52 protein-coding genes and 4 pseudogenes are annotated in these 50,576 nt (G+C 55.3%); 33 read left to right on the forward strand and 23 right to left on the reverse strand.

Annotated elements, in window-relative coordinates:
* Positions 1 to 547 precede the first annotated feature (547 nt).
* Complete coding sequence (locus tag R6X40_RS30980) at positions 548 to 1,024, forward strand: YkgB family protein (RefSeq protein WP_318418978.1); 477 nt, start codon at positions 548 to 550, stop codon at positions 1,022 to 1,024.
* A 337-nt stretch (positions 1,025 to 1,361) separates the two neighbouring features.
* Here R6X40_RS30980 and R6X40_RS30985 read toward each other — a convergent pair whose 3' ends face one another.
* From R6X40_RS30985 to R6X40_RS31005, 5 genes are all read right to left on the reverse strand, one after another.
* On the reverse strand, positions 1,362 to 2,594 hold the full coding sequence (locus tag R6X40_RS30985; RefSeq protein WP_318419058.1) for a PAS domain-containing sensor histidine kinase: 1,233 nt from the start codon (positions 2,592 to 2,594) through the stop codon (positions 1,362 to 1,364).
* The gene (locus R6X40_RS30990; protein WP_318418980.1) at positions 2,594 to 3,382 is read right to left on the reverse strand and encodes an alpha/beta hydrolase; all 789 of its coding nucleotides are present in this window, start codon (positions 3,380 to 3,382) and stop codon (positions 2,594 to 2,596) included. Before R6X40_RS30990 ends, R6X40_RS30985 begins: the two co-directional genes overlap by 1 nt.
* Positions 3,383 to 3,534: 152 nt before the next feature.
* Positions 3,535 to 4,599 (reverse strand): PAS domain-containing protein, encoded by a 1,065-nt coding sequence (locus R6X40_RS30995; RefSeq protein ID WP_318418982.1) that lies wholly within the window; start codon positions 4,597 to 4,599, stop codon positions 3,535 to 3,537.
* 241 nt (positions 4,600 to 4,840) lie between these two features.
* Complete coding sequence (locus tag R6X40_RS31000; protein ID WP_318418984.1) at positions 4,841 to 5,212, reverse strand: hypothetical protein; 372 nt, start codon at positions 5,210 to 5,212, stop codon at positions 4,841 to 4,843.
* Positions 5,213 to 5,729: 517 nt separating this feature from the next.
* Complete coding sequence (locus R6X40_RS31005; RefSeq protein WP_318418985.1) at positions 5,730 to 7,874, reverse strand: cation:proton antiporter; 2,145 nt, start codon at positions 7,872 to 7,874, stop codon at positions 5,730 to 5,732.
* Between the two features lie 302 nt (positions 7,875 to 8,176).
* Between R6X40_RS31005 and R6X40_RS31010 the strand changes: the two genes are divergently transcribed.
* From R6X40_RS31010 to R6X40_RS31030, 5 genes and pseudogenes are all read left to right on the forward strand, one after another.
* Positions 8,177 to 9,538, forward strand: a complete 1,362-nt coding sequence (locus R6X40_RS31010; RefSeq protein ID WP_318418986.1) for a mechanosensitive ion channel family protein — start codon at positions 8,177 to 8,179, stop codon at positions 9,536 to 9,538.
* 199 nt (positions 9,539 to 9,737) lie between these two features.
* Positions 9,738 to 9,806: pseudogene (locus R6X40_RS31015) on the forward strand (hypothetical protein); the annotation flags it as partial.
* Between the two features lie 305 nt (positions 9,807 to 10,111).
* On the forward strand, positions 10,112 to 11,035 hold the full coding sequence (locus R6X40_RS31020) for a PRC-barrel domain-containing protein (protein ID WP_318418988.1): 924 nt from the start codon (positions 10,112 to 10,114) through the stop codon (positions 11,033 to 11,035).
* A gap of 211 nt (positions 11,036 to 11,246) precedes the next feature.
* Entirely contained in the window at positions 11,247 to 11,714 is a 468-nt protein-coding gene (locus R6X40_RS31025) for a DUF3597 domain-containing protein (protein ID WP_318418990.1), read from the forward strand.
* 152 nt (positions 11,715 to 11,866) lie between these two features.
* Positions 11,867 to 13,765 (forward strand): annotated as a pseudogene (locus R6X40_RS31030) (potassium transporter Kup).
* A gap of 223 nt (positions 13,766 to 13,988) precedes the next feature.
* Here R6X40_RS31030 and R6X40_RS31035 read toward each other — a convergent pair.
* The 4 genes from R6X40_RS31035 to R6X40_RS31050 all read right to left on the reverse strand — a co-directional run bounded on the left by R6X40_RS31035 (position 13,989) and on the right by R6X40_RS31050 (position 17,254).
* A complete protein-coding gene (locus tag R6X40_RS31035) occupies positions 13,989 to 14,450 on the reverse strand; it encodes a hypothetical protein (protein ID WP_318418991.1) in 462 nt (153 codons plus the stop codon).
* A 282-nt stretch (positions 14,451 to 14,732) separates the two neighbouring features.
* On the reverse strand, positions 14,733 to 15,809 hold the full coding sequence (locus R6X40_RS31040) for a YihY/virulence factor BrkB family protein (protein ID WP_318418992.1): 1,077 nt from the start codon (positions 15,807 to 15,809) through the stop codon (positions 14,733 to 14,735).
* 231 nt (positions 15,810 to 16,040) lie between these two features.
* Positions 16,041 to 16,865 carry an adenylate/guanylate cyclase domain-containing protein gene (locus tag R6X40_RS31045; RefSeq protein ID WP_318418993.1) on the reverse strand — a complete coding sequence of 275 codons (825 nt, stop codon included), beginning with the start codon at positions 16,863 to 16,865 and terminating at the stop codon, positions 16,041 to 16,043.
* 128 nt (positions 16,866 to 16,993) lie between these two features.
* Positions 16,994 to 17,254 (reverse strand): BON domain-containing protein, encoded by a 261-nt coding sequence (locus R6X40_RS31050; RefSeq protein ID WP_318418995.1) that lies wholly within the window; start codon positions 17,252 to 17,254, stop codon positions 16,994 to 16,996.
* A gap of 274 nt (positions 17,255 to 17,528) precedes the next feature.
* On the opposite strand from R6X40_RS31050, the gene R6X40_RS31055 reads away from it, so the two are divergent.
* The 6 genes from R6X40_RS31055 to R6X40_RS31080 all read left to right on the forward strand — a co-directional run bounded on the left by R6X40_RS31055 (position 17,529) and on the right by R6X40_RS31080 (position 19,247).
* Positions 17,529 to 17,663 carry a hypothetical protein gene (locus R6X40_RS31055; RefSeq protein ID WP_318419060.1) on the forward strand — a complete coding sequence of 45 codons (135 nt, stop codon included), beginning with the start codon at positions 17,529 to 17,531 and terminating at the stop codon, positions 17,661 to 17,663.
* Between the two features lie 322 nt (positions 17,664 to 17,985).
* Positions 17,986 to 18,132, forward strand: a complete 147-nt coding sequence (locus tag R6X40_RS31060) for a hypothetical protein (RefSeq protein WP_318418996.1) — start codon at positions 17,986 to 17,988, stop codon at positions 18,130 to 18,132.
* Positions 18,129 to 18,263 carry a hypothetical protein gene (locus tag R6X40_RS31065; RefSeq protein ID WP_318418998.1) on the forward strand — a complete coding sequence of 45 codons (135 nt, stop codon included), beginning with the start codon at positions 18,129 to 18,131 and terminating at the stop codon, positions 18,261 to 18,263. The genes R6X40_RS31060 and R6X40_RS31065 overlap by 4 nt, the downstream gene beginning before the upstream one ends.
* A gap of 29 nt (positions 18,264 to 18,292) precedes the next feature.
* A complete protein-coding gene (locus tag R6X40_RS31070; RefSeq protein WP_318418999.1) occupies positions 18,293 to 18,568 on the forward strand; it encodes a hypothetical protein in 276 nt (91 codons plus the stop codon).
* Between the two features lie 102 nt (positions 18,569 to 18,670).
* Positions 18,671 to 18,886 (forward strand): hypothetical protein, encoded by a 216-nt coding sequence (locus R6X40_RS31075; RefSeq protein WP_318419000.1) that lies wholly within the window; start codon positions 18,671 to 18,673, stop codon positions 18,884 to 18,886.
* An 85-nt stretch (positions 18,887 to 18,971) separates the two neighbouring features.
* Entirely contained in the window at positions 18,972 to 19,247 is a 276-nt protein-coding gene (locus R6X40_RS31080) for a hypothetical protein (protein WP_318419002.1), read from the forward strand.
* Positions 19,248 to 19,282: 35 nt separating this feature from the next.
* Here the strand turns inward: R6X40_RS31080 and R6X40_RS31085 are convergent.
* The 6 genes and pseudogenes from R6X40_RS31085 to R6X40_RS31110 all read right to left on the reverse strand — a co-directional run.
* Positions 19,283 to 19,473 (reverse strand): annotated as a pseudogene (locus R6X40_RS31085) (MFS transporter); the annotation flags it as partial.
* A 52-nt stretch (positions 19,474 to 19,525) separates the two neighbouring features.
* Positions 19,526 to 20,032 (reverse strand): isoprenylcysteine carboxyl methyltransferase family protein, encoded by a 507-nt coding sequence (locus tag R6X40_RS31090; protein WP_318419004.1) that lies wholly within the window; start codon positions 20,030 to 20,032, stop codon positions 19,526 to 19,528.
* Positions 20,029 to 21,081, reverse strand: a complete 1,053-nt coding sequence (locus R6X40_RS31095; protein WP_318419005.1) for a type III polyketide synthase — start codon at positions 21,079 to 21,081, stop codon at positions 20,029 to 20,031. Before R6X40_RS31095 ends, R6X40_RS31090 begins: the two co-directional genes overlap by 4 nt.
* A 190-nt stretch (positions 21,082 to 21,271) precedes the next feature.
* On the reverse strand, positions 21,272 to 21,616 hold the full coding sequence (locus R6X40_RS31100; RefSeq protein WP_318419007.1) for a DUF2147 domain-containing protein: 345 nt from the start codon (positions 21,614 to 21,616) through the stop codon (positions 21,272 to 21,274).
* Positions 21,617 to 22,069: 453 nt separating this feature from the next.
* Positions 22,070 to 22,363, reverse strand: a complete 294-nt coding sequence (locus tag R6X40_RS31105; RefSeq protein ID WP_318419008.1) for a hypothetical protein — start codon at positions 22,361 to 22,363, stop codon at positions 22,070 to 22,072.
* A 493-nt stretch (positions 22,364 to 22,856) separates the two neighbouring features.
* Positions 22,857 to 24,749 carry a diguanylate cyclase gene (locus R6X40_RS31110; RefSeq protein ID WP_318419010.1) on the reverse strand — a complete coding sequence of 631 codons (1,893 nt, stop codon included), beginning with the start codon at positions 24,747 to 24,749 and terminating at the stop codon, positions 22,857 to 22,859.
* Positions 24,750 to 25,682: 933 nt separating this feature from the next.
* Here R6X40_RS31110 and groES point away from each other — a divergent pair.
* Together groES and groL are read left to right on the forward strand one after the other, a co-directional pair.
* A complete protein-coding gene (groES, locus tag R6X40_RS31115; protein WP_318419011.1) occupies positions 25,683 to 25,979 on the forward strand; it encodes a co-chaperone GroES in 297 nt (98 codons plus the stop codon).
* A gap of 67 nt (positions 25,980 to 26,046) precedes the next feature.
* Complete coding sequence (gene groL / locus R6X40_RS31120; protein ID WP_318419012.1) at positions 26,047 to 27,672, forward strand: chaperonin GroEL; 1,626 nt, start codon at positions 26,047 to 26,049, stop codon at positions 27,670 to 27,672.
* Positions 27,673 to 27,794: 122 nt separating this feature from the next.
* On the opposite strand, the gene R6X40_RS31125 is transcribed toward groL, so the two are convergent.
* Together R6X40_RS31125 and R6X40_RS31130 are read right to left on the reverse strand one after the other, a co-directional pair.
* Positions 27,795 to 28,145 carry a hypothetical protein gene (locus R6X40_RS31125; protein WP_318419013.1) on the reverse strand — a complete coding sequence of 117 codons (351 nt, stop codon included), beginning with the start codon at positions 28,143 to 28,145 and terminating at the stop codon, positions 27,795 to 27,797.
* A complete protein-coding gene (locus R6X40_RS31130; RefSeq protein WP_318419014.1) occupies positions 28,142 to 28,354 on the reverse strand; it encodes a hypothetical protein in 213 nt (70 codons plus the stop codon). Before R6X40_RS31130 ends, R6X40_RS31125 begins: the two co-directional genes overlap by 4 nt.
* Before the next feature lie 26 nt (positions 28,355 to 28,380).
* Here R6X40_RS31130 and R6X40_RS31135 point away from each other — a divergent pair, with 26 nt between their 5' ends.
* On the forward strand, positions 28,381 to 28,563 hold the full coding sequence (locus R6X40_RS31135; protein WP_318419015.1) for a hypothetical protein: 183 nt from the start codon (positions 28,381 to 28,383) through the stop codon (positions 28,561 to 28,563).
* A 71-nt stretch (positions 28,564 to 28,634) separates the two neighbouring features.
* Positions 28,635 to 29,054, forward strand: coding sequence for a hypothetical protein (locus R6X40_RS31140; protein ID WP_318419017.1), 420 nt, complete (start codon positions 28,635 to 28,637; stop codon positions 29,052 to 29,054).
* On the opposite strand, the gene ligD is transcribed toward R6X40_RS31140, so the two are convergent.
* Positions 29,017 to 31,668: a DNA ligase D gene (gene ligD / locus R6X40_RS31145; RefSeq protein WP_318419019.1), complete on the reverse strand. Its 2,652-nt coding sequence runs from the start codon at positions 31,666 to 31,668 to the stop codon at positions 29,017 to 29,019. The two genes, R6X40_RS31140 and ligD, sit on opposite strands and share 38 nt — an antisense overlap.
* Before the next feature lie 175 nt (positions 31,669 to 31,843).
* On the opposite strand from ligD, the gene R6X40_RS31150 reads away from it, so the two are divergent.
* Entirely contained in the window at positions 31,844 to 32,641 is a 798-nt protein-coding gene (locus R6X40_RS31150) for a Ku protein (RefSeq protein WP_318419021.1), read from the forward strand.
* A gap of 11 nt (positions 32,642 to 32,652) precedes the next feature.
* On the opposite strand, the gene R6X40_RS31155 is transcribed toward R6X40_RS31150, so the two are convergent.
* A complete protein-coding gene (locus tag R6X40_RS31155; RefSeq protein WP_318419022.1) occupies positions 32,653 to 33,513 on the reverse strand; it encodes a Ku protein in 861 nt (286 codons plus the stop codon).
* A gap of 305 nt (positions 33,514 to 33,818) precedes the next feature.
* Here R6X40_RS31155 and R6X40_RS31160 point away from each other — a divergent pair, with 305 nt between their 5' ends.
* The 11 genes from R6X40_RS31160 to R6X40_RS31210 all read left to right on the forward strand — a co-directional run bounded on the left by R6X40_RS31160 (position 33,819) and on the right by R6X40_RS31210 (position 41,170).
* Positions 33,819 to 34,235: a response regulator gene (locus R6X40_RS31160; protein WP_318419024.1), complete on the forward strand. Its 417-nt coding sequence runs from the start codon at positions 33,819 to 33,821 to the stop codon at positions 34,233 to 34,235.
* On the forward strand, positions 34,232 to 34,411 hold the full coding sequence (locus tag R6X40_RS31165) for a hypothetical protein (protein WP_318419026.1): 180 nt from the start codon (positions 34,232 to 34,234) through the stop codon (positions 34,409 to 34,411). The genes R6X40_RS31160 and R6X40_RS31165 overlap by 4 nt, the downstream gene beginning before the upstream one ends.
* Before the next feature lie 160 nt (positions 34,412 to 34,571).
* Positions 34,572 to 34,799 (forward strand): hypothetical protein, encoded by a 228-nt coding sequence (locus R6X40_RS31170; protein WP_318419028.1) that lies wholly within the window; start codon positions 34,572 to 34,574, stop codon positions 34,797 to 34,799.
* A 398-nt stretch (positions 34,800 to 35,197) separates the two neighbouring features.
* Complete coding sequence (locus R6X40_RS31175; RefSeq protein ID WP_318419030.1) at positions 35,198 to 35,374, forward strand: hypothetical protein; 177 nt, start codon at positions 35,198 to 35,200, stop codon at positions 35,372 to 35,374.
* Between the two features lie 452 nt (positions 35,375 to 35,826).
* Positions 35,827 to 36,321, forward strand: coding sequence for a ferritin-like domain-containing protein (locus tag R6X40_RS31180; RefSeq protein WP_318419031.1), 495 nt, complete (start codon positions 35,827 to 35,829; stop codon positions 36,319 to 36,321).
* A 79-nt stretch (positions 36,322 to 36,400) separates the two neighbouring features.
* Entirely contained in the window at positions 36,401 to 36,673 is a 273-nt protein-coding gene (locus tag R6X40_RS31185) for a hypothetical protein (RefSeq protein WP_318419033.1), read from the forward strand.
* A gap of 39 nt (positions 36,674 to 36,712) precedes the next feature.
* A complete protein-coding gene (locus tag R6X40_RS31190; RefSeq protein ID WP_318419035.1) occupies positions 36,713 to 37,159 on the forward strand; it encodes a hypothetical protein in 447 nt (148 codons plus the stop codon).
* 326 nt (positions 37,160 to 37,485) lie between these two features.
* Entirely contained in the window at positions 37,486 to 37,737 is a 252-nt protein-coding gene (locus R6X40_RS31195; protein WP_318419037.1) for a DUF6894 family protein, read from the forward strand.
* Positions 37,738 to 38,751: 1,014 nt separating this feature from the next.
* Positions 38,752 to 39,906 (forward strand): DUF3095 domain-containing protein, encoded by a 1,155-nt coding sequence (locus R6X40_RS31200; RefSeq protein WP_318419039.1) that lies wholly within the window; start codon positions 38,752 to 38,754, stop codon positions 39,904 to 39,906.
* A 136-nt stretch (positions 39,907 to 40,042) separates the two neighbouring features.
* The gene (locus R6X40_RS31205) at positions 40,043 to 40,447 is read left to right on the forward strand and encodes a thioredoxin family protein (RefSeq protein ID WP_318419041.1); all 405 of its coding nucleotides are present in this window, start codon (positions 40,043 to 40,045) and stop codon (positions 40,445 to 40,447) included.
* 3 nt (positions 40,448 to 40,450) lie between these two features.
* Positions 40,451 to 41,170, forward strand: coding sequence for a cytochrome c biogenesis CcdA family protein (locus tag R6X40_RS31210; RefSeq protein ID WP_318419043.1), 720 nt, complete (start codon positions 40,451 to 40,453; stop codon positions 41,168 to 41,170).
* A 137-nt stretch (positions 41,171 to 41,307) separates the two neighbouring features.
* On the opposite strand, the gene R6X40_RS31215 is transcribed toward R6X40_RS31210, so the two are convergent.
* Both R6X40_RS31215 and R6X40_RS31220 read right to left on the reverse strand, forming a co-directional pair.
* Positions 41,308 to 41,826 carry a peroxiredoxin-like family protein gene (locus R6X40_RS31215; protein WP_318419045.1) on the reverse strand — a complete coding sequence of 173 codons (519 nt, stop codon included), beginning with the start codon at positions 41,824 to 41,826 and terminating at the stop codon, positions 41,308 to 41,310.
* Positions 41,823 to 42,542 (reverse strand): glutathione S-transferase family protein, encoded by a 720-nt coding sequence (locus R6X40_RS31220; RefSeq protein WP_318419047.1) that lies wholly within the window; start codon positions 42,540 to 42,542, stop codon positions 41,823 to 41,825. The genes R6X40_RS31215 and R6X40_RS31220 overlap by 4 nt, the downstream gene beginning before the upstream one ends.
* Positions 42,543 to 42,750: 208 nt before the next feature.
* Between R6X40_RS31220 and R6X40_RS31225 the strand changes: the two genes are divergently transcribed.
* Positions 42,751 to 43,317, forward strand: coding sequence for a TetR/AcrR family transcriptional regulator (locus R6X40_RS31225; protein WP_318419048.1), 567 nt, complete (start codon positions 42,751 to 42,753; stop codon positions 43,315 to 43,317).
* Between the two features lie 207 nt (positions 43,318 to 43,524).
* Positions 43,525 to 43,788: a hypothetical protein gene (locus R6X40_RS31230; RefSeq protein WP_318419050.1), complete on the forward strand. Its 264-nt coding sequence runs from the start codon at positions 43,525 to 43,527 to the stop codon at positions 43,786 to 43,788.
* Positions 43,789 to 43,823: 35 nt separating this feature from the next.
* On the opposite strand, the gene R6X40_RS31235 is transcribed toward R6X40_RS31230, so the two are convergent.
* The gene (locus tag R6X40_RS31235; protein WP_318419051.1) at positions 43,824 to 44,786 is read right to left on the reverse strand and encodes a LysR family transcriptional regulator; all 963 of its coding nucleotides are present in this window, start codon (positions 44,784 to 44,786) and stop codon (positions 43,824 to 43,826) included.
* Positions 44,787 to 44,938: 152 nt separating this feature from the next.
* Between R6X40_RS31235 and R6X40_RS31240 the strand changes: the two genes are divergently transcribed.
* The gene (locus R6X40_RS31240; protein ID WP_318419053.1) at positions 44,939 to 46,633 is read left to right on the forward strand and encodes a GMC family oxidoreductase; all 1,695 of its coding nucleotides are present in this window, start codon (positions 44,939 to 44,941) and stop codon (positions 46,631 to 46,633) included.
* A 22-nt stretch (positions 46,634 to 46,655) separates the two neighbouring features.
* Entirely contained in the window at positions 46,656 to 49,172 is a 2,517-nt protein-coding gene (locus R6X40_RS31245) for a CoA transferase (RefSeq protein WP_318419054.1), read from the forward strand.
* Between the two features lie 150 nt (positions 49,173 to 49,322).
* Here R6X40_RS31245 and R6X40_RS31250 read toward each other — a convergent pair.
* Positions 49,323 to 49,442, reverse strand: a pseudogene (locus R6X40_RS31250) (aldehyde dehydrogenase family protein); the annotation flags it as partial.
* Between the two features lie 774 nt (positions 49,443 to 50,216).
* On the opposite strand from R6X40_RS31250, the gene R6X40_RS31255 reads away from it, so the two are divergent.
* A partial coding sequence (locus tag R6X40_RS31255; protein WP_318419056.1) for a DUF2231 domain-containing protein occupies positions 50,217 to 50,576 on the forward strand: 360 nt, incomplete at its 3' end.

Genomic DNA, 50,576 nt, shown 5'->3' on the forward strand with positions numbered 1-50,576 from the left:
TGCCGCAGACGGCAGTGTAACGCCCCAACCGATCGGCACGGATCGGATGCCGGGTACGGTTTCCTCAACGGATAAGGTCCGCGATCCAGCTCAGGAAACTGGGTTGCCGCAACCGGACAATTACTCCGGCCGGAACTCAGCTTTGGCACAGCCATCTCAAATGGAGATCGTCCCGGCAACAGAGACGAAATAGGGTTCGGACTGGTTACTTGAATAATCCATAGTTTGATCGCAGCCATTTTGAGTGCGGCCAAGTAAGTATAACGATACGCAGACCAGGCGAGGGAAACCACCTCGCCTGTTGTAACCGATCACGATGCTGACAACGAACGTTGCTGAGATACGGGCCGCGATCTACGTCCAATGAGGGTGATCATACATATATCGCTAAACCTCACCCAACGAAATCCGTCTTTTTAAAACTTGCAACTATGGTGTTCGACAGTAATATTTCGGTACGTATGCATTTGAGATTTCCAGCGAACACCTGAGGTTAAGTCACCAAATTTTTCATTCATGATGCATACATAAAGCAAGGGAGATCTAAATGTTTTCTTCATTCTCTATAGCTGAGAAATCCTCTGGTTTTCGCGGAGAGCTTGCACTGCTGCGGTGGGCGCTGATTGTCATATTCTTGTGGTTCGGGGGTATGAAATTCACCACCTATGAAGCCATGGGCATTGCGCCGTTGATGGTGAACAGCCCGATTATGAGCTGGGTTCCTGCGACCTTCGGTGTCCAGGGAGCGAGTTATTTTATCGGTGTGATCGAACTCTTGGTTGCTGCCACGCTCGCCCTCGGTGCCTTTAATCGGCTCGCATCCGCCCTTGGCGCTGCCATGTCTTGTCTGACATACTTCATCACTTTAACCTTCTTTTTAAGCACTCCCGGTGTAGCCGAGCCAACTGCAGGAGGGTTTCCTGCTATTTCTGCAGACATAGGACAGTTTCTGCTTAAGGATCTGGTGCTGCTTGCGGCTTCCGCGTGCCTTCTATTGGCTTCTATACGATCGCCACGCACCTAAAAAACGTTGAAGCAGGCTCGACTTGATCTACAAATTGCTGAGGTATCACACCTCGTCATCGGTGATGGTGACCGCGACTGTTCGGGCCACGACAATCGAATGTTTGTTGAGCCATGTTGTGTATTGTGCAGACAGGCGCGTTCTGCAGGATGTGTTCGGTCATCGGCGTCTTTTGCCGCTGCAGCGGCTGGCCACGCTCACCAGTACGCTTCCGATGCATAAAGCGGAACGATCAAGCCATCGGTCGTTCTCGCCGCGGCCAGTCTAGAGCCGAGTTTTATGTTAGCCATTCACAGCGCCAATTCGTTGTAGTTTCACATCGATAATGAAGCGTGGGTCATAAGACGGTATCGCCTTTCGCGGCAATCGATGGCGGCATTTCGAATGTAAAGCGTGTTTCCTTTTCTGTCGAGGTTGCGACAAGCGTACCGCCATGGGCCTTGGCGATCTCCGATGCAATATGCAAACCCAGTCCCAGGCCTTGCTGGTAACCGCGAGACTCACCCCGGATGAAGGGCTCGAATAGCCTGTCCATCTGGGTGCCAGGGATCGGCTCCCCACCGTTCGATACCCAAAGTGTGAAGGCGCCATCGCTGGACTTTTCCGCGTGAACAGCGATGGGTCGACTTTCCGAACCATGCCGGATTGCATTCCCCAAAAGATTGGACAGCATTTGTCCAAGTCGCCCGTGATCGGCGTTGAGCGAGCCCTCGATCAGCAGTTTGCTGGTGATTGTCCGATCCGGAACACTTGAGCGCAGTTCATCAATAACCTGCTTTAACGTCGGCAGCAGCATTTCCGTTGCGTTGCGGTCGAGACCAATGCCGCCGCCGAGACGCCCACGAGCAAAATCAAGGACGTTGTCGATCAATCCCGACATTCGGCTGACGCTTCCTTCCATCAGCCGTATTACCTGCTTGGCCCGCTCGGTCTGCCCTTCATTCGCAAGCAGTCGCGTGGCCGCCGTAATTGAACCAAGCGGATTGCGAAGATCGTGACCGAGGACTGCGACGAACTGCTCGCGTAACTCGCCTGTTTCTTGCTCGACAACGAGACCCCTTTCGGCCTTTCGCTTCGCGCCGACTGCTTTCTTGATGTGGGTACGTAGGCTTGCGTTCTGGTTGGAGAGCAAGTTTTGAGCCTCATCTGCCGCATTGCGGGCAGCCATCAGCTCTCGCTCATACCGGCGCCGCTGCGATGCCTTGAAGACCGCAACACGGATGAACTCAAGCGTGGTGTCGGCTCGCCGGCTTTCTGTCGCGCTGACGTTGACAGCGAGTTTGGAGCCGTCCCGCACCTTCAGGTCGAACGCCAGTTCCTCGCAAGCTCCCTGCACCCGCAAAAGCGGAATGAAATTCGTCTCGTAAAAGACCTTGCCGGCCGTTGTCAGCAAGTCCATCATCTTCTTCCCGAGAAGGTCTTGTCGCCTGTGGCAAATCCACCCAAGTAGCGTTCCGTTGATTCTTAAAATGTTGCCATCCGCATCGAGCACCAGATAGCCACACGGCGCCTTTTCGAAGAGGTCGTCGAGAATAGCAAGATCGGAAGAGGAAGAGAGCGGCGCGGAAATTAGACGAATGCCCCTATGGCTGAAATGACATAATTTGGGGCGCTTAGATTCGGGCAATGCCCAGTGGCATCAAGGATGACGAGGTGTCCGTTTTGAACATTGTCAGCGACGTAACGGCCGACTTGCTCGGCGGCGATGATGTCTTCCTTGCATTGAAGGACGAGCGTCCGCACCGATACATCCGGCAGATCTCCACGGTTGTCGGATGTGAAGGTGGCTCGAGCAAAAGTCTCGGCAATTTTTGGATCCATCCTGCAAAAACCATCTGTGAGCTCTTCGCTCAATTCCGGGCGATCGCCATTTGCCATGATCACGGGTGCCATGGCGGTAGACCAGCCCAGGTAATTTTCCGCAAGCGAACCAAGAAGCTCTTCAATGTCAGTCTGACCGAAGCCGCCAACATAGGCTGCATCATTCACATAGCGCGGCGATGGACAGACCATGACAAGGGATTCAAACATCTCTGGCTCTTTGATCGACGCCAGAGCACCGATCATCGCACTCACCGAATGCCCGACGAATACGGCGCCGCGCAGTCCAATTTCGCGACCGATCTCGATGATGTCGTCTGCATAGCCCTGCAGAGTTGCGTATTTCGTGTGATCGAACGCTGATGAGACTGAGCCGCCGGCGCCGACATGGTCAAACTTGACTACGGTGAACTGGTCCTCAAAGGCGGGCGCCACAAAGCGCCACATCGCCTGGTCGCAGCCGTACCCATGCGCAAACATCATCTTTCTGTCGCCAGAACCGGAAATCTTGACGTTGTTTCGAATGACAGCAGACATGCGTACTTTAACGACCTTTTTTCTGTAGGGAGGACCCATGATGTAGGGCGACTTTACCGTTGCATGCGAAATTTGTCGCGTGAAATTTCCATGAAATCAGGCGGAGTGGAAGGTTTTCTGGCACTGGGCGCAAGACGCGAAAAATCATGATCTTACAATGGCGAACCGGCTTGAGCCGTCGGTTGAAATGCATCGCGAGGTATTTCCATTGAAAGGTCGAGACCAGTATCACTCCATTGTGGCGTTAACCGTCCGCGCAACTGCTTTTCGATCAGGGCACTGACAATGACGGATCCGAAGCCAGATGGACGCGTTGCAGTCGGAGATGGGCCTCCGGTTTCAATCCAGCGCAGCGACACGCCGGCGTCGCCAGGCAGAGCTACCCAAGTAATAGCCAGCTTACCCGATGCTGTCGACAAGGCGCCATGTTCAGTCGCGTTGACTGCCAACTCATGAATAGCTAGCGAAAACGGCTGAACAATCGCTGCCGCAAAAGACATGTCTGGACCTTCAATGATGATCTGACCTGCTCCAAATTGCTGAATTTGGCTCTCTACCACCCGTCGTAAGGGCACATCTTGCCACCCACATTCAGAAAGCAGCCCATGAGCGCGCGAAAGACACTGAACCCGGTGTTGAACCGACGAGGCGTAAGTACCTGCATCGTCTGAACGGCTGAGGCGGACGATGCTATCCACCACGGCAAGAACGTTTTTTGCCCTGTGGTCGACCTCCATGAGAAGTCTGTGCTCGGAAGATTCCAGCGACTGGATCTTCCGATAGGCGGTGACATCAATTTGAGACGCAAATAAATATATGACAGCTCCCTCATCGTCATGGATCGCACTGATATGCAACTGGTTCCAGAACGAACAGCCGTCTTTGCGGTAGTTCAGGATCTCGACATCAACGTCTCGGCCGGTTGCCAAGCCTGTGCGGATTTCACCGATCGCTAGCTTTGATGTAGCCTCTCCTTGTAGAAAACGGCAATTGCGACCCACGACCTCGTTTGCTGTGTAACCGGTCAGATTGAGGAATGCCTGGTTGGCAAGCACGATAGGGGAATCTTCCTGCCTCGGATCAACCATCACCATCGGCATTCGGGTTCTTTCAAACGCCACAACAGCGAGTTCCTTTCGGGCCAATATGCCGTCAAGAGACGCTGCTGCTGATTTTTCCGCCTCGAATGAGCTCTGGTTAACTGATGGCTTTGACACATGCGACTCCGGGACTACGATATCGCAATAACGCGCTGACGGCGTTTACGTTTCATGTGACGAGATATCAGGTACAATAAACTGAGCGGATCGGTTGCGCCCTGTCATTGGAGCGATATTTGATCTCATGTTGGGCACCTGACCGATGACGCGCGAGCCACGTTCGTCTGCTTCCTGTTGGCCTTCCAGACGGCATTAACTCCAAGGGCGGCCCAAATAGGCCGCCCTTGGAAATCAAAGCTTACATTTTGCCTATGCTCTTCATGGCATTGTCCATGTGCATCTTGCAGTCATCCATCTTGTTGGCCGTCATGGAGTCCTTCGCCATCATCATCTCTTTCGACGCCATTTCTTTTTTGTCCTTCATGGCAGGATCGGTCATGGCGTCCATCTCGGACTGCATTTTCATCATGGATGCGTCATCACACTTCATCATCGCATCTTCTGCAAAAACTGGCGCAGCAAATACCGATGCGAGAGCGGCGGCTGCGAGTGTCAGTTTAAATATAGTCTTCTCCTCATGGGCATGATTGCCATTCGGAGAACGTAGAAACGCGAATAAGGTTTCAATTATACCAGATAAATTGTTGAAAGATTTTAGAAATATAATCATATTTGGTTTTTATACTATATAGACACATTTTTTGCTCGTCCTCCAGAGGCGGGGTCAAGGTCGTACGTCTCCTACGCAGTTTGTGGCCTGTTTGTTACATCTCAATGAAAAAGATTCAGCGGTGCACCGATGTTTGCAGGAAATCACCGATATGCTGACGTGCAAAATTCCCTTGCCATTATGCCCACTTGACGCCGACATCCGCATGGAAATTAGCCCACACACCTCGATATAGTACGCGATTGATTCTGCTGGTTGTGCAGATACGCCGCAACTCAGCGTCCGATCCGGCTTGTGTATTGCGGCGTAATAGATCAAATCCGTTGCACATAACCTTCCACCCTTCCTCATCCCTTATCGAGTGGTCGACAACACGATCTGTCATTTTTTCCATCTCCAACTGGTGTAGAGAGACTTCTCAATTGCCTGCTGGACCGGTGCACTTTTCAAAAGCCATTCAGCACTCAGTTGTTTGCTGAGCCGGGGGTTAATCAGCGGCCTTCCAAAATGAGCTCTCTCAGGTTTCTACCAACACGACGGACCGATCTGCGGTTTCGACGAGCGTGTCTGCGATGGCGCCATAAGAAAACGTTTTGCCAGCCCGCGGGCTGACGCCCAGAATAATCAGGTTGAACCGCCCTCTGCGAGCATGCGCGAGGATCGCCAGCTCCGGAGAGGTTCCATGCTGAACAACTTTCTCAATCTTCACATCGTAAAATGTTGCTATCTGATCAAGTTGCTCGAATGCGGCGGCATGAGAATTATTGCTGTCGCTGACGCGCGGCATCGATGTTGCCTGACTTGGCTCGCGGAAAGAGACTGCGGTTATTGCCGCTCCCGTGGCTTTGGCAATCACCATTGCGAACTCGGCTGCCTTCATCGAGCGCTGAGTACCGCTGACAGGCACCAACATGCGCAGATCCTTATCCTCTTTCGGCACCACTCCTCGCGATGTGACGATAGCCGTCGTACCTTCAAACGCGGTGACCATGACCTTAAGGCGATCACTGTAACCGCTGCCACTCTCACCCGAAGTCGGTTCCATGCCGACAAACAGCATGTCGTGACCTTTCTCCGAACTCTCCGCCAGAACATCCGCAAGGTCGCCGTCCTTGTTTTTAACCGAGATGTGGATGTCGCCGATTTTGCTTTCTTCATCTTTCTCACTTTGTATCTCGGCGGCGTTTTCAGCGCTCGACTTGATCCGCGAGGCAACTTGGTCTGTTTCGATTGCTATATCAGCCGTCAACGTTTCATCGTCTTTCGGTGGCATCGGCTCCTCGTCGACAATATTAAGCACTGTGACGGGCATTTTCCTGATTGCTGCGAAATGACCTGCGACCCGTGCGGCAAGCTCGCTGCTTGCAGAATGGTCGATCGCCAACAGGATGCGCTCGAATTTTGACATAAAGCTCTTCTCCTCGAAGGCCTCAAGCTCGAGACGGCCTTTTTCATCCTCCCGCATCGGAAGGCGAGCCAACGCCCATCGCAGGGTCGGCGGCATGGCCATCGTCGTTACCACGGCCATTGCAACGATGACCGAGAACAGCCGCTCGTCCAGCACGCCAACGGACAGGCCGATGGTGGCGACGATAACTTCCGTTGAGCCTCTGGCGTTCATTCCACATCCAAGAGCCATAGCTTCAGCGTTGGAAAAGCCGCCGATCTTGGCGCCTGCAAAGGCGCCGCCGAACTTCCCGATACTGGCGATCAGAATGAGTCCAAGAGCCAGAAGCAGGACGGACGGATCGGCGAGAACACTGAGATCCGTGTGCAGTCCTGTCAGGCCAAAGAACACCGGCATGAACAAAGCCGTTGTCAGGGCGCGGAGCTGTCCTTCGATCTGTCGCGTCAGGATCGGTGACTGGCCGACGAGGATCCCTGCGACGAAGGCGCCCAGTACCGTATGGACACCGATGGCGTTGGTTACGATCGCCATCGCCCCCATGATGGCGATAATTGCGCTGAGGACAGGCAGATCACTCTTAAACTTATCGTTGGTCCAGCGAATGATTTCGAAAACGATACGGCGGCCGACCGTGAAGCTGAACGCCATGAACGCGATTGTGCCAATGACGCTTTGAGCCAAAGTCATCATGTCCACGGCACCACTCTGTGCAAGGCTGAAGGTGACAGCGATGATGACCCATCCAACCGTGTCATCAATAATCGCTGATGCAACGATCAATTGGCCGACATTGCGTCGCATAAAATCCATTTCGCGGACAACAGATGCAACGATCTTGACCGACGAAATCGACAGTGCCGTGCCGAGAAAAAGCGACGTGACCAACCTGGCATCTGGATCAGGCAACAGACTTGCCGGCATCAGCTCTCCCAGCGCGAAACCAAGCGCGAATGGCACGACGATACCTGTAATAGACACTCCTGCAGCCGCCCGTCGGAGCCGCAGCGCCAGCGCAAGATCCGTTTCCATGCCTGCCAGAAGCAGCAAAAACAGGATGCCGAGTTGCGCCACGGCATCCGTCATCGCTTTTTGTGTGTCGAGGCTTGGGAACAACGTGGCTTGAGCATCGGGGAGCAATAGACCGAACACAGAAGGGCCGAGCAGCAGGCCGCCGATGATCTGCCCCATGATCGACGGCTGACCAATGCGAACCATGGCCTCGCCTACCAGCCTGCCGACCACGACAAGGACCATGATCTGAATGAGGAAGAGAGCTTCCGACGGTCCAGACGATTTGCCCTCAGCGGCGAATGCACCGTTGCAGGTGATGAATATAGCAATCGCCACAAGAGGTAGGACCCACGGGGAAAGCCGTACCGAATTTTGTCTGGAATACATAGTGTGAGACGCCCCATAAGTGTTGCATTGAAACGAACGACACACCGTTCCGTTCCGCCGCATAATACCCTGCGCTAACTTATCTTTTATGCATGTGAGACACAGATGAACAAAACAACTGTCTGCCCGTTGTCGCTGCAATGTGGCAGGAAACTTCAATGGATTTCGAAAGCGCAGTCAACCAAACACTCCCATGGATTCAATCCGTCCTGCTGAATGAGTGGACCGTCTATCAGGGAGCCATCGTCATTGCCGGCTATTTGGTAGCAACGCTACTCGCCAGAAGGATCGAACCATCGCTCGAGCGAAACGCTCGTAAGATCAAAGGTAACCCGGACCTGCTGAGGGTGGTAATCGCGTTTTTGCGCCGGTTGCGCTGGCTGTTTCTGATCGTCTGGCTGGGAATATCCCAGGCAATGCTTGTGCGACACGTTCTGCCGGCACATCGATGGATGATTTCCGTCGCTTTGATCCTCAGCGCCGCATGGTTGGCGGCAGCGGTGCTCACCCGTATCATTCGCAACAAACCTTTGTCGCGGGTGGCAGCGGTGGCAATCTGGGTCTATATCGCTCTCTATGTTGTTGGACTTGATGACCCGATCCTGTCGGGCCTTGATAACGCCTCAATCAATCTTGGGGCAACGCGGCTATCCCTGCTGATTGTTTTGAAGGGAATCGTGCTGACGACGACACTTGTGTGGCTCGCAAGTCTGGTCGCGAATGTCTCATCGAACTGGATCCAAAGGTCCAGCGATCTGTCGCCCTCATTCAAGGTGCTGATCAGCAAGCTGATCAAAATCGGGCTGATCATCTTGGCCGGGGTCATGGCTTTGACCGCGACAGGTGTCGACCTGACCGCGCTCACCGTATTCTCAGGCGCAGTCGGTGTAGGCATAGGCTTCGGCTTGCAAAAAGTCGTGTCGAATTTCATCTCAGGCATTATTATCCTCCTCGACAAAAGCATCAAGCCGGGTGACACGATTACGCTTGGGGAGACGTTTGGGTCGGTCAGAGACCTACGCTCGCGGTTTGTCTCTGTGATCACCCGGGACGGTAAGGAATACCTCATCCCGAACGAGGATTTCATCTCGCAGAAGGTTGTGAACTGGTCATTTTCAAGTGACTACGTCCGCCTCGATATCGAGTTCGGAACATCCTATGACAGCGACCCACACGAGGTCGTCGGTCTCGCCATCGAGACGGCATCGTCTATCCCTCGGGTCAAGAATGAACATTCCGCTCCGGTTTGCTGGATGGTCGGGTTCGGCGCGTCTTCACTGGACTTCAAATTGCGCTTCTGGATTTCCGACCCTAGCAACGGTTTGACGAACATCCGCGGCGAGGTTCTGATGGCATTATGGGACGCGTTCAAGGATGCAGATATTGCGATCCCCTTCCCTCATCGCGAGATCATCATGAAAACGCCAGTTGAGGTGATCGTCAAGACACCTGGTCGCAAAACTGGCCGGACGGCTCCGAAGAATACGCGTGGGGGTGCTGGCGATGAAAAAGAGCCATGAGCTGCCAAGCATTGTCTCAAAGATTGAAAGCGAGCGATGCCAGTTTTTGTCACAGCGCAACGCTAAGGAGCGATAAAGGGGCACGAAACATGCCTGAGACAAATATACCCCACAATGACGACCCAGACTGGCGAACTGCGCTGGCAGCCGACGGGCTGTTTAAGCCGCTGAGCGCACCTATGCGGCATGGGTAAGAACCGGGCTCACGACGCTCGCAAGTGGTATCGGCGCAAAAGCCTTTTTGGCTGGAGTGGTTCTCGAGTTTTGATCATCGCGACCGGAACAATCCTCGCTTTGTTCAGCACCTTTTGGTCTCTTACTGCTGCTGAATATTTCAAGGAGCGAGCGGAGTTCGATGTTATGTTCGGCATCCGAGACAATCCGGATGCGTGACATCGTAACCACATTGCCATGTTAACTCGGCTCCGTGGGCCATTTTGTCCTTTCTACCAACGCTTAATTTGGCGGTCAGAATCGTTTCGACGCCCGCGAAGGCAACGAGGCACAATCACCTCAGTTGGCAGTATTCACGATTTTGCGGTAACGCCGAATGATTGACGGAACCTATCGGCGTTGCGAAAGTTTACCTGCGCGGAGTTTAAAAACGGCTTGTTCAGTTCAGACACGTTTGACGATCGCGATGCAGAAAATGTCCGTTGCATCCAGTGCGACCAAACGAGCTATAAAGAAATCAACGAGATACCTATGAAACAGTTTCTGGCAACCACGGCGCTCACCATGGTTCTGATTGGCGGCAACGTCTTCGCCGCCAATATAGCTCCCATGACGATGTATGAACAACAGCCGAGCGATATTATGGCCTCAAAGTTCATCGGTATGCGTCTCTATTCCACCGAGACCGAGATGAATGCTGATACCGCTGTGAAGCCCGGCGCTGAAAAGGAATGGGATGATATCGGCGAAGTCAACGAAGTGATCCTGAGCCGCCAGGGCGAAGTCAAGGCCGTCGTTCTGGGCGTCGGCGGCTTCCTCGGGATTGGCGAAAAAGACGTGGCTATTCCGATGAAGGACATCAAGTTCGTCAAGGACGGGGATGACGCAGATGATTATTTCCTGGTTGTAAACGCCAACAAACAGATGCTGACAGATGCACCTGCGTATGTCGCGCCGACGGCCATGACAACCGCCACGCCGCCGGCGAGTCAAACGGCAATGGTTCGTCCTGACGTCAAGCGGGATGGCTACCGCGCAACCGAATTGACCGATCTGACATCCGAAAATCTGACGGGTGCGAAGGTTTACGGGCCGAAGGATGAAAATATCGGTGAAGTCGACAAGCTCGTCCTCAACGCCGATGGCTCCGTCAAGCAGTTGGTGATGGATATCGGTGGGTTCTTGGGAATGGGCGAGCACCACATTGCGGTGCCACTTGAGTCCGTCAACATCATGCGGGACGAAAAGGGCGACGACGTTCGCGTTTATGTGGATTCGACTGAAGAAACGTTGAAGGCGCAGCCCGAATACAAAGAGAACTAAGGTCGACATGGCCCGAGGCCCATTTGCCCCGGGCCTTCTTTAGCAAGATGGAGTTTTTTCCAAACTCAATTGCGCGCATTTCGTTCATCCAGCGATAGTGCTGTTTCGCCGGATTGGCTGTGTCGCAATAAAAAAGACACCGTCGCGCCGTCTCCGATCAGGATGGCGGCGCATCTCTCTCCCCTGACACACACACGATAGGAAACGCAACATGGGCATCTTCGATAAAATCAAACACGCAATTTTCGGCGACGATCACGGCAAGAATGAGTCGGTGGCCGCCTCCGTGACACCTATCACGGCCGGCACGACGACGCCGATGTCCACCGCGCCGGTGATCGTCGCCGACGCACAGCCAACGGGGGCGGGAATTGCCGAACAACGGGTTGATACACCGGTTTTTGAACCTAGGGCGGCCCAACAGGTGGATGTGACGGCTTTGCTCGACAGCAAGGCGGCAGCTTCGGGACAAACGCTGCATTGGCGGAATTCGGTTGTTGACTTGATGAAGGCGCTCGGTATGGAAGCTAGCCTTATCGAACGAAAGGAGTTGGCCGACGAACTGGGTTTCGTCGGTGACAAGAACGATTCAGCCACGATGAACATCTGGTTGCATAAAGCGCTGATGAAAAAGCTGGCTGAGAATGGTGGCACGATCCCCGCTGACATTCTTGACTAATTGAACACTGGATGGGCGTCGCCACTCCCAGGCGCCCATCGCGTTGCGCAGCTTTTTGCCAGTATCTGTTACCACAGATCGAAACAAGCTTTTGATATCGACACTGTGAGCGTAACCCTTTTTTTTGGAAGATCTCTTTCACAACTGCGAAGATGCGCGCTGACGATCCTGAACTTCAAGCGTCACACGCGGAGACTGAATCCTTTCCTCTTCTGGTTCTTGGCGCGCTTGGCGTGGTCTATGGCGACATCGGCACGAGCCCACTCTACGCCTTTCGAGAAGCTTTGCATGCGTCTGGCCAAGTTCCGGACGCCGTTGTCGGCACGGAAGTGATTGGACTGCTTTCGCTGATCGTATGGGCGCTGACCATCGTCGTTGCGGTGAAATATGTCGGGTTTGTTCTGAGAGCCGACAACAAGGGTGAAGGCGGCACGCTTTCGCTCATGACACTCGCACGGCAAAGCTTTGCAGGCCGCCCACTCTGGATTTTGATCCTCGGAATTGCCGGCGCTTCCCTGTTTCTTGGCGACGCCATCATCACCCCCGCCATTTCGGTCCTGTCTGCGGTCGAAGGATTGAAGGTCGTCGCCCCTACCCTTTCCGACTGGGTCGTTCCCATCACCCTGGTGATCATCATTGCCCTTTTTCTGGTCCAGCGTTTTTGGACCGGCCGCGTTGCAACAGTCTTCGGACCGATCACGGCATTCTGGTTTCTCGCACTCGGAGCCTCGGGCCTTTGGCACATCGCTGAAACCCCGGCGATCCTGGCCGCACTGAACCCCTATTACGGCGCGATCTTCCTGTACTCACACCTTGATATTGCCATCGTGATTCTGGGCGCTATTTTTCTCGCGGTAACGGGAGCGGAGGCCCTCTATGTTGATCTCGGTCACTTCGGACGCAAGCCGATCATCGTGGCCTGGTTCGTTCTCGTTTTCCCTTGCCTGCTGCTCAACTACTTTGGCCAAGGGGCATTCATTTATGCGAATCCCGAAAGCGTCGAACATCCGTTCTTCGAAATGCAGCCGGAATGGGCACGGCTGCCGATGGTCATCCTCGCCACGGCCGCGACGGTGATTGCCAGCCAGGCCGTGATATCTGGAGCCTATTCGCTCATTCGCCAGGCGATGCATCTTAATCTCTTGCCGCGCTTTCATGTTCGCCACACGTCCGAGACCCAAGCCGGGCAGATTTATCTCCCACAGATCAATCTGCTTCTGCTCATCTCGGTGATCGTGCTCGTGGTGAATTTTAGAAGCTCAAGTGCTCTTTCGGCTGCCTACGGTATCGCCGTCACAGGCGAAATGCTGATTACCTCAATCCTGCTCTTCGTCGTCATGCGGCGTAACTGGTTGTGGAGCCTGCCTTTGACATTGGCTATCCTGACACCCCTGGGATTGATTGACACCGGTTTCTTCATTTCCAATGTTGCGAAATTCGGACAGGGCGGGTGGGTCCCGGTTGTCGTCGCACTGCTCATTGCATTCTTGATGCAGACGTGGATGTCCGGACGCCGACTATTGGCGAAACGCACCAAAGCTGATGAGATCTCGCTCGACACGCTCATGGAAAACCTTGCGCGCAAAGAAATTCCAACGGTTCCGGGGACGGCGGTGTTCTTGACGAGCGAGGTCGAAGGGGCACCCACAGCCCTGCTGCACAGTCTGAAGCACTATAAGGTCCTTCACGAACAGAATGTTATTCTGAGCGTTGTTACCTCGTCATCCCCTTTCGTGGCGGACGACGAGAAGATTTTCTTCGAAAGCTTCAATCCTCTCTTCAGTCGCGCGATCATCACGTTCGGCTACATGGAAACGCCGAACATCCCGAAAGCCCTGATTCTTGCCCGAAAACTGGGCTGAAAATTTGACATCATGTCGACGTCCTTCTTCCTCTCACGACGCACGCTCATTCCTTCGGCTAAGGGCGGAATGCCATTCTGGCAGGATCGTGTCTTCATCGCGTTGGCTGACAATGCCAGTAACGCGACGGAATACTTCAAATTGCCGACGGGCCGTGTGGTGGAACTGGGTATTCAGAATACAATCTGAGTACGTTCTACCGCGGTAAAAATCAGCAGCATCGTTCATGGACACTTTTTTGGCCAGCCAAACGTGGTCAAGGTAACTTTGTTCCGATGCCCTATTCCTGGTTAGCCGAATTAGAAGACATCACCAAACATGCGGCCATTGCGCCGACGAGCTTATAGGTCATCGTTCTTCAGAACTACGCCACGCTCCTCTTCGAAGAAAGTAATCAATCTGGCAGTTCCCTTCACCTTTGCCCCGGCTTCAAAGCGCGCTCGTGGTAGCGCATCTTCCAATGAACCACACTGCTATTTTGGTCGAACGAAACAAGCAACCATGCGACGTTGACTTCGCCCACCATTAATTTGACTGTCGTCACCTCGATGTCCGCAAATTCTTCCAAAAGAACTTCCGCGTCCTTCTCGTATGACGCTGTCCCCTCAATCTCGTAAGCGTGGACCCGTCGGCGTTTGGTAGCAAACGCAGTCAATACGTCTTTCAGATGGGCGAGCGTGAAGAGACTCGTCATGTTCTGATCGTCGCCGGCGTGGGGCCGGATTTGGTGATGGTCCCAGCCGGAAACTTGCGAACGAGGTTTGTCGGTCACGCCAACTTTGGAATAACTCCGTACCGACAGCGTCGAACTTCCTTTCGATATATCGCAGATCAGAGCCACGACCCTTGGCCAATCGACAACGCGTTCAAACATTCTATGCTTCACCCTTGAAAATGATATCTAGCGGTCGCTTCGCCTATTAACAGCTTTAGGGGAAACTTGGCTCCAATCTCGAATATCGACTGTCTCGATCCAGATGGTTCCCTCCGCCTGCTCGTCGGCCAGTGACTTTTTCGACGATGTGCCCGGCGCGCCATCTCGAGGATCGGCTGGTCAAGCAGGAACCTACGCTGCCGCAGGACAATGAACTAAGAGCACTCATTCTCCAGTTAAATAGAGTGGCTTCTACAGACCGCTCGTCCATCGAAAAACTTATCATTTTACTTCCCGGCCGAGTGTATCAGCAACGAAGGCACCCCGACTTCCCATTGGCTTCGGCGTTCCGGTTGTGGTGTCACGGATCGTCTGATGCTCGAGCTCCGCATTGAGTTCGGCACCGACAATTAGAATCACCACCGAGATCCACATCCACGCCATGAAGCCGATCAAAGCGCCGAGCGTGCCGTACGTGGCGTTATAATTTGCGAAGTGATCAATATAGTAGGAGAATATCAGCGATGTCGCTGACCAAGAGGCAGTGGTGAACGCTGCCCCCCAATTGATCCAGCGAAGCCTCGCCGGTGATCGGCTTGGAGCAAAACGATAGATTGCGGTGACGCCGGCCATCACGATTATCAACAGTATTGGCCAGCGTAGCAGAAGCGCAAGGATTTCGGTCCATCGGTCAAGCCATAGGAATGACAGGACCACCGGCATGACGGCCACGGCCGCGACGAGAAAGGCTGCAATCAGCAATGCGCCGAGTGTAAAGCCGACGGCGACGATATTAAGCTTGATGACACTCCGCTTTTCGCGTTCCTCGTAGGCGATGTTCATCGCGTCGAATAGCGCCATCGTGCCATTGTGTGCGCTCCAGAGTGCGATGGCCAGACCGCCGAAAAAACCACTGCTGAGTGACGATGTTTTCTGCTCCGTGAGTGATTTCAGCTGGTCGAGGATGAGATTAAAGGAGCCTGGCGGCAAGAAGCCGGAAATCGACACCAAATGGCGACCGATTTCAGTCGGATCTGCAATAAATCCATAGAGCGAGACGAGCGCTGCGAGTGCAGGAAACAACGCCAGAAGCAGGTAGTATGTCACGCCGGCAGCGATCAATGTCACGCGGTCCTTGCTGACCTCAGAGACGACCCGCCAGAAAACATCTCGCAACCCTTTTGCCGGGATTGCTTCCGGTGTAAGCGCATAACGTCCTCGTTCGTCGTCATGCGGAGGCCAGATCGACACTTCGGTGTTGTCCTGGTTCGGCTCGACACCCTTATTCGCAGCCACCATGACTGATGTGGCAGCGCCGATCGCGGAAATGATCAGCAGCACAGCAGATGTCACGGACATGGTCCCTTTTCGCTTTTTCCGGCTGCCTTCAGTCTTCCTGTGAAAGAGGTTTTGCTCGAGCGCATCAACCCGGGCGGATACGCGTCTTAATGCGTCGCTATAACTGCTGAGCTGCTCCAAACGGGCAGATGGTTTTACGGAGACTGGGCAGATGGGTAAGCTTGTCATAGTTACTTCTCCGCCATCAGAGCTTGAACACTTCGGGAACGGGGTAAATTCCCTTCCCCCCGATCATGACCCATCCGGCTTAGACAAACCGGAAAGCATCACCTTGGCTATCTCGGTAAATTCGCCGACTGGAAACTTATCCAGATATGTCTCCAGCAGTACTGCGTTGTTGCTGGACCGAACGGACTCCCAAAAGGAAACCTCGATCGCCGGATCTGACTCCGTTCGAGGCTGGCTCAGCCGGGCCTTTGCCAACTCGGCGAACTCCCCGTCCGGATATCGCTGCAGATAGATTTCGTATTCGATGGTTTGATCGCCGGTTTGAACGGATTGCCAGAACATAATCTCGGTCTCATCGATGACGAGACCGGAGCTGGCGGGAGCTGGCTCCTCCAGAGGCGAGGACGCATCAACCCGATCCGTTGCTGCGTCCATATCGAAATCGACGCGAAAGACCCTGACCGGTCGCGCGATATTCTTGACGCTGTGTTCCCCCAGATCCTCGAACTTGGCTTCGACCCTGTCTCTCAGATGATCTCTGACACCACGCGTTACGCAAACCCCACCCGGATCGGAAAGCGCCTCCAGCCGCGCTGCGATGTTGACGCCATCTCCGAAAATATCACCACCCTTGACCATGACGTCGCCGACGTTGATGCCGATGCGCAAGAGCATTCTTTCATCCACGGCGATGTCGGCGTTGGCCCGCGTCAATGCCCGCTGGATAGCTATCGCGCAGTTGAAGGCTTGCACGACACTTGGGAACTCTGCCAGAACGCTGTCACCGGCCGTTCCGAAGATCTGACCTTTGGCCGCCTCTATAAGCTTGTCGATGATTGTGCGGTGCTGCGTCAGCACAGTGAGCGTCCGCTCCTCGTCGAGGTGCATTAGCGTGAATAGCCCTCAACGTCTGCAGCAAGAATGGCTGCCAATTTGCGTTCCAGCGGAGGTGCTTCCATGTCAGACAGTCCTGAAAGAGATTTTTGTCGGGTGATGTGACACCGTCGAACGTTCAACTAAGACCATTGAAACAGGAAATTTCGCACGCGTCCTATTCCTGCAAAACTCTCGGCTAGCGCGACGACTTTACCAATATTTGCGGCATCGCTCACATACCCTTCCAACACAAGGTAATCGTCGAACATCGAGACACGAACCGCCCACGTTTCGAAATCAGTCTCGGCAGACAACGCTGAGAGGAACGATGCCTTCAGCGAGAGAGCGAACGGCGCCGGGGCGCCGAGTCTATGGTGATTGAATATGAAGTGACCGGTCATTATTACCCCTCGCGTGCGCATGGCATATGGAGAACGCTTAACAGACGATTTGGTTCGAGCGTCCCTGACCGACGGACGCCTTTAAATGACGTGGGAGCGGCTTCGACGACGACACACTCGCGAGATCGTGACGAAAACTTACGCCGAACTAATCCATTCGCTGGCACGCCGCTAAAGCAACCGCACGATTAGGTTGCGGGGATTACCTCCTGATGTCGGTGACGGCCGCTACGCAAAATTGCTCAAATGACGGGCAAATACCGCCCTCCTGAGCCTGGACGTTTGGGGACCTGAGAAGCTCAGTGACGAAAAGCGCCCTGGCTTCCCGGAGATCGTCGAAGACCGCTACGAACAGCGCTCCACCATCGTCACAAGTCAAATTCCCGTGGAACACACTTTTACGACATGATTGGAAAATCCCACGACCGCTGATGCCGTTCGACCGCCTTGTTAAAAACGCCTACCGCATCGAACTTGCCGGCGAGAGCTTGCGCAAACAAAAGAGCTTGTCCGCGGAAGATGCAACTCAAGCTTGACCAGTCTCGCGTTCGCCGACGCTTATAAACTCAGATCCAGATACTCAAAGGCCGTCCGGTTAGCAAAGCAGTTATAGCGGCGGAAAAACTGTTTGCACGCGGCAGCCTGATTATTTCATGCCGCCTGATGCCGAATCTTGGCAACGTGGAACTTTCGTCAATCCATCGGGGTTTCCACTTCTTAGGAGATCCAGCATGGACGACGACATTCTGATAATCGGCATGATCAATTTACTCTTCGGCATATTGGCACTGACAGTCGGGTATCTCTACACGCTTCCCCGAAACCATCTGGCAGCGCAGCTGCCTGCGGCGCCTGCTATCCCCATGGGTGAACGATGAACGCCCGAACTGTACTTTACCTCATCGTGCTCGGCGTTTGCGCAGCGTTGGGCCTGCTGGTCTATAACGCCTACTACAAGCCGGTATCTACGACCGGAGCGGGTTTGCCGGCAGTCACCGACCAAAACTGAATTTCGCGACAACCAAAAAGGAGAAAGATGTGAACTATTTCGTTGGCTTTGTAATGCAGGTGAAAGACAAGCCCAATCCGATTGTTAATTTTGGTGGTTCGGCACCGGGTTTTTCTGCCGGGCAATTGGTTCGAGTTGAACAACTGGGGCAAGGTTGGTTTCAGGTTCAGCAGGTATACATCGAGGTCCTGCCGGGCCAGATCAACACCACCGTTCTTCTTGGCACGCTAGCTCCGGCTGGTGCCTTATCAGCAGACGAGGCCGTCCCGATAGCTGATCCAGAAGTTTGGAAAACCACAATCTAAATCCTTCGCGGTCACTGACTAAGCAGAAAGCACAAAGTAGCCTTTCCCCGCGCGGTTTTTCATGTCGCATAAAAGTAGAATCTACCGCGCGCGGATTTCGCGGTGATCGATTACCCATTCAACTACCTTGTTAGCTCTACCAAACCGGTCCTCGAACGTCAGTTCCAGATCAGTGCCATCTGGCGCGCCATCGTACACGCCAACTCCGGTTGGCGTAATAACCGGTTCAATTCGGTATGTTTATCGACATTTGAAGATTATTTCGAAGAGCTTGATAACGATAAGCGCAATCCTTACGACGATCTCCGCTCGCTTTGAATTACCCCGAAGTCCGCCCCGAGAGTTGCGCCGAAAACGATGCCAGTGAGGCGGGATTGTTGATTTTCAGGATGTGTCTTTTTGAGTGGCGCTGCTCCACAAACGCTATAGAAGCGTGGCCGGGGGATTGCCGATGATGAATGCTTGTTTCAAATTGAGCGTGTTCAAAGACGGTCTGTTGTTGCGAGAGCCAACGGCCATCAGCGATGTTGCTTTGCGCGAAGTCCTATTGATCGCTTCGGACTTCAATGAGACGCGGGTCAATAGCATCTGCATAAAGGTAGGCGTCGAAGGTCGATGCGAATTGTGGAGCGAATTTGATCAGCGCCACTACCTGATCGAAAAGATCCTGGCATCATAAGACGCACCAAGTAAAATCGTTTTGGAATCCCCAAACAGTATGAAGAGCATGGTCAAAACTCGCGTCATGAAACCGGCGAGCGGGATAACGACAACCTCCGCGATCAGATAGGCGGTCTGGATCCAGCTCATCTGATCCGGCTTGAACTCGAGAGAGGACTGGTTGTCGGCAGTGAGGTGGCCGCCACCTGTACGTCGAGTGTGGCCATGAACATGCCAATGCACATAGCAGTGAAGTCAATCCGGACAAGGGGTTGGTTGGCTTGTCCCAAATTGGGGTCAGAGAGGATTGGCACGGGGCGATCCTGCTAGCGCTGCGTTTTCAGCCCTGATTCGGATTGTGAGTATGGCTGCGTTTGCGAGTGAGAACAGCAGTGCGTAGAGCGGCATCCCGAAACATAAGGGCAGGACGGCGATCTCGCCGACGACGACAACATAGTTCGGGTGCCGCAACAGCCGGTACGGCCCGGCCGCAACCAGCGTTTCGCCCGGAACGACGATGATGCGTGTGGTCCAACGCCGGCCGAGCGTGCCGAGTGTCCAGAAGCGCAAGACCTGCAAGAGCAGAAAGACGACCAGCCATGCATGCGAGACGTTGGCATTCCACGCAAGCAGCCAGAGGCCAGCCAGCCATAAGCTATGCAGAATGACGATGAAAGGATAATGCCCGGCGGCTACCTCGAGGGCGCTTTTTTCCAGCAGCCTTTCTGTGTTTCGGCGCGCCAGCCACAATTCGCTGACACGCTCGCACGTTACCGCTGTCAGCAAAAGGATTGAAACGATCATGCTGCGGCCTTCAATGACACGCAACTGGCCGTGAAGCCTGGTCCCATCGCCGTCATCATAGTACGGGCTGGCAATCCTCCAGCGATGAGCCGTTCAAGCACGAAAAGTGCGGTTGGCGCGGACATGTTGCCGTAGTCGGACAGGACACCCCTCTCGTGATTGAGTGTACCTTGGCCAAGATCTAGAGCGGTCTCGAGTGCATCTATCACCTTCGCACCGCCGGGATGGCAAGCGAATCGATCGACATCCGCGATAGACAGGCCAGAAGGAGAAAGGATAGATGCAATTGCCGGCCGGATATTGGCTTCAGCGAAAGGGGGGATGGCTCGGTCGAAGATGACACCCAAACCCTCTGGATCAACACTCCATCCCATGATGCCGAGTGTGTCAGGCCAAGTGTGCTGCCCGCTCATTTCGATTTCCGCGATACCCCTCTCTGTGGCGCTGATCACGCAGGCTGCGGCGCCATCCCCGAAAAGAGCTGTAGCTACGATATTCGCCTTGGTCAGCTTGTCCATACGGAAAGCGAGAGTGCAGGTCTCCACTGCCACCAGCAGCACGATGCAGCCCGGCCTCGATGATGCCAGCTTCGCTGCAATCGCAAAACCCGACACGCCGCCGGCGCAGCCCAACCCGAATACAGGCACTCGCAGGATATCGTCACGAAATCCGATCTTGCTGCTCACACGAGCATCCAGGCTCGGCGTTGCGACGCCCGTCGACGACACGGTTACGACGATGTCGACCTGGGATGCCAACAGTCCTGCCAAGGCCAAGGCTTTGTTGGCCGCATCGAGGAACAGATCGCAGGCTCCTTCGATGTACGCCGCGTTCCTCTCCTGCCAGCCGGATGTTTTCAGATACCAGTCAATGGGCCGGACACCGTAGCGACGTTTGATCCCGGCGCTATTGAACACCTTTGCCAGGCGATCAAACTCGCCAAATCGAGAGGCAAAAGCTGTGTGTGCGGCAATGGCGGCGTCATGCTGATCAATCACGAAAGGAGGAACTGCTGTTCCCAGGGAAATCAGCTTAAGAGATATGGGCATGCAGGTCTTTCAATGCTTGAGTGCAACAGCCCCGCGCCTAACGCGACCCGAGCCAACATTTATAACGAGTCTGAGCTGAATTTAGTTGCTCGCTGATCACGTTACATCGGAATACATTTCATCCTGCGAGGATGGATTTGTGGATCCGTGTCCTTTTGAGGTCCCAAAGCAGTTCGCCCCATGTCAAACGCTATTTATTCGCACGGACCCAGGTCTGTGTTTTACACAGCACATTCGTTGCGCAGCCTCGAAGTTTCAAACTGTCGCCCGTAACAGTGAGTTTGCCGCTATAGGTGGCCTTGTTTCGAGGAACCGTAATTCGACCCGTGTAAGCGTCCGCCGTGGCCGTAAAGGAGCCAATTTTTTGGCCGGCATATTGGCCCGACTTCGCGACTATACAATATTCTGAGCCGCAACGCTTGATGAGCGAAATCTGACCGTCTTGAGTTTTCCAATTACCAACCAATTCATCGGCGCCCACTGCGACACCCGAGATTAAGGTGAAAGCAGCTGCGATCATGAGTCTGAGATTCATCTGCGAAAGCCCTCTGTTCTCAACCAGGCCATGGGCCTGTGTTTTTACGCAACCAACACTCCAGCAGTTCCCTTTGCACTTCCTGCAGGTCGGCGAAGAACCAGGAGATCCTGGACCGCTACCGCGAGTTTCATGGCTCTGACCTGGACCTTAACATGGGTATGCCCTCGTCGATCAATGTATCGATACCGGCCTCGGTCCAAGCCTGTGTTGTCATGCGGCCGGTCACTTGCTTTGTATACCGTGTTTCGCCCGGGGTTCATTGCAGTCACATATTCTCATCGGCGGCACTGTTTGAACACCCCACTCGATAGCGATCAGGCGGCTGTTGATTTCCGCCTGGGATTGAGCCGTAATTTTCATTTGGCGTTGATCCGCTTTGCGTTTGGTAATGGCTTGAAAAATTTGACTTATAGCCGCCGATGACAGGGTTAGAATAAAATGGAAAACTGGTTAACCCGACGCCGAAATTAAAAGCTCGACGCCCTCCAGAAGCAAAAGCGTGCTATCATCAATCAGTTCGACAGGGAGATGATCATGATAGAAAGGTGGGAATTCACGTACAACGAATGGAACGATCTGTTGAGGCTCTTCAGTCACCAAAGCGCAACCCTCAGTGACGACACTGACCGGAAATTCCGCGAGCTTGGCTTGACCGAGAAAACAGGTCTTACCGACGCTGGAAAGCGTTTTGTCGAACATGAGCTTCTTGTGGAGAGAAGAAACCGGCTTCAGCAATGAAGTCATTTGTTGCGCTCTTGTTTGATGCTCCTGTGGCACGGTGTGCAAAGCGGTGCCAGTTGCGCTGAGTGGTCCATGTCGCCAATCTTTCTTCCAAAGGTTGAAGCTTAACCAGCCTCACAAGAGGCGGCCACTATCGCATTTCTACCCGGTGTGATATGCGCGTCCGCCGTAACCCTTCATGATCTGGCGCTCGGTTACGAAGGTCATCCAGCCGTGCATCACCTTAGCAAGGCGATCGCCGACTGCGTGGTCGGGCCGAACGGCTTGGGCAAATCGACTCTCAAAGGCATCATGGTGACCGATCGCGCCGCTCGGCGGGCGCATCGAACATTTCGCCGCATGCGCGCCCGACGTAGCGTACCTTCCTCAGATCGCCGACATCGATCGCAGCTTCCCCGCAACGTCAACGATCTTGTCCAAGAAGGTCTTTGGACGCGGCGCCGTTGACATTAAATAGACTGCGCATGAGCGGAGTGGTTGTTCCCTCCGTTTAGGCTCATGCTACCGCCACATCGTCCGACTGGTCTCGGCCTCTCACGCAGTCCCGTCCTGCCGCCTTCGCAGTGTAAAGCGCTTCATCGGCCGATCTGAGCAGTGCCTTCGTTCCGCGGACGCCGGCTGAGTTTATCGTCGCTATTCCGATACTCACAGTTACCCGCCCTTTTTCACTGCCGACATGCTCGATTTCCATACTCCGGACCTGGGTACAAAGAAGTCTTGCCACGGAGAGAGCGGCAGCGCTGTCGCATTGAGGAATGATGACGGCAATCTCCTCACCGCCGTACCGCGCAACCACACTGCGGGGATACGACGTCATGATCTCGGCGACGCGAGTTGCGACGCTCTTCAGACAGATGTCCCCAACCGGATGTCCGTAGGTGTCATTGTAAGCTTTGAACTTGTCGACATCGATCATAAGCAGGCTCGGCCCTGCGGAGGTTTGGGAATTTCGGTAGACAAGGTCTTCCAGGGCATTATCGAAGGCTCTCCGATTGAGCAGTCCCGTCAGGCCGTCGGTGTGCGCCATCACCTCAAGCCTCTTGTTCAAGGTACGAAGTTCCTCCTCAGTTTTCTTGCTTTTCGTGACGTCGGAAAAAACAATCAGACTTCCGCCTTCCTCGGTAGCCCGCGTGCGCGCTTCGATCCAGCGCCCATCCGCAAGGCGCATCTGGCGGTCGCCTGGTCGCAAAATTGCATCCGCGGACCTTTCTATTATGTCGTCGCAGTTCCCACCGCCGTTCATCTCCTCCCCACGTTCTATAGCGACCCGGATGATCGCCCTCAGGCAAGCTCCAGTCGACCGGACGTCAGCCGTAAGAGGAAAGAGTTCGAGATATCGCGCATTGTTGAAAACCTGCGCTCCTCTGTGGTCGAACATGGCTAGACCATCGGCCATGCTGGCCAGCGCGCCGGCCAGATGTCGCTGGGTTTGCGCCAGTTCGCGTTCCAGCAGTTTCCGGTCGGTGATCTCCCGATTGTGCGTGATCATGCCAATCATTTTACCATCGTCATCGTGGAACGGCGCTTTTAACGTGGCAAGCCACGTCTCCACACCATTCGTACGGGTGAAGCGCTGCTCGATGACGACCGGCTTTCCCTCGCGCAGAACCGCCTCTTCGTCCGCCCGGAAAGTCCGCGCCGCTTTCTCAGGATAAAAGTCGAAGTCGGTCTTGCCGATAAGATCGGAAGGGGTCCCCGCGCCCATCAGTGCTGCGGTCGCTGGATTTACTGCGATAAACCGACCATCGAGATCCTTGGCATTCAAACAGTCGGGAAGAGCCTCGATGATCGCTCTGTAGATGCGGTTAAGGGTGGTTGCCTGCTGCCGCTTTAGCTCCTGCGAAATCGCGAGGCTCGAAATCATCGCAGAAACAAAAAGCAGAAGCGCAAACGGCGCAACGACCGCTGGCATGACATTGGACCATTGATCGAACGGCACTTTGACGAAAAATGCAGCCGTACCGCTGAACACAACTGCCAGCGACACCACGCAAATGCTCCGCCCATCAGGAATGCCACGGACAAACCTGTGGGCGATCAGTCCACTCGCTGTCGCCATGAATATCAGAGGCAGCGCCACGGAGAGGCCGGTTCCGCCACTCAGGATGCGGCGACCGACCGCCACCACAAAGGGAGTTGCGGCAGCGACGGGGCCTCCGAACAGGCCAGAGATCGCCAAAAGAGTGTAGCGAAGATCAAGAAAGACGCCGGAATGGAACTGAAACGGCAGCGACATCGCTCCGAGCGTTCCACACGCCATAATTCCACCATATGCTGCTGACCTAGAGCGCGGCGTAAAATGCGCCATGTGTCGATGTCCAAAAGTCCACAGCGATGTCGTTATGGCGACGATCGCAAGGTTGGCAAGTAGTTCATTCCAGGGATTCATTGGTATCGGTTTCCAGGCGCAGCGTTTTAACGACGATAACCGGGTGATCTAAACGAGTGGTTGAGACTGGCAGTAACTCAGGGGCTATCTCGCAATATTTGACAATTCATCCCTTTAAACACTGCTTCGCACGGTTTGAGGTCAAGTATCGCTCAGCGGCTAGCAACCGCATTCGCCGTCCGCACTGAAGCTTGCACAAAACCCAATAAACTTCGTTTCAGCTTGCAGGGCTTTTCCGCCTCCCAGAAGATCGCCGCCAATTTCAACGAGGCAGCCAGCTCGGAGCGGAGCCACAGAGTTGAAGGATATCGCGTCGATGTCCATGGGCTCGTTTTATTTCAGAGGGCGCCACGGGTTTTGTCTTCTGCGGTTAGGAGTGTGTTTTCCTCAGGCACAGCGTTTCCGGCGCCGACCAGACGCGTTCAGTCGTTCGCGCGTTTCTTCGGACCCGTAGGCTTGGCGATGACGGATTTTTCCGCCACCGGCGCAGTCAGTTGCTTCAACTCTTCTTCAGTCTTGGGGCGGAACTTGATCATCGTGATGGTCTTTCGGCGACGCTCCGGACGGAGCGGGAACTGGTTTTTGAGATATGAAAACTAGGTAAAACGTTCACTCTGGTCAGAAATATGCCTTATCGACAGCGATGCAGACGCCGATCGCCAAAGACAACGTTAATGTCCACTGAATGAAGAAAAGCACATATTGAAACTGATAGATGGAATCGAAGAATGATCTCATCGCCGGACTCCCGTGATAAATCGGATATTCAATTCTTTAACACACAACACCGGCTTTATGTTTTAATTATTCGTACACATAGCGATTGTGATCACCGTATGCCGCAGAATGATCTCTGGCACTCCCAAGCGCGGAGTGCTATTCATCGTGCAGGGGAGAAGCCATTCGGCTGCGAGCCCATTAAGGAATCCAAACATGGTTGATACCAATTTTCGCCCGCTGCACGACCGCGTTGTTGTTCGCCGTATCGAAGCCGAAGCGAAGACCAAGGGCGGCATCATCATTCCGGATACCGCCAAGGAAAAACCGCAGGAAGGCGAAATAGTCGCCGTCGGCACAGGCGCCCGTGACGACAATGGCGCTCTCATCGCCCTCGACGTCAAGACCGGCGACCGTATCCTGTTCGGCAAGTGGTCGGGCACCGAAGTCAAGCTCAACGGCGAAGACCTTCTGATCATGAAGGAAGCCGACATCATGGGCGTTATCGGCTGATCTCAGCCGCGCTGTCCGTAATTTTTCCTTGTGATATCATTGGGCGATGCGCCCGGGAGTTCTTTCTATGGCTGCCAAACAAATCAAATTCGGCCGTGAAGCGCGCGAAAAGCTGCTGCGCGGCATCGATATTCTCGCCGATGCCGTCAAGGTCACACTTGGTCCAAAGGGCCGCAACGTCATCATTGACAAATCCTATGGCGCACCGCGCATCACCAAGGATGGTGTAACGGTCGCCAAGGAAATCGAGATTGAGGACAAGTTCGAAAACATGGGCGCCCAGATGGTGCGCGAAGTGGCCTCCAAGACCAATGACATCGCCGGTGACGGCACCACAACGGCAACCGTTCTCGCCCAGGCCATCGTTCGCGAAGGCACCAAGGCGGTTGCAGCCGGCATGAACCCGATGGACCTGAAGCGCGGCATCGATCTTGCCGTGACGGAAGTGGTCAAGGGGCTGGTGGCCAAGGCCAAGAAGATCAGCACGTCAGAAGAGGTGGCCCAGGTCGGCACGATCTCCGCCAATGGCGAAACGGAAATCGGCCATTACATCGCTGACGCGATGCAGAAGGTCGGCAATGAAGGCGTCATCACGGTTGAAGAAGCCAAGACCGCCGAAACCGAACTCGAAGTCGTCGAAGGCATGCAGTTCGACCGCGGCTACCTCTCGCCTTACTTCGTCACCAACCCTGAAAAGATGGTTGCTGAACTCGAAGACGCATATGTGCTCCTGCACGAAAAGAAGCTATCCAATCTGCAGGCGCTTCTGCCTGTGCTGGAAGCCGTCGTGCAGACCGGCAAGCCGCTCCTTATCATCTCGGAAGACGTTGAAGGCGAAGCTCTTGCGACGCTGGTCGTCAACAAGCTGCGTGGTGGCCTGAAGATTGCTGCCGTCAAGGCTCCGGGCTTCGGCGACCGCCGCAAGGCCATGCTCGAAGACATTGCGGTCCTGACCGCCGGTCAGGTCGTGTCCGAGGATATCGGCATCAAGCTCGAAAATGTCACCCTCGACATGCTCGGCCGCGTCAAGAAGGTCACCATTACCAAGGAAAACACCATCCTTGTCGATGGAGCGGGTAAGAAGGCCGAAATCGATGGCCGCGTCGCCCAGATCAAGGCGCAGATCGAGGAAACCACTTCCGACTACGACAAGGAAAAGCTGCAGGAACGTCTTGCCAAGCTTTCGGGCGGCGTTGCAGTCATCCGCGTCGGCGGTGCGACTGAAATCGAAGTGAAGGAAAAGAAGGACCGTATCGACGATGCGCTGAACGCAACCCGTGCAGCGGTCGAAGAAGGCATCGTCCCAGGCGGCGGTACTGCTCTGCTGCGCGCCTCGATCGTTCTCGACATCAAGGGTGCAAACGACGATCAAACTGCCGGTATCAACATCGTGCGCAAGGCACTTCAGTCATTGGTTCGCCAGATCGCTGAAAATGCAGGCGAAGAAGGCTCGATCATCGTTGGCAAGATCCTCGAAAGCAACACCGACAACTACGGCTACAACGCCCAGACCGGCGAATTCGGCGACATGATCGCCATGGGTATCGTCGATCCGGTCAAGGTTGTTCGCACAGCCCTGCAGAACGCAGCTTCGGTTGCTTCGCTGCTGATCACCACGGAAGCCATGATTGCCGAACTGCCGAAGAAGGATTTGGCCGGCGGCGGCATGCCTGATATGGGCGGCATGATGTAATCTATTCCGGCCCTCGGACTTGAACCATTTTCATAGCAGGGATGGCCCCGGTCTTTGGGGCCATCCCTCACCATTGCCAAAATGAGCTTAAGTGCCCTGTGCGAAACTACCGCTACGTTTTTTCAAGCCGCCATCGGTCGTTGTGGCGTGCCTGCTGTTTGAGCTTCTCGATGCGATGGCGCTGATAGCGTCGATTTGGCTGACAGCGATACTTTTCGTTCGAAGATTAGATGCGTGATGGAGACCAGGTGTGGCGTTTTGGTGTCAGGCCCGCCGATGTCCAAAGCGCACACAATTCCCCCTTCTTCACTTATGTAGAAGACACTCACCACGTTGCATCTCGCTGGAATAGCCTCGTCGGGAGAGCGCTTGGACAGTGTTTGGATCAGGCATGTGGAGAGCCTAGTTTCGATGGGAAGGGATGCTTCCAACGCATCGACAAGGCGGTCGGCCTTGTCAGGGTCGTCGATCATCCGTCAACCTCGCGGTTGGCCGCGGGTCGATTAGCCTCGTCGGTTACGGTGAGCATCGGTGCGGTCGTGTAGTTCCACTTACGGAAATCCTCACGGCTGAGATTGATCGCATCCATTTCTGCGTCACAGACCTTGATGGCTTTGGAAAAGGCTGCCGCACGCGAAGCGACCGCGACTGAACAAGGTGAGCCGATCACCAAGGCGGTCATCGAAGCCCTGAAGGACAGGAAGCTGCTTGTCCCTGCTCATACGCTTGGCGACGGCGGGCCGGGCGGCGGCACTCCGACTAGCCTATCGCGAATTGATCCGGGACCTGGCGCAGCCGTCGATCGAGGCGCTTGATCAGCTTGTCGTTGAGCGGGTTGGCGATCAAGCCATCTCGGCTGGATTGCGGAAGCGCCTGAAGGCGCGAAACTGAAGAACCTCAAGGGTTTGATCGCCCGTCTTGAGGTTCTGCGAGGAGCTACCATTTCCGATGAAAGGCGCAAGATGATCCATGCCAATCGCTACGGCATCGCCGCCAGGGATGCGCGCATTCTGCATGCCCGCGAGATACGGCGCCTGACATCCGAGCGTCGTCAAGCCACGCTGGTCGCCTTCGTCATCGAGAGGCAGGCGGCGGTCACTGATCTGACGATCAATGTATTCTGCAAATTGATTGGCAGCAACCGTCGCAAGGCTGAACTGAGCCGCACGGAACGCCGGCTGAAGGAAGCCGAAGTTCTTGATCGGGTGGCGCTTGATCATCTCAAGCTCGGCGAGGCGCTTCTGGCCGCCCGTGAGAGCAACACCGATCTTGCATCCGCGATCGCAGCGTCCCTGGGCTGGGACGGGTTGATCGCCAGCATGGCGGCAGCCAAATCTGTCGACATCACGCGGCTGCCCGGTTCGACTTCGCCAGAAGCTTGATCGCCTTTTCCAACGGGCGTTCGCCGCTGCAGTAGTCTTCCCATGCTTTCGTCTTCTTCAGGAGCGCAGGCACGGTGCGCACCGTAAATCGCTTCGGATCGAGATCCGATTTGACCTGCGACCAGGTCAAGGGCATCGACACAGTCGCGCCGGGCCGTGCACGTGGCGACAATGGCGCAACTGCAGTCGCCATTCGGTCGTTGCGTAAGTAGTCGAGGAAAATTCTTCCGTTGCGAAGCTTCTTCGCCATTTTCACGAGGAATTTCTCCGGATCGTCGCGTGCCATCTGGAGACAAACGTCGTGTGCAAACGCCTTTGCTTCCGGCCACGTCAGCTTGCTGCGCTTGCCGACCTCGAGGGGGGTCACGACGTGAAGCCCCTTCCCTCCCGTCGTCTTGCAGAAACTGACGAGACCCAGCGCATCCAAACGATCACGCATTTCCTTGGCCGCTTCGACCACCATCGAAAATGGAACGTCGGGTCCGGGATCGAGGTCAAACACGAGGCGGCCTGGGACTTCCGGCTGTTTTGGTTTGCAGTTCCATGGATGAAGCTCAAGTGCTGCAACCTGAGCCACCGCCGCCAGCCCTTCGACGCGGTCAATCTGGAGGTAGGGCTTTTTATCGCCAAACACCGTGACAAACTCGAGAAGGTTGGATGTTCCCATCATCGCGTGTCGTTGGAAGAACTGCTCGCCGTCGATGCCGTCCGGCGCTCGGATGATCGAGCAAGGTCGCCCCTTGATGTGATCGATCAACCAGGGGCCGACGGCTTGATAATATTCAGCGAGTTCCTGTTTGGTGACGGGTTTTCCATCGTTAGCATCTGGCCACAGAGGCTTGGCCGCACTGGAGATCAATACCCCCATCACGTTCGCTTTTGCGCCGGCACGACGACGGCTGGATGCTCTCACGTCCTTCTGCGGCTCCGGGACATCTGCTGTTTCAGGGTCTGCTGGCTTCTCGGCCTCAACTTCCGATGCAGGTTTGTCCTCCCGCAGGCCTTTGAAGGCTGCCTGTCGAACCATGCCGTCGCCTGTCCATCCCTCGAACTCAATCTCGGCAACGAGCTCGGGTTTGACCCAGACTACGTCGGGATCCCGCTTGGGAGCGCCTATCCCCGTAAACGGCGAGGTCTTCGTCTCTATCTCCTTCAATCTGTGCACCAGTGTCGCGACCTTCGTCGCTCCGTACCCGGTTCCCACTCGGCCGACATAGACGAAGCTGCCGCCTCGGTTCACGCCCACCAGAAGCGAACGGAACCTTCCATTCGTTTTGGCCCAGCCACCGATGACGACCTCGTGGCCCGCCCGGCATTTGGATTTGGCCCAGGTTTTCGTCCGGCCGGATTTGTATGGGGCATCAGCCCGCTTGGAAACAATGCCTTCAAGGGACAGTTTGCAGGCTGATTTCAGAACCGCGTCGCCGCCCGTGTCGAAATGATCGACAAATCGCAGACGAGGATCGTCGCCGCTTTCCCTCATCAAGTCTTGGAGGCGTTCTTTCCGATCGACCAACGGCTTGTCACGCCAGTCCTTGTCTCCTTCGAAAAGCAGATCAAATGCGAAATAGACCAGATCGTCTGTCTTTCCCTCGGACAGAGCCGCCTGGAGTGCGGCGAAGTCCGGCGCGCCATGTTCGTCGAGTGCACAGATTTCACCGTCGATGATCGCGCTGGGCAGTCCTGAGAAAGATTTTTCGATCGCTGGATACTTTGCCGTCCAATCAAGACCCTTGCGGGTCTTCAATGTAACCTCGCCGTCAACGATCCGGGCTTGAATCCTGTAGCCGTCGAACTTGATTTCATGGATCCAACCGTCGACAGATGGGGGACGGGCGAGGCTCTCGCAGAGTTGCGGTTGGATGAACTCGGGCATTTCCGATGTCCGCGTTTTCGGTGGTGTCGTCCGACTAGCTTTGGACGCTCGGACTTTCCGCTCATCTGCGGCGAGCCCATGATTACTGTCCCAAACCGCATCGGCTGAAACGGCATCGCCAGAAACCATGAAGGGCTTGGGCTTCCTGCCTTTGCCCGATGCGATGACATCCATCGTCCGTCCGGACGCGATCGAAGTGGCATCGTCAAGGATTGCTTCGCCTTTGCTCTCGACGGCGTGTTCGTCGTGATGCTTGATAAGCAGCCAGTTGGTACGCTTGCCGCCATTGCGATCATGTTTCATTCGCACAAGGACGAAGCTGCCATGCAGGCGCTTGCCCTCGATCAAAAATTTGAAGTCGCCGTCTTCCAGTGCCTGCTGAGGGATCTTCTTTCCTTCCGGCTCCCAGTACCCGCGATCCCAGACCATGACGGTACCGCCGCCGTATTGGCCCTTGGGAATTGTCCCCTCGAAATCACCGTAGTCCAAGGGGTGGTCTTCGACTTCCACGGCCAAACGCTTGTCGTGCGGGTCGAGCGACGGCCCACGCGTCACCGCCCAGGATTTGAAAACGCCGTTCAATTCCAGTCTGAGGTCGTAATGCAGACGCGTGGCATCGTGCTTTTGAATGACAAAACGCAGACGGTTGGAGGCGTTTAATTTGCCTGCACCGCTGGGCTCCTTTGTCAGCTTGAAGTCCCGTTTCGCCTTGTATTTGGAAAGCTTGTCGTCTGCCATCGGACCCTCGGAACACTTGCGATGATGATCGCCATAACGCGCGGCCTCTGCAAAAGATGCGTAAGCCGTCGGCTGCTGGCAAAAATAGCGGCTTACCTTCCGCCATAGTGCCGCAAAGAGGGGAACAAACCCGTCATCACACCGTTCCCGAAGAATTCCCACGGAGTATCTTGCAATGGCACCTCGGTCGTTCTGGAAAGGCTACCTCAAGCTATCTTTGGTCAACTGCGCGGTCTCAATGGTCCCAGCGACGACTGAGAGCGAGAAAGTACGGTTTCATACCCTGAACCGGGCCACGGAAAACCGTGTCGTCAGCCGCTACGTCGATTCCGTAACCGGTCGCGAGGTGGATGAAGATGACGAGGTCAAGGGCTTTCAGCGCGGCGAAGACGAATATGTGATGCTAGAAGACGACGAGATTGATGCCGTCGCCCTGGAGAGCGCCCGTACGATTGATATCGAGACGTTCATCCCAAAAGATTCGATCGAATGGATCTGGTATGACACACCGCACTATCTCACTCCAAGCGATAAGGTCGGAGAAGAAGCGTTCGCCGTCATTCGGGAAGCGATGGCAACCAAGGGGGTGGTTGGAATTGCTCGACTTGTCATGTATCGGCGCGAGCGGGCCGTCATGCTCGAACCCCGCGGTAATGGCATTGTTCTGTGGACACTGCGTTATGGCGACGAGGTTCGTGACCCGAACGAATATTTCAAAGCCATCGGACCGCAGAAATCTGAATCCGACTATATGCAGCTCATGGAAAAGTTCATTGAGGCGCGTTCAACCCCATGGGACCCTTCGATCGTCGATGACCCGGTCCAAGACCGCATTCTGGATATGATCGCCGCCAAGAAAAAGGGCAAATCGAAGAAGAAAACTGCTCCGAAGGCCGAGAGCAAGGGGCCGAGCAACATCATTAACATCATGGAAGCTCTCAAAAAGAGCCTAGAAGCGTCGAAGAAAAAATAACGCTCCAGTTGTTAGCCCGCTTTGCGGGTCGGAGTCTTCTTCTTCGGTGGAGTGTCAGCGCTTTTTGCCGTTTTCTTGCTTGGCTTTTTCGCTTCGCTCTTGAGACCAGCACTCTGCCGCAGGGCATCCATCAGGTTCACGACCTTCGTTGGTTCCGGAGCCGGGCGAGGTTTTATCTCCCTGCCCTCGAGCTTGGCCTTCACCACTTCCGTCAATGCGTCTTCATAACGGTCGTCAAACTTGCTTGGATCGAATTTGCCCATCTTGCCACCGATGATGTGGTCGGCGAGATCGAGCAGTTCCTTTTCGATTTTCAGTTTAGGCGCGTCGCTGAAGGCATCCTCGGCCGAGCGGACCTCGTATTCGAAATTGAGAGTTGACGCGATGAGCCCCTTTCCGTGGGGCCTGATCAAAAGCTTGCGGACACGGCGGAACAGCACCGTTTCAGCAATGGCGGCCACTTTCTTCTTTTCCAGACCGTCACGGATCAGGGTGAAGACTTCGAGGCTCTGCTTATCCGAGGGTGAGAGGTAGTATGGCTTGTCGAAGTAGACATCATCGATGTCCTCGCAACCGATGAACATGTCCGCGTCGAGCATCTTGTCAGCGTCTGGAACTGCTGCGGCAACCTCTTCAGGCTCGAAGACGACGTAGTGGCCGTTGGAATCTTCATATCCTTTAACCTGGTCATCCCGCTCCACGACCCTGCCCGTTTCGCTGTCAACGAACTCACGACGCACGCGGTTTCCGGTCTTGCGGTTGAGGGTGTGGAAGGCAATCCGCTCTGATGTGGAGGCTGCGGTGTAAAGTGACACAGCGCACGTGAGCTCACCGATCTTAAGAAACCCCTTCCAGTTCGCGCGTGGTGCCATCTGTCATTCTCCCCTGCAAAAATGAAAAATGCCCACGCGCTGCTTTAGTTCCCCAGACAGCGCTTACGTTGTTTGAGCCCTTGGGACATTTTTTTGATGGCCCTGCGCCACATTTGAAGTCGACATAACCCGGTCACTCGCACCGCGTGCCTCCCGAATTGTCATTCAGGCATTAATAAAGTTAATAGCCAGCCGCTGGGGTTGGCGTACACTAGCGTCACCAGTCCCACTGCGCCCACCCTTTCCCTCGGCTGCGACTGTTTGAGAGACCCTCTGCTCTTGCCCAACTTCGCTGGAGCAGAGCTGTGTCGCTTTTTGATCCGTTTCTCACTGTCGTATCCGTTACCGACGTTATCCTCATGGTGGAGGACGAGCCTTTTATCGCAATCGATATGGAAGAAACGCTCTTGAAAGCGGGGTATACGGTTGAAGCGCGCTCGTCGCGGACCGATGCCTTGAAGTGGCTTTCTCACAACACCCCAACTGTCGCCATTCTGGATATACATTTGAAAGATGGCGACGGAACTGAGATTGCGTTGATTTTACAGGCCCGTGGCGTGCCCATCATCTTCTGTTCAGGCGGAAGTCCCAACGACCTCCCCGAAGACTTCAGAGCCGCTTCGTGGGTTCACAAGCCGTATATGGACGGCGAGCTTCTACGCGCGGTCAGCAATGCGACGGGAACGGCCATGTCTGTTCCGGAGATGGAGGCGCGACCATGACGATGGAAACATCCCAGCGGCGGCCGAGAGGTACATCTCCTCGCGGCGACTTCGACGAAGCAAAGGCGTTCGCGACAGCGAGTGAAGAGGCCCGCCTCGCCGCCGCCAAGGAAAAAACCAGGATGCTGCGAGAAGCCCGGTTAAAGAGCGAGACATGTGAGAAGGCCAATTCCTGATAGCCAAACTCGCTGAGGCAAATCATTATTCGCGTAGATCTGCAGCGCTCTGTGCGTTTGTCGCGGCGTACATCGCGCAAATGCAATCGACCGGTTGGGAACTTGCTACGTCTCACCGCGTTGAGTTCGATCGATTTCAGCACCGGCTTTGGAGACTTCCGTGAACACGAAATGTTTGCACTACTACCTGACCCGCATTGAGAACCATCACGTCGCAATTGGATCTCGCCCTCAGACGATCGAAGACGTGAAAGCACTACTGGACGCAAATGATGTCGCCATCGACCGTGCGCTTGGTGCTCTTCACGCCAATGGTAGCATAAAGCTGGTCGAAACAACGGATGAGGGGCTGGTCGAGACGATCGTACAAGCCAGATGGTTGAATTAGAGAACCGAGGTGCAATATGTCAGATGACCCCAAAAAATCGCCGGCCGTATCGTCCCTTAAGAAGGAGCGCGCAGAGCAAGCCGGCCGTGATGCAAAGGCCGACCTCGACAGTGCTTTGAAAGACTCTTTTCCGGCTTCGGATCCGATCTCAATGACTTCGACATCGATACCGTCAGGCAGAACCGATGCGGACAGCGCCGAAAGGGTAAGAGCTGAACCAGATCCGTCGACCCCCACTTCGGATCGGGTTCAGAAAAACCGGTCATTGTTCGACGACCTCGGCAATTGGATAGCGGAAAAGCCAATAGCGGCCGCAGCCGTGGTCGCAGCATTGTCATATTTGTTTGGCTCTACCCGTTAGCACTAGCACCCTTTTCAACGCCTACAGGAGCCAAGCAATGCCTCCAATGCAATCGATCCCGCGCCCTGATCGCGATGCAACCCTTGAGAACGCTGTAGAAGCCATCCGCCCGTCGTTCGACGATTTGGTGGAACTTGCTGACGTTAGCGTCGAGGCAGCGGCTGGAGCAGAAATGCCGGAAGCATTTGTCGGGCAGCTACTAGTAACCAATTAGCTATAGTGGTTCCGAATCTTACGGGTGAGCCATAATCAGTTGTCTTCGCTCCTGTTTCGCTATGAGCACCCCTTCCGGACGGAACTAATGTGGCGAGTTTGAGTTCAACAGGATGAGGTTCGCAACCGTGCGGCCGATAACATCGCCAAGTCTCAAGGCATTCCGGTCGAACAGGCGCGATCGCAAGTTGAACAGTACGAAAATACTTACCGCGACAACCTGGCCGCTGCCAAGCAGAAGGCGATCGATGCTGCACAGGCCGCCACGGCCGCAGTTTCTGCCGGAGCGATCCTCGGGTTCGTGACGCTGGCGTTTGGCGCGATCGCTGCGTGGTTTGGCGGTGTCTATGGCACCAAACGTGCGCTGGTATTCGATGTTTCTGGTCGTCGCATCTCGTAGTTCCCAGCCACTGGCATTGTGCCGGTGGCCTCAGCAAGAGAATGGAAATTCCAATGGCCGAAACTAAAAAACTCCAAGATCTGTTCCTGGACACCCTCAAAGATGTGTATTTCGCCGAACAGAAGATCGTTGAGACGCTTCCCAAGATGGAAGAGGCGGCCACTAGCGTGCAGCTCAAGGACGCGTTCACAAAGCACCTTGCTGAAACGAAGGTCCACGTCGAGCGCCTTGAGCAGGTGTTTGAGATCATCGGCGAGGCGCCGGAGGCAAAGACCTGTGACGCAATCCTCGGCATCACCGACGAGGGAGCCGAGATCATGAAAGAGTATAAAGGCTCGCCTGCCCTCGATGCCGGTCTTCTCGCCGCCGCACAAGCGGTCGAGCATTACGAGATGTCGCGATACGGCACCCTTCGAACCTGGGCGCTGGAGTTGGGCCTGAATGATGCTGCCGGACTGCTGCAGACGACGCTTGATGAAGAGCAGGCCACCGACCTGGCTCTCACCTCCATTGCGACATCGGTTGTCAATCAGAAGGCTGAAGGCTGACAACGGTGGAACCCGCGGAAAAACCGCGGGTTTCCAACCATTGAAGTTTGAAGTGACGCGCTCAACGAAAGGCCCAAACATGGACTACGATGAGAAATCTAAATTTTCCGCTGACGAGATCGATGCACCTCTTGTGGACGAGGCGTTGGCCGCGACAGACCGGGATCCGGACTTAAACCGCACGCATAAACTCGAATTGGAAGTTGCGAGGCTTCAAAAGGCACTTGAGGAGACTGCCGCTGAGGCTCACAAAGCTGCCGAAAACGCAATTAAAGAGAAAATCAACGATGGTCCTATATCGGCCGCGCTTGCGGTTGGACTTGTAGCCTTTCTCTACGGCCTCACTCGGTAACCGGCTCACCATTCACCGACGCAACAAGGAGACATGCTGATGTCGAATTCAACGAACGATCAGACCAATCTTGGCCCCACCACTGGTACAAGCTCGACGGAGTTCGGTTCGTCCGTTGAGAGCCAGGCGCAAATGCGGGATGCTTCAACTACGGACCGTGCCGCCGGTGAACCTCTCAACGTCTATCGCCTTGAACCCATCGCAAATACCAGTGATCCGCGATGGGATAACTCGCCCTACCAGGGTGTCGTAGTTGTCGCCGCAAGAACGACTGGCGATGCCAGGATCGTAGCATCGGAACGAGAACTGGACTTCATGGAAATCGATGCCGCGCCGGCTGGGGACGTGACAACGCGCAACGCCAGCGCTTTCCGGTCGGAAAAGCTCTACACCGTGATTGAGATCGACCATGGACGCAGTGATCTCGCACGGGGCATTCTGGAGGGCGAGGTTTCGGTTGCGACGGTTAAGCCTGTCCAGATCTAGGTCCCCGTCGGCCCGATGGGAAAGGATATCCTGATGCCTCCCATGCAGTCGACCGCTGGTCCCGAAGGTGAACTTTCCCTCAGGCATGTAGTCGGGGGGCCATCCGGCCCGCGTTCGGTGATTTGACTGATCTGGCGGATATCAGCGTCGAAGCGGCCGCTGGAACCAGTATGCCGGAAGCCTTGATTGCCCTCGCGCGCCGCGCTGAAAGGGTGGGGTAGACTTTAGGTATCGCGACACAGGCAATCGTTCAGTCGGCGCAACAGTATCTGGGCGCCAGAGGTGCATTTCTTGACTGACCTAAACCCCAGCTTTGGAGGGATATTATGCCCATCTACTTTTTTCACGTCCGGAACGAGGAAGGCACTGATGAGGATTTAGAGGGGATAACGTTCGAGTCGGTCGAGGCTGCCAAGGTGAGCGCCGCGGAGACTTTGCAGGAAATTATCGCTGATGAACTGAGGGCTGCCCGTAAAATCGAGATTGGGGCTATCGATATTACGGATGCTACCGGGACCGTGGTCGCGACTGTAACGATAGAGGACGGAGTATTACAGCCGCTGTCATTGTCGTACTAGGCTCCAAACTACCCATTCCGGCTATTTGGAACCATACCGCCCATGGAGATTTATACGCCCATGAAAATGAGCCCAGAAGAATTCAAGTAGCTACCCATTCCTATCGCGCTTGTCGTTGACGACGAGCCGCTGATCCGAATGGACACGTCCGACATCGTGGCTGACGAGGGCTATCACGTGCTGGAAGCCAGAACCGCAGACGAAGCACTTGCGTTCCTGAGGCAACACAACTCGTTGAAGCTTGTGTTCCCGATATCTCACCGTTCCTGACCTATCGCTCGGCCGAACGGTCGATCCACGCTTCGAAGGACTGTCGCGGTTTAAGTCAAAGTCCATATAGGAGAAAACTGCGCCTCTAAACCACCCGGCGAAGAAGCTGCTCATCGAGCTGGCCGATGCCAGTGAGAAATCTACGAGCGGCCAGCGGCGATATTAGGGGGTATGGCGGCAATGTCTTCATTGGGATGCCCAATCCATTGAGGCCAGCTGGATTTCAACAGGAGCAACATCTGAGCCGACCGCATTGAGTGGATCAATATTATGGGATACGGTTTGAGCGATGTCGTCAGGAAACATGACGACCAGTCATGCCCAGTATCGAACATTTTTCGTATGAGGGTCTGGATAACCGGACAGAAAACTCGCATCTGGTTGTTCGACGACGAGGACCGGCCATGATCCGATCCAGTCTTCAGGGCAATGCCATCACTTCGCCTTTATCCACGGCTCGATCGCCAATCTCTTCAATCTCCACTGTAAACATCTTACAGCCGCCGATCGCCGTGATATCTGAGCCACCGCAATGTCGTCTGGAGCGAAATCGCTTTATCGACAGCCGCGCAACGAGGCAACATAGTGTACATCCTGCGACCGGCCAAAACTAAGGCGCGCTACCCAGCTTGCAGATGCTGAAAACATAATCCTGTGACCTGACCAGTTTAGGCGTGCTATACACAGCATGCTGGGGAAAGGTCCAAGAAAACCACCATTCTTTACTGGATCGGGGTATATGCGTTGAAAAATCCTGCGGTTGACGCATATCTGGCGAGCCTCGTAGTGGCGACCGAATTCTCCGCAGTCGCCGATCGGACACTTTATACCCCTCTTCCAGGCGATTGGTTCATCGCTCTTTCGGATGTGATTGATTCATCGAGCGCGATTGACGCAGGCCGTTACAAAGCCGTTAATATGGCAGGCGTGAGCGTAATTTCGGCTCTTTCAAATGCTCTTGGGCAAACAAATTATCCGTACGCTTTCGGGGGTGATGGCGCATCCATGGCGGTTCCTGGCTCTGTAAGAACGCAGGTGCTCAATGTTCTTGCTGCGCTGAAAAGATGGGCTGCAGAGGCTCTTCAGCTCGAACTCAGGGTCGCATTGGTGGATATGCAGAGTATCCGGGCGGCAGGTAACGATGTCCGTGTGATGAGGCTGGGCGTCAGCCCCGACGTGACTTACACGATGTTCTCGGGTGGTGGAGTAAGATGGGCGGAGGCCGAAATGAAGGCTGGCCGTTTTCAGATCAAGGAGGCGATCAACGTTTCTCCACCTGATCTTACCGGCCTATCCTGTCGTTGGGACCCGATCCCCGCTTCGAAAGGCCAGATAGTTTCCCTTATTGTAGCACCGGGGGAGGATGGGACGGTCGATCTGTTCCAGAATTTGATCTTAAGAATTGTCGGCTTGATAAGCAATCAACAGCGGGCGGGCCATCCTTTACCGGTTAATGGTCCACCGCTAACGTTTAGCAGCAGTGGCCTGAGGTATGAGGCAGCTGCGCATTCCCGCAAAACAAACCAGTTCTTTAATAAAGTTTCAGTCATTTCTAAGACCCTCGCAGCCGTAATCATGGACCGCCTCGATCTTGAGATTGGCGGGTTTAACGCCAAGCGATACAAGGCCGAGGTTTCTGCGAACTCGGATTTTCGGAAGTTTGACGATGCATTGAAGATGACTATTGATATTGCGCGAGAGCAATTCGAGCCTATCGAAAAACTCCTTCAAGACGCCGCCGCACAACGCTGGTGTAGATATGGCATACATAGGCAGGAAAGCGCCTTGATGACGTGCTTCGTACCGAGCCTGTCAGCACGTGACCATGTGCACTTTATTGATGGCGCTGGGGGTGGCTACGCGCTTGCGGCGCGAAACTTAAAGCGCGAATTTCCATGAGATGGCAACGCCCATCTTAACGACCGTTTCCCCGCCATCACGAGCAATCACAAGCGCGTAAGAGCCATGTTTGGTCGTTGCAGGCGGCCAAATGTTCGACCATTGTAGCACCGTGAACAACAGACGGAGGAATTCCATGATGTCGGTCGGTTACAGAAGCTTGCTTGCCGCTGGCTGTCTCGCTGCGGCGTTTGCCGCCTCGGTGGCGTGTGCGGCAGAGGTGAAGGATTTCGAAAAGGCTTCGTTTGACGCAGCGCGAAAAGCCGGCAAACCGGTTGTGGTCGATATCTCCGCCACCTGGTGTCCGACTTGTGCCGCGCAAAAACCTATTGTCGATGCCCTGTCGAAAGAGCCGGCTTACGCCGATCTGATATTGTTTCATGTTGATTTCGATGCGCAGAAAGATGTCGTCAGAGCACTCGGGGCGCAGATGCAATCGACCTTGATTGCTTTCGACGGCGACAAGGAAACGGGACGCTCGGTCGGCGACACGAAACCCGTTTCCATCGGCGCATTGTTCGCTTCGACAATCGGAGACTGAGCGGTGTTTGTCACGGCCTTCTTCGCATTGCTGGCCGGCATCTTTTCGACTTTGTCACCCTGCGTGCTGCCTTTGTTGCCTGTCGTGCTCGGCGCGGCGACTTCCAGGCATCGTTTCGGTGTCTTAGCGCTTGCAGGCGGACTTACACTTTCCTTCGTTTCGATCGGCCTGTTCGTGGCTTTGATCGGCTTCTCCATAGGCCTCGACCTCACCGTATTCCGCACGGTGGGGGGGATGGTCATGATCGGCTTGGGCTGTGTTTTGATGTTGCCCGCCGTTCAGATGCGGCTGGCCACGGCGGCCAGTCCGATCGCCACCTGGACCGAGGAGCGCTTTGGCGGCGTGGAAGGCGGTGGGCTGTCTGGCCAACTGCTGGTCGGTCTGCTTTTAGGGGCCGTCTGGAGCCCCTGCGTCGGGCCAACGCTTGGAGCCGCATCGATCATGGCAGCGCGTGGTGAAAATCTCGGCCAGGTCATCCTGACAATGCTTACCTTTGGGATCGGTGCGTCTCTTCCCCTGCTTGCTCTCGGTGCCCTGTCGCGCGAAACAATCATACACTGGCGCGGCCGCATGCTGACGGCTGGGAAAGGAGGCAAGATGCTGCTCGGCGCGGTCCTGCTTACCGTCGGTATTCTGATCGTGACGGGTCTCGACAAACAGCTTGAAGCCATGCTTGTCGCAGCCTCACCGGTGTGGCTGACGCAACTCACCACATCGTTTTAGAAAAGCCGCGCAGATCGCGCGTTTCAAGGGCGCAGTGTGTGCCCTTGAAACGTCAAAGCACTATCGGGCCGACACAGCTTTTGACCGTCGTTTCGCCAACAGACAAGGGACGATGGTTCGCGAGTGGCACTCCTGGTTCAGCCAGCCATTCCTCTTATCGGATAGTCATTGCCGATAACGAACTTCAAACCGCCCAGAAGCTGGCTCAGATCAGGTCTGGCAAACGGCGCGTTGGAAACGTCAATAACCTGCACCTTGCCATCTGGGTTGATGACGAATAGTCCCGGCTCCGAAAACGGCCGATCGGTTTCCTCAACCGACCTCGGGTTCGAGACGTAAAGGCCGAGCGCGTTCATCTGGTCCGGCATCAGGTCGAAGCCAACAGGGAAAGTCCAACCTTCCTCCTGGGCCTCCGTTTCTGCCTTGGCTTTCGTGTCCGCAGACACTGCAAAGACCTTGATGCCAGCGCCACCAAAATCGCTCGCCAGGCCGTTCAGCGTGGTGAGGTAGCGTCGGCATATCGGGCAGTGCTGGCCGCGATAGACAACAAGCAACCGCCAACCCTCTATTTCGGTAAGATTAAGCGCGCCGCCATTCACAGTTGGCCAGGACAATTTTGGGAAGCTTGTTCCCGCCATCAGCTTTTCACCGCTCATTTCGGTGTCTCCGTTGCTTCGTTCGGGTCAATCGACGCTAGGCTTCGGTTTTGTGGGAACATGTGATCGCGTGCCTCGGCGTCCATCTCCTTCTTGAAGCTGTGTTTGCTCGCTAGGGCTTCTGCACGCGCCGCAGCCGGGCGGGCGTTGATCTCGTCCAGCAACCGCTTCACGTTCGGCAGTTTTTCCCAGATGTCTGGACCAAACAGAAACTGCAGAACACGCGCCCAGCCCCACACGGCCATATCGACGATAGTGTATGTGCTGCCGAGCATATACTGCCCCTTGGCAAGCTGAGTATCGATCAAGGTCCAATGCCGGTTAGCCTCGTACATGTACCGGTTAACGGCATAATCCTTCGGTTCAGGCGCAAAGTGCTTGAAATGGACGGCCTGTCCTGAGAAAGGTCCGATCCCGGAGGCGACGAACATTAGCCATGATAATAGAGAAGCGCGTGAGCCCGGAGCCTGATCAGAAAGGAACATTCCGGTCTTCTCCGCGAGATAAAGAAGAATCGCGTTGCTGTCGAACACATTGACGTCACCATCGGTCAGTGCGGGAGTTTTCGCGTTTGGATTTATGACGAGGAATGCCGGATCGAACTGTTCACCCTTTCTGGTGTCGACGGGCACGACTTCATATTCAAGTCCGGCCTCTTCCAGAAAGAGTGCCACCTTCGCAGGATTTGGCGACGGGTGATAATAGAGTTTGATCATGACGGACCTTCTATGATGGAGGGGAAAGTTGTCGTAAGCCGCATCGAGAGCGTTCGTTGCGTGTCGCTTTCGATAAAATGGGTTCTGCTGCTCAACCTTTAGGCACAGAATCCGACCTGCAACCGCATCCTTACCGTGCCTTATTTTGTAACGAACGGTCAAGGATGGTGACGATCACATCAATGTGCTAACGTCTGATATGGTTGGGATGAAGCAATTTGACAGGCAGGTCGTTCTCGATGCTGCAGTCCAGGTTTTCTGGCGCAAGGGTTATGAGGCGACGTCGATCCAGGATTTGGAACAGGCGACCGGCCTTGGACGCGGCAGTCTCTACAATGCATTCGGTGGCAAGATTGCTCTGTTTCTCGAGGTTCTTGACCGTTACCGCCGCACGGAGAGCGAAACGCTGCTGCGGCACCTGCAAAATCCTGATGTATTTGTCGGCTTGCACTTCATGTTGACCTCGATCGTCGAGCGCATGCACCAACCAGACCGCCCGCCCGGTTGCCTGATGACAAACAGTTGTCTTGAACTAGGAGATGCTAATATCTCAGTCGTGATCAGAAATGGTTTGGAAGCAATGCGCGGCGAATTTGAAAGTGCGTTCCTGCGCGCGCGACAGGCGGGACAAATACAGTCCCATACGGATGTCAGGGCACTGGCGGATTTTTTCTGTGCAATCGTTAAAGGCCTGGGCGTGCTGCACAAATCACTGAACGATCGCAGGGTCCTTGAGAGTGTCGTTAAGGTCGCTTTAGCGTCGTGGCCACGTTGAGCAGCTCTTCAGGCAAAATCATGGCTTCCCGATCTGAACCCTTCTCTGCCCGCAAACAATCGTGTAGCGAACCTTCCGAAACTATTTTCTCATCACGCAAACATTTGTAGCAACGCCGTCGCACAAGCATTGAGACGGCTGAACATTATTTCCATCGACTACGTTTCCTTACGGGAGTGTTTTTGCTCTCGCATACGAGGAAACAAAATGCTGAAACCTGTACTCGCAGTTGCCGTGCTCGCATCGCTCTGTGCCGCGCCCGTCTATGCCATGGACGCGATGAAGTGCGACGATGCGTCGATGATGAAAATGCAGGCGGATATGGATGCGATGACCGATCCTGCCATGATGGAAAAGAAGGAAATGGCGTCTAAGGAAATGATGATGGCCAAGGATTCCATGAAGGCCAACAAAATGGACGACTGCAAGATGCACATGGACAATGCCAAGAAGAGCATGGGCCATATGTAAGACTTAACGAAGGGGTGCTATCAGCGCCCCTTTTCTTATTCTTTAAAACCATTTGACAATGAATTACTGTCCCTTCGCCAGATGCGTTTCATCATCTCGAAGGCGAGTACGACGTTCGGCTCGGAACGCTTCGGGAGTAGGCACGCAAAGCCCAATGTCGTCTCAAGCTTGACCCGATCGGCTATAATAAGACCGTTCGTCTGCCGTTCGTTAAGCGCTATGGATTCCCTGCACAGGCTGAGGCCGAGGCCGGTGCGTACCATGGCCAGCATCGATGTTTCTTGATCGACGAGAGCGACGATATTCTGTTTGAGATTGAGGGCGCCGAGTGTGCGTGCCAGCAACCGGTGATGAACCGACGCCGGCGGCGTACCGATCCAGGGAAGTCCCGCAAGTTCGTTCCAATCGCGGCCGGCAACCAGGCCGGCAAATGCCGGAGGCGCGACCACGCGGTAGGTCAGGCGCGAAAGCGGCCGGATAAAGAACTGGGCGTCGGATGCCGGATCAACGACTTGTGTGCTCGACCCGTAATCATCGAGGTCACCCAGAAAAAAACCGACGTCGAGTTCGTTACGTTTCAAGCCGCTTGCCACCTCGCCACTCATGCCTTGGCGAAGTTCTGTCTCAATTCCAGGGCCGCTTTCGACCAAAGCCTGCAGGAATGCGCCAAGGCGCGTGAATTCCGGATCGATGATCGTGCCGATCCTGAGCTTGCCACGTGGTTGTCGCGTCAGGTGGCGGGCGGTCTGGCTGAACTCCGTGGCCGAAGCGAGGACCTGCTCTCCTTTGGTGGCGAGCAATGCGCCGTCCCGCGTCAGTTCAAGCCCGCTCGCTGTCCTCCTAAACAGCGTCAGCCCGACGTTTTCAGAGAGGCGCTTGAGCTGGAAGCTGATGGCAGGTTGAGTGAGGTGCAGGAGTTCAGCGGCGCGGGTGACATTGCCTTCTCGGGCAACCGTCACAAACGCGCGCAGCAGTTTGAAGTCCAAATGATCAGCCATATAAAATTCCTTTATAATAGCTCATCGTATTTGTCATTGGATTCTGGAAATAGACCACGTTTATATGGCTGTGGGAGGATCGTTATGTCCATCGAATATTTCCTGGCTTATAACATGAGAGCATCTCTGTTCAGCTTTGTAAGGGCGCGGGCATGAGAACGAGCGGCCCGAATACAGATATCGAATTCTTCGACTACATCATTGTCGGAGCAGGTTCAGCTGGATGCGTGCTTGCCAACCGACTGAGCCGCGATCCGGAAAAACGCGTGCTATTGATCGAAGCTGGCCGGAAGGACAATTACCCCTGGATTCATATTCCTGTCGGCTATCTCTATTGCATCGGCAATCCGCGCACAGACTGGCTCTATAGCACCGAGCCTGAGGCCGGTCTCAATGGACGTTCACTTCGCTATCCCCGGGGCAAGACACTTGGTGGCTGTTCGTCGATCAACGGCATGATTTACATGCGCGGCCAGTCCCGCGACTATGATAGCTGGGCGGCACAAACGGGCGACAGCGAATGGTCCTGGAAAAATTCCCTGCCGGATTTCATGGCGCACGAGGATCATTACCGCCTGGATTGCGGTGCCGATCCGGCCACTGGCGACAACAGCCGCTTCTCCGATATGCATGGCCATGGCGGTGAATGGCGGATTGAAAAGCAACGCCTCAAATGGGACATTCTCGAGTCTTTCTCCGACGCCGCAGTGCAGGCGGGCGTTCCGCGCTCTCCCGATTTCAACAGCGGCGACAACGAAGGCGTCGGCTATTTCGAGGTCAACCAGAAAGCCGGATGGCGCTGGAATACGTCGAAGGCCTTTTTGCGACCCGTCCAGAGCCGCCGCAACCTGACGATCTGGACGGAGGCGGAAGTCGACAAGCTGATCGTCGAAACGGGACAGGATGGGCGCAAGCGGTGCATTGGTCTTTCGCTCTATCGCCGGAACCAGCGCGTCTCGGTTCGGGCCAAGCGCGAAGTCATCCTTTCGGCAGGTGCCATCGGCACACCGCAGATCCTGCAACTCTCGGGTATCGGTCCGGTGGCAACGCTCAAGGCGGCCGACATCGGCGTCGAACACGACCTGCCTGGCGTTGGCCACAACCTGCATGACCATTTGCAAATCCGTGCGGTGTTCAAGGTCAAGGACGCGAGGACACTGAATACACTGGCCAACAGCCTGTTGGGCAAGGCGAAGATCGGCTTGGAATACGCGCTGAAGCGCAGTGGCCCAATGAGCATGTCGCCTTCACAACTCGGTGCCTTCACGCGCTCCGACCCGGGCCAAGCCCATGCCAATCTCGAATATCACGTCCAGCCGCTCAGCTTGGATGCGTTTGGCGAACCTCTCCACGCCGTCCCGGCATTCACGGCCAGCGTTTGCAATCTAAATCCAACCAGTCGAGGCAGCGTGCGGGTTCGGCGCAATTGCCGTGGCGAAGCCCCTGTGATTGCGCCGAACTACCTGAGCACAGATGAGGATCGCAGGATCGCGGCCGAGAGTATCCGCCAGATCAGGACGATCGTCAGCCAGCCGGCCCTTTCCAAGTATCAGCCGATCGAGTGGAAACCCGGCATTGAGTTCCAGACCGATGGCGAACTGGCCAAACTTGCCGGCGATATCGCAAATACCATCTTTCATCCGGTCGGAACCGCAAGAATGGGTCGCGATGGCGACGAGGTAGCAGTGGTCGACAGCCGGCTGCGGGTGCGGGGTATCGATGGCCTCAGGGTCGTCGATGCCAGCGTGATGCCGACCATCACCAGCGGCAATACCAGCGCGCCGACGATGATGATTGCCGAAAAGGCGGCCCGCTGGATCATTGGCGACGCGAAACTGAACGCCTAAAATAAAAAGTTCGGAGGAACACATGACGACATCCATAGCACCTGCGGCCTTGCCCCTGTCCGGCGTTCGGGTCGTCGATTTCGGCCAGTATATTGCCGGCCCCGCTGTGGCTATGATCCTTGGCGATCTCGGCGCAACGGTCGTGCATATCGACCCACCCTCGGGGCCGCTGTGGGACAACCCAGCCAATGCCATCCTCAACCGCAACAAGCTGATCGTTACGATCGACCTGAAAACGGAGACGGGTCTCGCCGAGGCGAAAGCGCTGGCTGCAGAGGCCGACATCGTCGTCGAGAACTTCAGGCCCGGTGTACTCGCCCGGCTCGGCATCGACTTCGAGGCATTGCGCACGACGCGGCCTGAACTGATCAGCGTCTCGATACCCGGCTTCGCCTCGAACGATCAGTTGCGCCGCGATTGGCGCGCCTTCGAGACGGTGATTGCGGCCTCGTCCGGCGTCTTCACCGATATGGGCCTGAACCGTGTGCTGATGGGCATCAACCCTTCCTTCTCGCCGCTGCCGCTTGCCTCCGCCTATGGAACCATGCTGGCTGCATCTGCAGCGGTGCTTGCCCTGCAATCGCGTCAGCGAACGGGGCATGGTGATCATATCGAGGTGCCGCTTGCTGCCGCGGTGATGGAGGGTCTGTCCTACAACTCGATCAAGATCGACGATTATCCGATGCGCTACCAGACCCAGCGCGAACAGGAAATCGAGCGCCGCCGCGCCGAGGATCTACCGATGGACATGTCCTATGACGACCTGCAGGAATTTCTCGATCCGTTCTATCGCAGTTTCCAGTGCAGCGACGGCCGGATGTTCTACGTCGTCTGCCCGAGCCACAAGAATCACGCCAAACGCTGCCTGCAGGCGCTCGGCATCTATGACGACCTGGTCGCCGAAGGCCTTCGTGAGGAGGAGGACACCTATCTTCCCGTTTCAGAATGGTCGTCCGACGTCTCACTCGGGGTCTATCCGCTGCCGAAATTCTGGGCTGACAAGATCGCAAGCCGGATGAAAGATGTCTTCCTGACGAAGACAGCAGCGGAATGGGAGCGTGTGTTTGGCGAGGGGCTGTTCCCCGGTGCGCCGCAACGATGGCTACAGGAGTGGATCGCCGACGACCATGCAAAGGCGGCCGGTCTGATGATCGAGGTTGAAGACCCCGTCCTCGGCCGCATGATTCAGCCGGGACCGATGGCCTGGTTACAGGAGAGCGCCGAAGCGATGCTTTCTCCGGCACCACGCGCCTGGGGAAGCGTTGCAGACGCATTGGCCAGATTACGAACAACAAAGACGCCTCAACGGCCGACGCCTGGCTCCGACCCGTACCTCGGTTGGCTGGACGGGATCAAGGTGCTCGATCTCTGCAACGTCATCGCCGGGCCGCACTCCGCTGCCTACCTCGCCCGCTTCGGCGCCGAGGTCATCAAGATCGATCCGGCAAAACCGCTCTATGATTGCTGGAACACGGTGATCTTCGGCATGTCGCATATGCGCGGCAAGCAGTCGGCACTGCTGAACATCGGTTCGCCAGACGGCAGGCTTGCCTTCGAAAAGCTGGTGCAATCCGTCGACATCATCATCTGGAACGCTACCGATCGTCAGGTCAACGCGATGGGTATGGATGTTGAAGGCCTGAAAGCAATCAACCCGCAAGCGATCTTCTGCCAGCTCGATTGTTTCGGAGGAGGGCGCAAGGGGCCGCGCACCAACTACCTTGGCTATGACGATCTGGTTCAGGCGGCGACAGGCATCATGTTGCGGTTCGGCGGCTCGATGAAGACGCCGGAAGAGCATGCCCATGTCGGCACGATTGATGTCATGTGCGGGTTCGGCGCCGCCCTTGTAACGGCGGCAGCGCTCTACCAGAAATCGACGACTGGTGTTGTCGGCAGGCCGCGAACCTCGCTATCGGCGTTGACGGGTCTAGCGCAGATACCGTTCTGCTACGACTATGCGGGCCGCCAGCCGTTCAACGAGCCTGCGGGCCGTGAGACGATGGGGTTCGATGCGCTTTCGAGAGTTTACGAAACGGCCGATGGGGGTGCAATTTTGCTAGCTGCATCCGAAGCGGACCTGCCGCGGTTCGCGGTGATCGAGGGATTGGAAGATTTGCCTTCAATGCCGTCACTAGACCGCGCGGCCTATCTCGCGCGTACTTTCGCCACCGCATCCGCCGAGACCTGGCAAAGACGCCTCATCGTCGCCGACATTGGTGCATCGCTCTGCGAGAACCTCGGGAGCATTCGGAGCCGAGGTGCGAGGGTGGCTGATGGCACGCCCGGCACAGAACGAGGCAGCTATGCGTTCTCGATATTTCCCGATCACCCCAGTGGCCGCACCGTCACCCAACTCGATCCCTTCGCCGTTCGCCCACGCTTTGCAAAAGTTGCCTCTCCGCCTCCGGCGGAGAAATACGGAGCATCGACGACGCGGGTGTTGTCGGAGCTTGGCTACCGAGATGACGAGATCGAAAAAATGATCGCTTCGGGAACCGCTAGTGTTTCGTGGAGCCGGGAATACCTTCCAAGCTGACCTATTCGTGTCCTCAAACTCAGAGAGGCTACAGTCACCGCAGCCGACGCCGACAGTGTTCGGCAAGGGCAGCGGTTGCCGCCAGCACTTCTCCATATAGAATTTTTCGGCGTGCTCGTATTGCCGGCGCAATTGCGCGCCGGCAGAGCTTCACCCCAAACGGTCACATCCGGAAAGTGCGACATATTTCAGTTCAAGGAAGCCTTCGATACCATATTTGGACCCTTCACGCCCCATGCCCGACTGCTTGACGCCGCCGAATGGTTCCAATGTCAACGAGCTTCAACAAAGGGGACGACGATCTCGACGGAAGAAATTCAATACCCTGGCTACTTCAAGGATGGTGGGAGCCTGTAAAGAAATATCCCAAGCGCGCCTATATAGAAATTGCAAACAAAAAAAGCGCCCGAAGGCGCATTGAGGCGAGAGTTCGTCCATTGCAGAAGGAAGTGTGCCGCAATTTTGTGCGACTGGCAATCATTTCTTAAGAGCGATTTAGTGACTTGGCCTCAAGGTTTCCTGATAAAATAGTAGCCGCAGCCCACTGCGACAGCAATACCCACTGCGATCCCGGTCGCCACGTTGTCGAGTAGGGCCGTTCCTATAGCGGCGCCTATCACTATGCCGATAACCATTCCACGTGTCACAGGGCAATCTCCTGTCGCGATTCTAGTCGGAACCTGCTTCAACATTAGTCTCTTACTCTTTAGTTCTTTTGCGCAATCTCGCCGGCTTCGACTTTGAGATCAAGGTGATTGCACGCATCCCTTGAATCCCCGAGTTACTCAGCAGGAATTTGCAAGTTCTTGCTGAGAAATCCTTGTAGAATGAGTGGCATTATAAAGGGGGCGCTCTGACGTGTCAGATTTTTATTCACTGAGATTTTGATTTGGAGGCCTGTGACGACGCGTCAGCAAAAGGTTTCCGAGGTTGGTATGCACGCCGCGTATTTTGCCGCAATTTGGGGAAATTGAGGTGCCGTCTTGGAACAAAACGGCTTCCCATCCGTAGATCCGGGTAGATGTCAGACGCGCAGGACTTACCATGCAAACCTCGCAGACTTATCGCCTTGGTTATCCTCTCCAACGGGTTTTTGTACCGTTGCTTTTTGTTGGATTTACACTCGCGCTGGCGAGCGATATTGCCTTCTGGCAGACCAATAATCTCATGTGGCAGAATTTCACGTCCTGGCTTTTGTTTGCCGGGCTCGTCGGTGGTGCGATTGCCATCCTTGCCGCCGTCGTCGACGTTCTGCGCCCCGCAACCCGGCCGCTTCGTCCGTCATTTGCTGAGATCCTGGGCTTCGTGACCTCCCTTGTTCTGGCTTTCGTCAACAGCTTGGTCCATGCGGGCGATGGATGGACGGCTGTGGTCCCAACCGGCCTTGCGCTCTCTGCCGCGACC

Source organism: Rhizobium sp. PL01 (genome assembly GCF_033447125.1).
Lineage (GTDB): Bacteria > Pseudomonadota > Alphaproteobacteria > Rhizobiales > Rhizobiaceae > Pararhizobium.

Bases quoted from the DNA above. Each gene is read 5' to 3' on its own strand.
- R6X40_RS30980 (WP_318418978.1), top strand. From the start codon at position 548: ATGTTTTCTTCATTCTCTATAGCTGAGAAATCCTCTGGTTTTCGCGGA.
- R6X40_RS30990 (WP_318418980.1), bottom strand. From the start codon at position 3,382: ATGTCTGCTGTCATTCGAAACAACGTCAAGATTTCCGGTTCTGGCGAC.
- R6X40_RS31000 (WP_318418984.1), bottom strand. From the start codon at position 5,212: ATGATTATATTTCTAAAATCTTTCAACAATTTATCTGGTATAATTGAA.
- R6X40_RS31005 (WP_318418985.1), bottom strand. From the start codon at position 7,874: ATGGTCCTTGTCGTGGTCGGCAGGCTGGTAGGCGAGGCCATGGTTCGC.
- R6X40_RS31010 (WP_318418986.1), top strand. From the start codon at position 8,177: ATGGATTTCGAAAGCGCAGTCAACCAAACACTCCCATGGATTCAATCC.
- R6X40_RS31025 (WP_318418990.1), top strand. From the start codon at position 11,247: ATGGGCATCTTCGATAAAATCAAACACGCAATTTTCGGCGACGATCAC.
- R6X40_RS31035 (WP_318418991.1), bottom strand. From the start codon at position 14,450: ATGTTTGAACGCGTTGTCGATTGGCCAAGGGTCGTGGCTCTGATCTGC.
- R6X40_RS31040 (WP_318418992.1), bottom strand. From the start codon at position 15,809: ATGTCCGTGACATCTGCTGTGCTGCTGATCATTTCCGCGATCGGCGCT.
- R6X40_RS31045 (WP_318418993.1), bottom strand. From the start codon at position 16,865: ATGCACCTCGACGAGGAGCGGACGCTCACTGTGCTGACGCAGCACCGC.
- R6X40_RS31050 (WP_318418995.1), bottom strand. From the start codon at position 17,254: ATGACCGGTCACTTCATATTCAATCACCATAGACTCGGCGCCCCGGCG.
- R6X40_RS31060 (WP_318418996.1), top strand. From the start codon at position 17,986: ATGGACGACGACATTCTGATAATCGGCATGATCAATTTACTCTTCGGC.
- R6X40_RS31065 (WP_318418998.1), top strand. From the start codon at position 18,129: ATGAACGCCCGAACTGTACTTTACCTCATCGTGCTCGGCGTTTGCGCA.
- R6X40_RS31090 (WP_318419004.1), bottom strand. From the start codon at position 20,032: ATGATCGTTTCAATCCTTTTGCTGACAGCGGTAACGTGCGAGCGTGTC.
- R6X40_RS31095 (WP_318419005.1), bottom strand. From the start codon at position 21,081: ATGCCCATATCTCTTAAGCTGATTTCCCTGGGAACAGCAGTTCCTCCT.
- R6X40_RS31100 (WP_318419007.1), bottom strand. From the start codon at position 21,616: ATGAATCTCAGACTCATGATCGCAGCTGCTTTCACCTTAATCTCGGGT.
- R6X40_RS31105 (WP_318419008.1), bottom strand. From the start codon at position 22,363: ATGACTTCATTGCTGAAGCCGGTTTCTTCTCTCCACAAGAAGCTCATG.
- R6X40_RS31110 (WP_318419010.1), bottom strand. From the start codon at position 24,749: ATGAATCCCTGGAATGAACTACTTGCCAACCTTGCGATCGTCGCCATA.
- groES (WP_318419011.1), top strand. From the start codon at position 25,683: ATGGTTGATACCAATTTTCGCCCGCTGCACGACCGCGTTGTTGTTCGC.
- groL (WP_318419012.1), top strand. From the start codon at position 26,047: ATGGCTGCCAAACAAATCAAATTCGGCCGTGAAGCGCGCGAAAAGCTG.
- R6X40_RS31125 (WP_318419013.1), bottom strand. From the start codon at position 28,145: ATGATCGACGACCCTGACAAGGCCGACCGCCTTGTCGATGCGTTGGAA.
- R6X40_RS31130 (WP_318419014.1), bottom strand. From the start codon at position 28,354: ATGACCGCCTTGGTGATCGGCTCACCTTGTTCAGTCGCGGTCGCTTCG.
- R6X40_RS31140 (WP_318419017.1), top strand. From the start codon at position 28,635: ATGATCCATGCCAATCGCTACGGCATCGCCGCCAGGGATGCGCGCATT.
- ligD (WP_318419019.1), bottom strand. From the start codon at position 31,668: ATGGCAGACGACAAGCTTTCCAAATACAAGGCGAAACGGGACTTCAAG.
- R6X40_RS31150 (WP_318419021.1), top strand. From the start codon at position 31,844: ATGGCACCTCGGTCGTTCTGGAAAGGCTACCTCAAGCTATCTTTGGTC.
- R6X40_RS31155 (WP_318419022.1), bottom strand. From the start codon at position 33,513: ATGGCACCACGCGCGAACTGGAAGGGGTTTCTTAAGATCGGTGAGCTC.
- R6X40_RS31165 (WP_318419026.1), top strand. From the start codon at position 34,232: ATGACGATGGAAACATCCCAGCGGCGGCCGAGAGGTACATCTCCTCGC.
- R6X40_RS31175 (WP_318419030.1), top strand. From the start codon at position 35,198: ATGCCTCCAATGCAATCGATCCCGCGCCCTGATCGCGATGCAACCCTT.
- R6X40_RS31180 (WP_318419031.1), top strand. From the start codon at position 35,827: ATGGCCGAAACTAAAAAACTCCAAGATCTGTTCCTGGACACCCTCAAA.
- R6X40_RS31185 (WP_318419033.1), top strand. From the start codon at position 36,401: ATGGACTACGATGAGAAATCTAAATTTTCCGCTGACGAGATCGATGCA.
- R6X40_RS31190 (WP_318419035.1), top strand. From the start codon at position 36,713: ATGTCGAATTCAACGAACGATCAGACCAATCTTGGCCCCACCACTGGT.
- R6X40_RS31195 (WP_318419037.1), top strand. From the start codon at position 37,486: ATGCCCATCTACTTTTTTCACGTCCGGAACGAGGAAGGCACTGATGAG.
- R6X40_RS31205 (WP_318419041.1), top strand. From the start codon at position 40,043: ATGATGTCGGTCGGTTACAGAAGCTTGCTTGCCGCTGGCTGTCTCGCT.
- R6X40_RS31215 (WP_318419045.1), bottom strand. From the start codon at position 41,826: ATGAGCGGTGAAAAGCTGATGGCGGGAACAAGCTTCCCAAAATTGTCC.
- R6X40_RS31220 (WP_318419047.1), bottom strand. From the start codon at position 42,542: ATGATCAAACTCTATTATCACCCGTCGCCAAATCCTGCGAAGGTGGCA.
- R6X40_RS31225 (WP_318419048.1), top strand. From the start codon at position 42,751: ATGAAGCAATTTGACAGGCAGGTCGTTCTCGATGCTGCAGTCCAGGTT.
- R6X40_RS31230 (WP_318419050.1), top strand. From the start codon at position 43,525: ATGCTGAAACCTGTACTCGCAGTTGCCGTGCTCGCATCGCTCTGTGCC.
- R6X40_RS31235 (WP_318419051.1), bottom strand. From the start codon at position 44,786: ATGGCTGATCATTTGGACTTCAAACTGCTGCGCGCGTTTGTGACGGTT.
- R6X40_RS31240 (WP_318419053.1), top strand. From the start codon at position 44,939: ATGAGAACGAGCGGCCCGAATACAGATATCGAATTCTTCGACTACATC.
- R6X40_RS31245 (WP_318419054.1), top strand. From the start codon at position 46,656: ATGACGACATCCATAGCACCTGCGGCCTTGCCCCTGTCCGGCGTTCGG.